54 protein-coding genes and 2 pseudogenes (2 of these 56 only partly in view) are annotated in these 56,538 nt (G+C 65.8%); 15 read left to right on the top strand and 41 right to left on the bottom strand.

The annotated features are described in order from the left end of the window. The 19 genes from ACVISU_RS11905 to ACVISU_RS11815 all read right to left on the bottom strand — a co-directional run. On the bottom strand, positions 1–761 hold the 5' portion of the coding sequence (locus tag ACVISU_RS11905) for a vWA domain-containing protein (protein WP_456707065.1). The gene continues 364 nt to the left of window position 1, outside the view; only the first 761 of its 1,125 coding nucleotides appear in the window; it begins with the start codon at positions 759–761; its stop codon lies off the left edge, out of view. Next, positions 758–1,639, bottom strand: a complete 882-nt coding sequence (locus ACVISU_RS11900) for an AAA family ATPase (protein WP_456707064.1) — start codon at positions 1,637–1,639, stop codon at positions 758–760. The genes ACVISU_RS11905 and ACVISU_RS11900 overlap by 4 nt, the downstream gene beginning before the upstream one ends. 9 nt (positions 1,640–1,648) lie before the next feature. Further along, positions 1,649–2,671, bottom strand: coding sequence for a xanthine dehydrogenase family protein molybdopterin-binding subunit (locus tag ACVISU_RS11895; RefSeq protein ID WP_050402307.1), 1,023 nt, complete (start codon positions 2,669–2,671; stop codon positions 1,649–1,651). 2 nt (positions 2,672–2,673) lie between these two features. Further along, positions 2,674–4,257, bottom strand: a complete 1,584-nt coding sequence (locus tag ACVISU_RS11890) for a xanthine dehydrogenase family protein molybdopterin-binding subunit (protein WP_456707063.1) — start codon at positions 4,255–4,257, stop codon at positions 2,674–2,676. A 12-nt stretch (positions 4,258–4,269) separates the two neighbouring features. Beyond that, on the bottom strand, positions 4,270–4,749 hold the full coding sequence (locus ACVISU_RS11885; protein ID WP_456707062.1) for a (2Fe-2S)-binding protein: 480 nt from the start codon (positions 4,747–4,749) through the stop codon (positions 4,270–4,272). Positions 4,750–4,755: 6 nt separating this feature from the next. Further along, entirely contained in the window at positions 4,756–5,574 is an 819-nt protein-coding gene (locus ACVISU_RS11880; RefSeq protein ID WP_050402304.1) for an FAD binding domain-containing protein, read from the bottom strand. A gap of 15 nt (positions 5,575–5,589) precedes the next feature. Further along, positions 5,590–6,033, bottom strand: coding sequence for an SRPBCC family protein (locus ACVISU_RS11875; RefSeq protein WP_050402303.1), 444 nt, complete (start codon positions 6,031–6,033; stop codon positions 5,590–5,592). Between the two features lie 216 nt (positions 6,034–6,249). Next, the gene (locus ACVISU_RS11870; protein WP_411783694.1) at positions 6,250–6,687 is read right to left on the bottom strand and encodes an SRPBCC family protein; all 438 of its coding nucleotides are present in this window, start codon (positions 6,685–6,687) and stop codon (positions 6,250–6,252) included. 9 nt (positions 6,688–6,696) lie between these two features. Then, a complete protein-coding gene (locus tag ACVISU_RS11865; protein WP_456707061.1) occupies positions 6,697–9,588 on the bottom strand; it encodes a flotillin domain-containing protein in 2,892 nt (963 codons plus the stop codon). Positions 9,589–9,613: 25 nt separating this feature from the next. Further along, positions 9,614–10,447 carry a phosphoenolpyruvate hydrolase family protein gene (locus ACVISU_RS11860; protein WP_456707060.1) on the bottom strand — a complete coding sequence of 278 codons (834 nt, stop codon included), beginning with the start codon at positions 10,445–10,447 and terminating at the stop codon, positions 9,614–9,616. 3 nt (positions 10,448–10,450) lie between these two features. Continuing rightward, complete coding sequence (locus ACVISU_RS11855) at positions 10,451–12,661, bottom strand: Tm-1-like ATP-binding domain-containing protein (RefSeq protein ID WP_456707059.1); 2,211 nt, start codon at positions 12,659–12,661, stop codon at positions 10,451–10,453. Continuing rightward, entirely contained in the window at positions 12,654–13,436 is a 783-nt protein-coding gene (locus ACVISU_RS11850) for an ABC transporter ATP-binding protein (protein ID WP_207835482.1), read from the bottom strand. Before ACVISU_RS11850 ends, ACVISU_RS11855 begins: the two co-directional genes overlap by 8 nt. Beyond that, entirely contained in the window at positions 13,429–14,514 is a 1,086-nt protein-coding gene (locus ACVISU_RS11845; protein ID WP_456707058.1) for a branched-chain amino acid ABC transporter permease, read from the bottom strand. Before ACVISU_RS11845 ends, ACVISU_RS11850 begins: the two co-directional genes overlap by 8 nt. A gap of 1 nt (position 14,515) precedes the next feature. After that, positions 14,516–15,526 (bottom strand): branched-chain amino acid ABC transporter permease, encoded by a 1,011-nt coding sequence (locus ACVISU_RS11840; protein ID WP_456707057.1) that lies wholly within the window; start codon positions 15,524–15,526, stop codon positions 14,516–14,518. A 121-nt stretch (positions 15,527–15,647) separates the two neighbouring features. Then, the gene (locus tag ACVISU_RS11835; RefSeq protein ID WP_456707056.1) at positions 15,648–16,466 is read right to left on the bottom strand and encodes a helix-turn-helix transcriptional regulator; all 819 of its coding nucleotides are present in this window, start codon (positions 16,464–16,466) and stop codon (positions 15,648–15,650) included. 138 nt (positions 16,467–16,604) lie between these two features. Beyond that, positions 16,605–17,855 carry an ABC transporter substrate-binding protein gene (locus ACVISU_RS11830; protein ID WP_050401637.1) on the bottom strand — a complete coding sequence of 417 codons (1,251 nt, stop codon included), beginning with the start codon at positions 17,853–17,855 and terminating at the stop codon, positions 16,605–16,607. A gap of 832 nt (positions 17,856–18,687) precedes the next feature. Next, positions 18,688–19,407 (bottom strand): SDR family NAD(P)-dependent oxidoreductase, encoded by a 720-nt coding sequence (locus tag ACVISU_RS11825; RefSeq protein WP_456707055.1) that lies wholly within the window; start codon positions 19,405–19,407, stop codon positions 18,688–18,690. A 20-nt stretch (positions 19,408–19,427) separates the two neighbouring features. Further along, on the bottom strand, positions 19,428–20,672 hold the full coding sequence (locus ACVISU_RS11820; protein ID WP_050401639.1) for an acyl-CoA dehydrogenase family protein: 1,245 nt from the start codon (positions 20,670–20,672) through the stop codon (positions 19,428–19,430). 115 nt (positions 20,673–20,787) lie between these two features. Further along, the gene (locus ACVISU_RS11815; protein ID WP_456710810.1) at positions 20,788–21,570 is read right to left on the bottom strand and encodes a helix-turn-helix domain-containing protein; all 783 of its coding nucleotides are present in this window, start codon (positions 21,568–21,570) and stop codon (positions 20,788–20,790) included. Between ACVISU_RS11815 and ACVISU_RS11810 the strand changes: the two genes are divergently transcribed. Next, positions 21,542–21,736 (top strand): hypothetical protein, encoded by a 195-nt coding sequence (locus tag ACVISU_RS11810; protein ID WP_456711002.1) that lies wholly within the window; start codon positions 21,542–21,544, stop codon positions 21,734–21,736. The genes ACVISU_RS11815 and ACVISU_RS11810 overlap by 29 nt on opposite strands. 119 nt (positions 21,737–21,855) lie before the next feature. Here the strand turns inward: ACVISU_RS11810 and ACVISU_RS11805 are convergent. Further along, positions 21,856–21,969: pseudogene (locus tag ACVISU_RS11805) on the bottom strand (SDR family oxidoreductase); the annotation flags it as partial. On the opposite strand from ACVISU_RS11805, the pseudogene ACVISU_RS11800 reads away from it, so the two are divergent. Beyond that, positions 21,955–22,752, top strand: a pseudogene (locus ACVISU_RS11800) (LysR substrate-binding domain-containing protein); the annotation flags it as partial. The pseudogenes ACVISU_RS11805 and ACVISU_RS11800 overlap by 15 nt on opposite strands. Before the next feature lie 37 nt (positions 22,753–22,789). On the opposite strand, the gene ACVISU_RS11795 reads toward ACVISU_RS11800, so the two are convergent. The 3 genes from ACVISU_RS11795 to ACVISU_RS11785 form a co-directional block, all read right to left on the bottom strand. Further along, a complete protein-coding gene (locus ACVISU_RS11795; protein ID WP_456707054.1) occupies positions 22,790–22,942 on the bottom strand; it encodes a hypothetical protein in 153 nt (50 codons plus the stop codon). A 131-nt stretch (positions 22,943–23,073) separates the two neighbouring features. Beyond that, the gene (locus ACVISU_RS11790) at positions 23,074–23,538 is read right to left on the bottom strand and encodes a hypothetical protein (RefSeq protein ID WP_050401643.1); all 465 of its coding nucleotides are present in this window, start codon (positions 23,536–23,538) and stop codon (positions 23,074–23,076) included. A gap of 25 nt (positions 23,539–23,563) precedes the next feature. Beyond that, positions 23,564–23,899, bottom strand: coding sequence for a hypothetical protein (locus tag ACVISU_RS11785; RefSeq protein ID WP_456707053.1), 336 nt, complete (start codon positions 23,897–23,899; stop codon positions 23,564–23,566). A gap of 115 nt (positions 23,900–24,014) precedes the next feature. On the opposite strand from ACVISU_RS11785, the gene ACVISU_RS11780 reads away from it, so the two are divergent. Continuing rightward, positions 24,015–24,947, top strand: coding sequence for a LysR family transcriptional regulator (locus ACVISU_RS11780; protein WP_456707052.1), 933 nt, complete (start codon positions 24,015–24,017; stop codon positions 24,945–24,947). Between the two features lie 31 nt (positions 24,948–24,978). Here the strand turns inward: ACVISU_RS11780 and ACVISU_RS11775 are convergent, their stop codons facing one another. The 3 genes from ACVISU_RS11775 to tuf form a co-directional block, all read right to left on the bottom strand. After that, positions 24,979–27,252 carry a TonB-dependent receptor gene (locus tag ACVISU_RS11775; protein WP_456707051.1) on the bottom strand — a complete coding sequence of 758 codons (2,274 nt, stop codon included), beginning with the start codon at positions 27,250–27,252 and terminating at the stop codon, positions 24,979–24,981. 146 nt (positions 27,253–27,398) lie between these two features. Then, the gene (locus ACVISU_RS11770) at positions 27,399–27,770 is read right to left on the bottom strand and encodes a DUF2946 family protein (RefSeq protein WP_456707050.1); all 372 of its coding nucleotides are present in this window, start codon (positions 27,768–27,770) and stop codon (positions 27,399–27,401) included. A 196-nt stretch (positions 27,771–27,966) separates the two neighbouring features. Next, positions 27,967–29,172, bottom strand: a complete 1,206-nt coding sequence (gene tuf, locus ACVISU_RS11765) for an elongation factor Tu (protein ID WP_456707049.1) — start codon at positions 29,170–29,172, stop codon at positions 27,967–27,969. A 361-nt stretch (positions 29,173–29,533) separates the two neighbouring features. Between tuf and ACVISU_RS11760 the strand changes: the two genes are divergently transcribed. Then, positions 29,534–30,154 (top strand): hypothetical protein, encoded by a 621-nt coding sequence (locus tag ACVISU_RS11760; RefSeq protein WP_050401647.1) that lies wholly within the window; start codon positions 29,534–29,536, stop codon positions 30,152–30,154. A gap of 120 nt (positions 30,155–30,274) precedes the next feature. On the opposite strand, the gene ACVISU_RS11755 is transcribed toward ACVISU_RS11760, so the two are convergent. The 4 genes from ACVISU_RS11755 to ACVISU_RS11740 all read right to left on the bottom strand — a co-directional run bounded on the left by ACVISU_RS11755 (position 30,275) and on the right by ACVISU_RS11740 (position 36,147). Beyond that, entirely contained in the window at positions 30,275–32,824 is a 2,550-nt protein-coding gene (locus ACVISU_RS11755) for a TonB-dependent receptor (RefSeq protein ID WP_456707048.1), read from the bottom strand. A 239-nt stretch (positions 32,825–33,063) separates the two neighbouring features. Next, a complete protein-coding gene (locus ACVISU_RS11750; RefSeq protein WP_050401648.1) occupies positions 33,064–33,738 on the bottom strand; it encodes an RraA family protein in 675 nt (224 codons plus the stop codon). Positions 33,739–33,771: 33 nt separating this feature from the next. Beyond that, positions 33,772–34,797 (bottom strand): amidohydrolase family protein, encoded by a 1,026-nt coding sequence (locus ACVISU_RS11745; protein ID WP_050401649.1) that lies wholly within the window; start codon positions 34,795–34,797, stop codon positions 33,772–33,774. A gap of 21 nt (positions 34,798–34,818) precedes the next feature. Continuing rightward, positions 34,819–36,147 (bottom strand): MFS transporter, encoded by a 1,329-nt coding sequence (locus ACVISU_RS11740; RefSeq protein ID WP_456707047.1) that lies wholly within the window; start codon positions 36,145–36,147, stop codon positions 34,819–34,821. Between the two features lie 201 nt (positions 36,148–36,348). Between ACVISU_RS11740 and ACVISU_RS11735 the strand changes: the two genes are divergently transcribed. Next, positions 36,349–37,284 (top strand): LysR substrate-binding domain-containing protein, encoded by a 936-nt coding sequence (locus tag ACVISU_RS11735; RefSeq protein WP_456707046.1) that lies wholly within the window; start codon positions 36,349–36,351, stop codon positions 37,282–37,284. A 257-nt stretch (positions 37,285–37,541) separates the two neighbouring features. After that, entirely contained in the window at positions 37,542–37,892 is a 351-nt protein-coding gene (locus ACVISU_RS11730; protein WP_050401715.1) for a hypothetical protein, read from the top strand. Between the two features lie 10 nt (positions 37,893–37,902). On the opposite strand, the gene ACVISU_RS11725 is transcribed toward ACVISU_RS11730, so the two are convergent. Together ACVISU_RS11725 and ACVISU_RS11720 are read right to left on the bottom strand one after the other, a co-directional pair. Beyond that, positions 37,903–38,616, bottom strand: a complete 714-nt coding sequence (locus ACVISU_RS11725; RefSeq protein WP_456707045.1) for a type 1 glutamine amidotransferase — start codon at positions 38,614–38,616, stop codon at positions 37,903–37,905. An 84-nt stretch (positions 38,617–38,700) separates the two neighbouring features. Further along, the gene (locus ACVISU_RS11720; protein ID WP_456710809.1) at positions 38,701–39,651 is read right to left on the bottom strand and encodes a hypothetical protein; all 951 of its coding nucleotides are present in this window, start codon (positions 39,649–39,651) and stop codon (positions 38,701–38,703) included. 434 nt (positions 39,652–40,085) lie between these two features. Between ACVISU_RS11720 and ACVISU_RS11715 the strand changes: the two genes are divergently transcribed. Next, complete coding sequence (locus ACVISU_RS11715) at positions 40,086–40,634, top strand: cytochrome b (RefSeq protein WP_456707044.1); 549 nt, start codon at positions 40,086–40,088, stop codon at positions 40,632–40,634. A gap of 15 nt (positions 40,635–40,649) precedes the next feature. On the opposite strand, the gene ACVISU_RS11710 is transcribed toward ACVISU_RS11715, so the two are convergent. Beyond that, on the bottom strand, positions 40,650–41,123 hold the full coding sequence (locus ACVISU_RS11710) for an Lrp/AsnC family transcriptional regulator (RefSeq protein WP_456707043.1): 474 nt from the start codon (positions 41,121–41,123) through the stop codon (positions 40,650–40,652). A gap of 146 nt (positions 41,124–41,269) precedes the next feature. On the opposite strand from ACVISU_RS11710, the gene ald reads away from it, so the two are divergent. The 7 genes from ald (at position 41,270) to ACVISU_RS11675 (ending at position 48,567) form a co-directional block, all read left to right on the top strand. Then, complete coding sequence (gene ald / locus ACVISU_RS11705; RefSeq protein WP_050401654.1) at positions 41,270–42,385, top strand: alanine dehydrogenase; 1,116 nt, start codon at positions 41,270–41,272, stop codon at positions 42,383–42,385. A 231-nt stretch (positions 42,386–42,616) separates the two neighbouring features. Further along, positions 42,617–44,026: a 3-isopropylmalate dehydratase large subunit gene (gene leuC / locus ACVISU_RS11700; protein ID WP_456707042.1), complete on the top strand. Its 1,410-nt coding sequence runs from the start codon at positions 42,617–42,619 to the stop codon at positions 44,024–44,026. 3 nt (positions 44,027–44,029) lie between these two features. After that, complete coding sequence (gene leuD / locus ACVISU_RS11695) at positions 44,030–44,680, top strand: 3-isopropylmalate dehydratase small subunit (RefSeq protein ID WP_456707041.1); 651 nt, start codon at positions 44,030–44,032, stop codon at positions 44,678–44,680. Continuing rightward, positions 44,677–45,810, top strand: coding sequence for a 3-isopropylmalate dehydrogenase (leuB, locus tag ACVISU_RS11690; RefSeq protein WP_456707040.1), 1,134 nt, complete (start codon positions 44,677–44,679; stop codon positions 45,808–45,810). Before leuD ends, leuB begins: the two co-directional genes overlap by 4 nt. Continuing rightward, positions 45,810–46,868 carry an ABC transporter substrate-binding protein gene (locus ACVISU_RS11685; protein WP_456707039.1) on the top strand — a complete coding sequence of 353 codons (1,059 nt, stop codon included), beginning with the start codon at positions 45,810–45,812 and terminating at the stop codon, positions 46,866–46,868. The genes leuB and ACVISU_RS11685 overlap by 1 nt, the downstream gene beginning before the upstream one ends. Continuing rightward, positions 46,865–47,698, top strand: coding sequence for an ABC transporter ATP-binding protein (locus ACVISU_RS11680; RefSeq protein WP_456707038.1), 834 nt, complete (start codon positions 46,865–46,867; stop codon positions 47,696–47,698). The genes ACVISU_RS11685 and ACVISU_RS11680 overlap by 4 nt, the downstream gene beginning before the upstream one ends. Then, positions 47,695–48,567: an ABC transporter permease gene (locus ACVISU_RS11675; protein ID WP_456707037.1), complete on the top strand. Its 873-nt coding sequence runs from the start codon at positions 47,695–47,697 to the stop codon at positions 48,565–48,567. The genes ACVISU_RS11680 and ACVISU_RS11675 overlap by 4 nt, the downstream gene beginning before the upstream one ends. Before the next feature lie 44 nt (positions 48,568–48,611). Here ACVISU_RS11675 and ACVISU_RS11670 read toward each other — a convergent pair whose 3' ends face one another. After that, a complete protein-coding gene (locus ACVISU_RS11670) occupies positions 48,612–48,788 on the bottom strand; it encodes a hypothetical protein (RefSeq protein WP_172803536.1) in 177 nt (58 codons plus the stop codon). A 217-nt stretch (positions 48,789–49,005) separates the two neighbouring features. Here ACVISU_RS11670 and ACVISU_RS11665 point away from each other — a divergent pair, with 217 nt between their 5' ends. Then, entirely contained in the window at positions 49,006–49,263 is a 258-nt protein-coding gene (locus ACVISU_RS11665) for a hypothetical protein (RefSeq protein ID WP_050401660.1), read from the top strand. A gap of 60 nt (positions 49,264–49,323) precedes the next feature. Here the strand turns inward: ACVISU_RS11665 and ACVISU_RS11660 are convergent, their stop codons facing one another. From ACVISU_RS11660 to ACVISU_RS11630, 7 genes are all read right to left on the bottom strand, one after another. Continuing rightward, entirely contained in the window at positions 49,324–49,509 is a 186-nt protein-coding gene (locus ACVISU_RS11660) for a hypothetical protein (RefSeq protein ID WP_244521970.1), read from the bottom strand. 93 nt (positions 49,510–49,602) lie between these two features. Further along, entirely contained in the window at positions 49,603–51,144 is a 1,542-nt protein-coding gene (gene garD, locus ACVISU_RS11655; RefSeq protein WP_456707036.1) for a galactarate dehydratase, read from the bottom strand. Positions 51,145–51,250: 106 nt separating this feature from the next. Next, positions 51,251–52,699 (bottom strand): aldehyde dehydrogenase family protein, encoded by a 1,449-nt coding sequence (locus ACVISU_RS11650; protein WP_050401663.1) that lies wholly within the window; start codon positions 52,697–52,699, stop codon positions 51,251–51,253. 21 nt (positions 52,700–52,720) lie between these two features. Next, positions 52,721–54,076, bottom strand: coding sequence for a glucarate dehydratase (gene gudD / locus ACVISU_RS11645; protein ID WP_456707035.1), 1,356 nt, complete (start codon positions 54,074–54,076; stop codon positions 52,721–52,723). Between the two features lie 31 nt (positions 54,077–54,107). Continuing rightward, entirely contained in the window at positions 54,108–55,049 is a 942-nt protein-coding gene (gene kdgD, locus ACVISU_RS11640; protein ID WP_456707034.1) for a 5-dehydro-4-deoxyglucarate dehydratase, read from the bottom strand. 127 nt (positions 55,050–55,176) lie between these two features. Continuing rightward, positions 55,177–56,082, bottom strand: coding sequence for a LysR substrate-binding domain-containing protein (locus ACVISU_RS11635; RefSeq protein WP_456707033.1), 906 nt, complete (start codon positions 56,080–56,082; stop codon positions 55,177–55,179). A gap of 154 nt (positions 56,083–56,236) precedes the next feature. Beyond that, positions 56,237–56,538: the 3' portion of an MFS transporter gene (locus ACVISU_RS11630; RefSeq protein ID WP_456707032.1), read on the bottom strand. The gene runs 1,036 nt beyond the window's last position; 302 of the gene's 1,338 nt are visible here — the last part of the coding sequence; its start codon lies beyond the right edge, outside the window; it ends in the stop codon at positions 56,237–56,239.

Raw genomic sequence — 56,538 nt, 5'->3', positions numbered from 1 at the left:
TGCTCGCGGCGCTTCAGCCGCAGCGCCGACGTGACGCGGGTCAGCCGTGTGCCGAAGGTGAAGACCTCGACATTGCCAACCGCCTGCACCAGCGCATGCGCCAGCCGCATGTTCTCCTCGGTACGCACCTTCATCGAGCCGGAGACGTCGATCAGGAGCAGCATCTTGCGGGGCCGCTGGCGACGGCGCATCCGGCCGAGCCGCAGCACCTCACCGTCATTGCGTACGCTGTCACGCAAAGTGCGGCGGAGGTCAGCGAATGGACCGCTGCGCGCGCGCCGTCGCCGGTGGCTGCGGCGCCGCGGCAGCCGTTTTGCCGCCTCGCGCGACAGCCGACGCAACGGATCGCTGGTCGGGACTTGCGCAAATCTGCGCTCGACCAGCGCCTCGGCCCGCGCCGCGGCGAGGCCTGATTCATTGGCCTCGTCGGCAAGCGGCGGCTCGTTCTCGCCGCGGCCTTCCTCCTGCAGGCGGACGGTCTCCTCGTCCTCGTCCTCGCCCTCGGCGTGCTCGATCGCCTCAGCGCCACGGAAATGGATATTGAACAGCCGGTCATAGGTCGCGCGGCGCTCCGGCGGCGGCGCCAATGTCGCCAGACCGGCCCGGCGGATGTGCTCGAGGCTGCGCGGCCCGAGCAGTTCGATCGCGGCGAGGAAGCTCGTGGTCTGCTCCGGCGCCACCAGGAAGCCGTTGGCGCGCAGCAGCGCGACAAAGGACACGAAGAACTGCGCGGCGCGCGGCAGCCTGAGATCGTCGCTCACGCCGCAGCCTCCGCGATGATCGCATCGAGTCGCGGCGAGATGAAATGCAGGTCCTCTTCGTCCTTCAGCGCGACGCCGATCGAGCGCTTGAAGGCGTCCGGCCAGCGCGCGCCGCCCTTGTTGAGCAAGGTCGCGGCCTCGGCCCAGTCGACCGCTTCGGCAATGCCCGGCGCCTTGCTCAGCGGCTCGCGGCGCAGCCGGCCGACCGCGGCGACGACGGCCCGGGCGGTCGCCTCGGCGACGCTGGAGGCGCGCATCATCACGATCCGGGCCTCGCGCTCGGCGTTCGGATAGTCGATCCAGTGATACACACAACGTCGCCGCAGCGCCTCGTGCAGGTCGCGGGTCCGGTTCGAAGTCAGCACCACGACGGGATGCTCGGCGGCGCGGATGGTGCCGCGCTCCGGGATCGAGATCTGGAAGTCGGAGAGGAATTCGAGCAGGAAGGCTTCGAACTCCTGGTCGGCGCGGTCGATTTCGTCGATCAGGAGCACGGTCGCGTCGGGCGCGCGCAGCGCGGCGAGCATCGGGCGCTCGATCAGGAACGACTCGCCGTAGATGTCGATGCTCTCTTCGCCCGCCTGCCGGATCGCCAGCATCTGGCGCGGATAGTTCCACTCGTAGAGCGCCGCCGCGGCGTCGATGCCTTCATAGCATTGCAGCCGGATCAACCGGCGGCCGAGCACGGCGGCGATCGCTTTCGCTGCCTCGGTCTTGCCGACGCCCGGGGCACCCTCGAGCAGCAGCGGCTTGCCGAGCGCAAGCGAGAGATAGGACGCCGTCGCGATGCCGTCGTCGGCGAGGTAATAGGCCGCACGCAGCGTCTTCTCCAGCGCCTCGGGGCTATCGATGCCGACGATGTTGCTGCGGACCGGCATGGAGAGACCTCAGCGCCGCGGCTGCGGCCGCGCGCCGCCTTGCGCCTTGATCGCACGCAACACCTTCTCCGGCGTGATCGGCAGATCGTCGATCCGCACCCCGACCGCGTTGAAGATCGCATTGGCGACGGCGGGCAGCACCGGATTGGCGCACATCTCGCCCGGTCCCTTGGCGCCGAACGGGCCGTCGGGTGCGGGGCGCTCCAGCACTGCGATGTCGTGCGGACAGATGTCACCGGGCCCTGGCATCAGGTATTCGACGAAATCGCGCGGGCCGTGTATCGGCTCCGGATAATAGGGCTCCGGCGTCTCGTAGAGGGCGTGGCTGACGCCCATCCAAGCGCCGCCGACCAGCTGTTGCTCGACCAGCCGCGGATTGAGCGCGCGGCCGAGCTCATAGGCCGAGTCCATCCTGACCATGTCGACCTCACCGGTCTCGTCGTCGACCTCGACCTCGGCGACCAGGCAGGCGTGCGCGTAACAGGTCGCCGGCGACATCTCGCCGGTCTCGGGGTCGACATCGGACAGCGGCACCAGGAAAATGCCGCGGCCGGAGATCGTCTTGCCCTGCTTGAACTGCGCGGCGATGGCGACGTCCTTGGTCGAGATCGAGCGATGTGGCGCGCCCTTGACGTGGATATTGCCGCGGCCGTCGGTCTCGAGATCGGCGGCATTCACCTCGAGCTCCTCGGCGGCCGCCTCCATCATCACGCCGCGGGCCTCCCGCGCTGCCGCCATCACGGCATTGCCGACGCGGTGCGTGCCGCGCGAGGCGAACGAGCCCATGCAGTGCGGGCCAGTGTCGGAGTCGGCAGTATCGACATAGACGTCCTCGACCGGCACGCCGAGCGTCTCGGCGCAGATCTGCCGGGTCACCGACTTCATGCCCTGGCCGAGATCGATCGAGGACAGCGCCACGGTGAACTTGCCGCTGGGGTTGGAATGCACCAGCGCCTGGCTCGGATCGCCGCCGAGATTCATGCCGATGGGATAGTTGACCGACGCGATGCCGCGTCCGCGATGCCGGGTCATGGTCAACGCCTCCTGGTGCCGAAGACGGAAGAGAAGCGGGTGGCGCCGTGCGACGGCGCGCTCGGCCGCGGTGGCGGAGATGATGGCGGTGGCGGGGGAGGCGGCGGCTCGCGGGTCGCGGCCGGCGCGCGGTCATAGGTGGTGCGCTGTTGCGACGGGGCCGGCGGTGGCGCGTGCGTTTCACGCGGTGTCAGCGGCACGGCGGCACGCGCGCCGCCCCCATCCTTGCGCGACGACATCCGCTTGAACTCCTCGCGGAGCGGCCATTTCGCCTTCTCGGCGGCGACCTGCACGCATTCGATCAACGCCGTGTTCTTGGCCTCGCGGCGGTGCGCCTTCATGTCGCCGTCGCGATACGCATTGAGGATCCGGAACTCCATCGGATCCATGCCGACGAGATGGGCGAGCTTGTCCATCTGGCATTCGATCGCGAAATCCATCGCCGTGACGCCGAAGCCGCGCATCGCGGTGGCCGGCGTGCGGTTGGTGAACACACAGTAGACGTCGCCATGGACGTTCGGGATCGTGTAGGGGCCGGGCAGATGCGCGGCGCATTTCACCGCGGCATAGCTCGACAGCCGCGTATAGGCACCGCTGTCGAAGTAGGCGCGCACCTTGCGGGCGACGACGCGGCCATCGCGCATCACGCCGTCCTTGATGTAGATGCGCTCGGCGCCGCGCGGCGGCCCATATTGCATCTCCTCCTCGCGTCCGAACACGTAGCGCACCGGCCGCCCGGTCAGCATCGCGCCGAGGATGCAGAGCGGCTCGGTCAGGGTATCGACCTTGCCGCCGAAGCCGCCGCCCACCGTGCCGCCGATGAAATGGAAGGTGTTGGAGGGCACGTCGAGGATTTTTGCGCAGGTGTCGACCGAGAAGAACAGCGCCTGCGTCGACGTATAGACGATGTAACGGCCGTTGGTATCGGGCGCTGCGATCGAGCCGTTGGTCTCGGTCGGGGCGTGTTCGATCGGCGACATCTGGTAGCGCTGCTCCAGCACATGGTCGGCCGCGGCAAGCGCGCGGTCGGCGTCGCCAAAGCGCAGCTGCTGGCGATCGTAGCTCTCGTGATAGGTGAAGGTGTTCTTGGGATAGACTTCGTTGACCACGGGCGCGCCCGGCTTCAGCGCGTCCTCGACGTCGAACACCGCCGGCAGCGGCTCGTAGTCGATCTTCACCTTCGCGATGGCTTCAAAGGCCTCGCGAGGGCTGTCGGCGACGATCGCGACAATCGGTTCGCCCTTGTAGCGCACCTTGTCGAGCGCGAGCGACGGTTCGTCGTCCTTGCCGAAATTGATCAGGCTGAGCAGCGTGTTCAAATTGTGCGGCACGTCGGAGGCGCGGATCACCCGCCGCACCCCCTGCGACCGCTCGGCCTCCGAAGTGTCGATGCGCCGCAGCCTTGCATGAGAGTGCGCGCTACGGACCACCTTCAGGTGCAGCATGCCCTGCAGCTTGTAGTCGTCGAAATAGGGCGAGGTGCCCGTGACATGGCCGAGCATGTCCTGGCGCTGCGTGCCCTTGCCGATTTCCTTCAGATTGTCGTCGCGTTCGTCGGCGAAGAGGTCCTTGCGCAATTCCAGCATGGCACTGTTCCCTTACGCGCGGGCGCGGCCGCCGGAAGCGGCTGCCAGCACGGCGTTGATGATCGGCTCATAGCCGGTGCAGCGGCAGATGTTGCCCGAGATCGCCTCGATCACCTCGGCGCGGCTCGGCTGCGGGTTGCGGTCGAGCAGCGCCTTGGCGGCCATCAGCATGCCCGGCGTGCAATAGCCGCACTGCGCGGCGAAATTGTCGGCGAAGGCGCGCTGCAGCGGGTGCAGATTGGGACCGTCCTTGATGCCGTCGAGCGTCTCGACCGAGCGGCCGGCAACCGTCTCGGCCAGCGTCAGGCAGGAGAGATGCAGTTCGCCGTCGATCAGGACGCTGCAGGTGCCGCAGCCGCCCTGGCCGCAGCCGAATTTCGGCGTCATGTCGCCGATCAGCTCGCGCAGAGCGACCAGCAGGTTGGTGCCGCCGTCGACGAAGATCGCGACGTCGCGACCGTTATGGCTGAATTGCAGAGGGGTCTTGGCCATCGCGATTTATTCCTGCCCGGACAACAGGCGCCGGAGATGCACGCCGACGATCTCACGGCGATACCAGGCGCTGGCGAGGGCATTGTCGCCGGGCGATGTGCCTTCGACGACGGCCGCGGCGGCCGCGTTGATCGTGAAAGCGTCTAGCGAACGGCCTTCCAGTGCACGTTCGGCTGCGCGGGCGCGGATCGGGGTCGGCGCCATCGAGCCGAGCGCGATGCGGGCACCGCCGATCCGACTGCCGTTGACCGGCAGATGCGCCGCCAATGTGATCACTGCGCCGCCTTTGGGTTTGATCCGCGCGATCTTGCGGTAGCGGAAGGCATCAGGGTTGCCGGGCTTGGCAAAGGAGATCGCCAGTACCAGCGCGCCGGTCTGCCGGTCGCGCGATTGCAGGAACTCATCGATCGGGATCTCGCGGCCGCCGAGGCCGCCCTGCACCGAGACCGTTGCGTCGAGCGCCAGCATCGCGACCGTGAAGTCGCCATACGGCACCGGCGCGAACAGATTGCCGCCGACCGTGCCCATGTTGCGCACCGCCGGTCCGCCGATCGAGCGGGCAGGAGCGTGCAGAAACCCGAGCTCGCGTTCGGCCAGGATGCGCGCGAAAGTGATGCCGGCGCCGAGCGTGATGCGCGAGCCTGACGTATCGATCCTTGTCATCGCCTGGTCGCTGGCGCGCACGATAGTCGAGATCGAGATGTCACCCTCGTTCAGCGCCCGCATCACCAGCGTGCCGCCGCCCAGATAGCGGGCGCCGCGATCCGACGACAACGCCGCCGCGGCGTCATGGGTGCTGGTAAAGGTCTTCACCGTGACTGGCATGATGTCCTCTCCCGCTTACGCGGCCTCCTTCAGATGCCGGCGGATGGCGTCGAAGCCGGCCTGGTAGATGTCTTCCGAAACCATTCGCGTGATGCGATCCGTGTCCTCGGTCCGGGTCGAGAAGCGTGATTCCCAGTGCCAGAAGGTGCGGTCGCCGTCGGTGACCGGCAGCAGGCGGACATGCGCGACGTAGTTGAACATCGGGATCGGCGTATCGAGCAGGCAGTAGCTGAAGCTTTGCTCCAGGTCGGACAGCGCCAGCAGCTGCTCGCGCAGCTCGGCGCCGTCCATCAGCTTGAAGCGCCTGACGCAGCCGATTTTGTCGGACGGCTGCGCCCGCTCGATGCCGCTGCTCGCGACCGCCGGGTGCCAGCGGTCATGGCCGTTGAAATCGCGTAGCACGGCCCACACCGCATCGGTCGGTGCATCCAGGATCGTGCTTTTGACGATATGCGGCATGACTAGCATCCAATGCCAATCGTTTGCGTCGATGTGACCGCGTGAACCACCTCTCCCCAACGGGGAGAGGTCGCGCCGAAGGCGCGGGTGAGGGGGATCAGGCCCCACGATGAACCGCCGCCCCTCACCCGGATCGCATCGCGCGATGCGATCCGACCTCTCCCACAGGGGGAGAGGTGGACCGTCTGCTCGGCGATATCTTGCTTATGCATCCCGCTAGCCCCCGAACGCCCGCTTCAGCGCATCGAATCCGCCCTGGAACACGCCGCTGCCGATATTGTTGACCAGTTCCGTCTCGCGCTCCGGAGCGCAGTCGAACTCGGCCGTCCATTCCAGGAACGTCTGGTCGCCATCGGTGACCGGCGTCAGCCGTAGCGTCGCAACGTAGTTCTCCACGCCCATCGGCGATTCCAGGATCGAATAGGTGCAGAACATGTCGTAGTCGGACAGCCCGAGCAGCTTCTCCCGGATCCGATCGCCGTTGCGCAGGCGGAAATCCCTGACGCAGCCGATCTTGTCCGACGGCTCGCCGCCCTCGATCCGGCTCTCCGCGATCGCGGGATGCCAGTTCGGCAGTCCGTTGAAATCGCGGACGCGCGCCCAGACCCGGTCGTTGCGGGCATTGACGACAGTGGAGACGTAAACCCGTGCCATGTTGCGAGCTCAGTCCTTCTTGCGCGGCGTGCGTTCAGGACGCGGCTCGCCGCCGCCCTCAGGCGCCGCCGGCTTGGCCTCGCCGCCGCCCTTGCGTGCGGAGTCCTTGATGCCCTGCATGTCGCGCGCCTCGCGGATCAGGCCGGGCATCTTCGCGAGGCTGCCGCCCTCGACGCCGATGTCGGAAAGGATCGAGTCGATCAGCGGCGCCTGCACGCGATAGCGCAGCGCCGAGTCGATAACCTCGTCGGTCGCGCTGCGACCACTGCCGCCGCCTTGGCCGTTGCCGTTCAGGCCATCGACCTGGAGAATGCGGATGCCCTCGATCTTCTCCATCGGCTTGACGCTCTCGCGCACGATGCCCTCGATCCGGTCGAGCAGCTTGCGGCGGAACAGCGAGTAGCGGGCCTGGTCGGTCAGCACGTTCTCGGCCTCGTTGAGCATGCGTTGGGCCTCGGCCTCGACCGCAGCACGGACGCGTTCGGCTTCCGCGGCGATCCGGGTTTCCTCGGCCTGCTTCTCGGCGAGCAGCACCTCGACGGTCTTGCGCCGCTTGGCGATCTCGCTTTCGCGCGCGGTGACGACGCGCTCGGCCGCTTCGGTGGCGTGGACCCTCGCGTCCTCGGCGGCGGCGCGCGCTGCCGATTCCTCCAGCGACTTCTGGTGCAGCACGATGGCCTTCTCCATCAGGGCGGTCTCGACATCCTTCTCGCGGTTGACCTCGAGTTTGCGCAGCTCGCGTTCGCGGCCGATCCGCGCCTCGTCGAGGCCGCGGTCGGCGGCGATGCGGGCGCGCTCGACCTCTTCACGCGCAGCGATCTCGGCCTCCTGCAGCGATTGATTGCGCGCGACTTCAAGCTGCTCGATCGAACGACGCCGTTCGATCCGCGCCGCCTCCAGCGCCTGCTCGCGGGTCACATCGGTGGTCTCAACCTCCTTGCGCGCCGTGATCTCGGCCTGCCTGACTTGCCGGTCGGCATCGATCCGCTCGGAACGCTTGGCAGCGAGCGCGATCACGCGCTCTTCGTCGGCGAGCTCGATCGCCCGCTTCTGGTCGATGTTGAGCACCTCGCGGGTCCTGGAGGAAGCGATCCGCTCGCTCTCCAGCGCGAGTTCGACATCGATCCGCTGCCGCTCGATGGCGTCGCGGCGCTTCAGCTCGGCGGCCTCGATCGCCTCGGTGCGCGCAATCTCGAGCCCGCGGGTCTCGCGCTCGGCACGGATGCGCTGCGCGGCGACCGATTTCTCCTGCGAGATCCGTGCCGCCTCGATCGCTTCGCGCGAGGCGATGTCGGCTTCCTCGATCGCGCGGGTGCGCGCGATCTCCAGTGCACGGACGTGCTCCTCCTGGGCGATCCGAGACGCTTCGGTGGCGTCGCGCGCGGCGATTCCGGCGATCTCGATGGCCTGGTTGCGCTCGATCTCGAGCTTGCGTGTCGTGTGATCGGCGGCGATACGCTCGGCCGCCAGCGTCTTCTCGCGCGCAATGCGGGCGGCCTCGACCGCCTTCTGCGCCTCGATCTCGGCTTCCTGGATGGTGCGGACCTGCTGGATCTCCAGCGCGCGGGTGCGTTCGTCGGAGGAGATGCGCTCGACATTGACAATCATGGTCTGGGCGATGCGCGCCTTCTCGGTGGCCTCGCGGGCCGCGATCTCGGCTTCCTCGACCGCGCGGGTGCGCTCGATCTCGCGCCGGCGGGTCTCTTCCTCATTGGCGATGCGGGCGTCGGTGACGACACGGTCCTGCTGGATCCTGGCTTTCTCGATCGCCTCGCGGGCGGCGATCTCGGCCTCCTCGACCGTGCGCATCCGCTCGATCTCGCGCTGGCGGACCTCGCGTTCGGAGGCGATGCGGGTGGTGTCGACCGAGCGCTGGTTGGCGATCCTCGCCTTCTCGATCTCCTCGCGCGCCAGCAGTTCGCGCTCCTCCACCGCGCGGGTGCGCTCGATCTCGCGATGCCGGGTCTCGCGCTCGGAGGCGATCCGGGCTTCGGTGATCGCCTGCTCGTTGGCGATGCGCGCCTTTTCAATAGCCTCTCGTGCCGCGATCTGAGCCTGCTCGGACTCGGTCTCGCGCAAGGCACGTTCACGCGCCACTTCGGTGCGCTGCAGGGCGCGACGCATCTCGATGTCGCGTTCCTGCTCGAGGCGTGCGGTTTCGCTCTCGCGCTCGATCTCCAGCGCCTGCCGCTCGGCTTCGAGGTTGCGGGAGCGGATCTTGATCATCGAGTCCTGTTCGATGTCGTTGCGCAGCTTGCGCTTGGCCTCGATGTCCTCCATCAGGCGGGTCAGGCCTTCGGCATCGAACCGGTTCGAGGGATTGAAATATTCGAGGTCGGTCTGGTCGAGATCAGTGATTGCGACCGATTCGAGTTCGAGGCCGTTCTGCGCCAGCGCCTCCGCGGCATTGGCCTTGACGCGCGCGACATAGTCGCCGCGCTGCTCGTGCATCTGCTCCATCGTCATCTCGGAAGCCACCGAGCGGATCGCTGAGATGAACTTGCCGGAGAGCAGGGTGTGCAGCTGTTCGGGCTCCATGGTGCGGCGGCCGAGCGTCGCGGCGGCGATCGAGACCGCCTCGCGGGTCGGCTGGACCCGGACGTAGAAATCGGCCTCGATGTCGACGCGCATGCGGTCGCGGGTGATCACGGCGTCCTCGCGGGAGCGCACGATCCCCATCGGCAGCACGTTCATGTTAACCGGCGTGTAGTCGTGGATGAACGGCAGCACGAAGGCGCCGCCGTTGATCACCACCCGCTCGCCGAGGAAGCCGGTGCGGACGAAGGAGGTTTCTTTCGATGAACGGTGGTAGAGCCAGTTCACCACGTAGACGATGATGACGATCGCGACGATTGCGACGATGAGCCAGAGGACCAATTCACCGACCAGCATCCCCGACATATCTTCCTCCCTTGGTCACGGCGCGTCAGCGCGCGCCGATCGCCTTGAACTTGCGAACCTGATCCGTCAGCGCCCGCTCGACCGGCAAGCGCTCCATCGAGGAGGCGCCGTAGAAGCCGTGGCAGTTGCGGGTCTGCTTCATGATGAAATCGGCGTCTTCGGGGTCCGCGATCGGACCGCCATGCGCGAGCACGATGATGTCTGAATTGACGCTGAGCGCAGCCTCGGCCCAGGCCTCGATCCGCGCAGGGCAGTCGGCAAGCTTCGGCGCGGTCTGCGCGCCGATCGTGCCGCCCGTGGTCAGCCCCATATGGCAGACGATGATGTCGGCGCCGGCGATCGCCATCGCTGTGGCCTCCTGCTCGCTGAACACATAGGGCGTGGTCAGCATGTTCTTGTCATGCGCCTTTGCGATCATGTCGATCTCGAGCGCATAGGACATCCCGGTCTCTTCGAGATTGGCGCGGAAGGTGCCGTCGATCAGCCCGACGGTCGGGAAGTTCTGCACCCCGGCGAAGCCGAGCGCCTCGAGCTGGTCGAGGAACACATCCATGTCGCGGAACGGATCGGTGCCGTTGACGCCGGCGAGCACCGGCGTTTTGGTCACGACGGGGAGCACCTCGCCGGCCATCTCGACGACGATGGCGTTAGCGTCGCCATAGGGCATCAATCCGGCTAGCGAGCCGCGGCCGGCCATGCGATAGCGGCCGGAATTGTAGATCACGATCAGATCGACCCCGCCGGCCTCCTCGCATTTTGCCGACAGGCCGGTGCCGGCGCCGCCGCCGACGATCGGCTCGCCGCGCGCGATCATGGCGTGAAACTTCTTCAACAGCGCCGCGCGTTCAAACCTCGGCATGGGTCACCTCGCCACTCTGCGCCGGCCACCGGCGCGTCCGAGCAATGGACGGAACGCGCTGACGATGGCGGCGGTGAACTCGGGATCGTTGATGTTGCGCTTGACGCGAATGATCTGCCGGTTGCCGGTCTGGCGCACGGTGCGCTCCAGCGCGCGGAACAGCGCCGCGTCGGCGTCGGGGTCCCAGAACGGCTGGCCGGGGGCATCGAGCGCGGAGACGCCGCCTTCGGCGAGGAAGAAGCGCACCGGCCCATCCATCTGGTTGAGCCGCTCGCCGATCCAGCGGCCCATCCGCTCGTTCTCTTCCGGCGTGGTCCGCATCAATGTGACCTGCGGATTGTGGATGTGGAATTTGCGCTGCCGGTAGCGCTCCGGAATGGTGTCGGGCGCGCCAAAGTTGACCATATCCAGAGCGCCGACCGAGCCGACATAAGGCACTCGGCTGCGGATGATGGCGCCGAAGCGATCGTTGGTCGCCGGGAACACGCCGCCCATCAGCAGGTCGCAGACTTCAGTCGTGGTCAAATCGATGACGCCGGCGAGTTGGCCCGACTCGACCAGCTTCTCCATCGAGCGGCCGCCGACGCCGGTTGCGTGGAAGACGAGGCATTCGAAATCCTCGCGCAGATCGGCGGCAATCCTCTGCACCGCCGGCGTGGTGACGCCGAACATCGTGATGCCGATAGCCGGAAGATGAGCGCCGGTATCGCGCTGCTTGCTGGCCTGTTCGTCGAGCCGGGCCTTGACCATGCCGACCAGCGCATGGGCGCCGTTGCCGAGCACCGCGCGTGAGATCGAGTTGAGGCCCTGCACGTCGGTCACCGAATACATCATGGTGATGTCGGCCGGACCGACATAGGGGCCGACGTCGCCGGACGCGACCGAGGAGATGATGAGCTTCGGCACGCCGACTGGAAGCGCGCGCATGCCCGGTGCGACCAGCGACGCGCCACCCGAGCCGCCGGCGGAAATGATGCCGGCGACATTGCTCTGCCGACGCAGCCATCGCTCGAATGCTTCTGCCATCGCCGTCACCGAGGCACCGCGATCGGCGCCGAATACGCCGGAACCGCCGCGGCCGTGGTTCAGCGCGATCTCCTGCGCGGTGACGTCGCAGCTCGCCGCCTTGCCGCTGGTCGAGACGTCGACCAGCCGGGTGCGCAGGCCGCTGCCAGCGACGATGCCGCGGATGAAGCGCAGCTCCGCGCCCTTGGTGTCGAGCGTGCCGACGACCAGCACGACCGGAGGTCCCGATGTCCTCGACGTCGCCGGTTCGTGCCGCGCGCGCGTTGTCTCCTCAAGACGCGTGACGGCGGCGGACTGGGTCCGCGCGGCGGCCTCGATACGGGCGATCGGCACCGGTTGCGACCACCGCGTCGGCAGCACGGGATTGGAGATGTAGATGCGGATCGATCCCTTGCGCTCCGGCTGCGGCGTGCCGGCGGCTTCGACTTTCGCCGGCGCAGCCTCGGCGTCGGTCTCGTCCGCGCCGTGGGTGCCGACGCCGAGCAGCCGCTGCTGCAGCTCGCGGTCGGTCGCAAGCCGCGCGGAGTCGATGATGCGGTTGATGCGGCCATTGACCATGATGGCGACGTTCTGCGAGACCGCGGTCGCGACGCCGATGTTCTGCTCGATCACCAGCACCGACATGTCGCCTTCGTCGCCGAGACGCAGCAGCATCTCCTCGACGTGCGCGACGATGACGGGCGCAAGGCCTTCGGTCGGCTCGTCCATGATCAAGAGCTGCGGGTTGGTCAGCAAGGCGCGTGAGATCGCCAGCATCTGCTGCTCGCCGCCGGAGAGCTGGTTGCCGCCATTGTTCTTGCGCTCGGCGAGCCGCGGGAAGGTGTCGTAGATGCGCTCGATGGTCCAGGCGCCGCGGCGCAGGCCGCCGGCGAGCGCAAGGTGTTCGTCGACCGTCAGCGAGCGCCACAGCCGCCGGCCCTGCGGCACATAGCCGACGCCGAGCCGGGCGATCCGGGCCGGGTTCAGCCGTGTGACCTCCTCGCCGCGGATCCGGATCGAGCCGCCGCTGGCATGGACCAAGCCCATGATCGCCTTGCACAGCGTGGTCTTGCCCATGCCGTTGCGGCCGACTACGGAGAATACACCGGTATCGAGCGTGAGGTCGACGCCCTGCAGCGCATGCGAATGGCCGTAATAGACGTCGAGGCCCTTCACCTCGAGGGCTGGGGCGGCGCGGCGGTCATTCATGGCCGCCTCCGAGATAGAGCTGTTGCACCTCGGGATCGGATTCGATTTCGCGCGGCAGCCCTTCCTTGAAGATACGGCCGTTGTGCATCATCGTCACGCTCTCGACGACGCGCAGCGCGACGTCCATGTCGTGCTCGATGATGATGTAGCCGATATGGGCGGGCAGCGAGGTCAGGATCTCGATCAGCTCGCGTCGCTCGGTCGGCGATAGCCCCGCCGCCGGTTCGTCGAACAGGATGAAGCGCGGCGCGCCCGCGAGCGCGAGCGCGATTTCGAGCTGCCGCTGCTGGCCGTGCGCGAGTTCGGCGACGCGCTGGTCCTTGACGCCGGCGAGGTGCACCGCCTGCACCAGCGTTTCGGTGGCATGCATCAGCGCGTCGTTCTGCCCCGGACGCAGCAACGAGAAGCGGCCGCGCGAGACGCCGCGGCAGGCGAGATAGACGTTGTCCTGAACGGTGAGGCCGGGGAACAGCGCCGAGATCTGGTAGGTGCGGCGCAAGCCGCGGCGGATGCGCTCATAGGGCGGGAACTGGGTGATGTCCTCGCCGAAGAAGCGGATCGTACCGGAGGAGGGCGGGAAGTCGCCGGTGATGCAGTTGAACAGCGTGGTCTTGCCGGCGCCGTTCGAGCCGAGCACCGCACGGCGTTCGCCGGGGCGCACCGTGATGGTGACGTCGGTCAGTGCCGCCAGCGCGCCGAACAACCTTGTCACGCCGCGCAGCTCCAGCGCTGCGCCGGCGCCGACCACGGACAGCCGCTGCGCGACGCTATCCACGGCGGCCTCCGCCTGAACGTTGCGTCGAGGATGCACTGCTGCGCCGCCAGCGTTCCCAGAGGCCGATCACGCCGTCGGACGACCAGAACACGATGGCGAGGAAGCCGAGCCCGATCAGCAGGCGGAAGCGGTTGCCGTCGAGCCCGAACTTGATCAGCACATCGAGCGCGAAGGTACGCAGCAGCACGAAGATCAGCGCGCCGATGAACGGGCCGATCGGCCGCGTGATGCCGCCGACCACGGCGATGATCAGCACGTCGATGCAGGCGCCGACGCTGACCGAGCCCGGCGAGATCTGCCGATAGTTCCAGACCTGCAGCACGCCGCCGAGCGCCGCGATGAAGGCGGCGAAGGCGTAGGCTGCGATGCGGTGCGCGTTGGGATTGAAGCCGAGCGCCGCCATGCGGCGGGAATTGTCGCGCACGCCCTGCAGCGCGAGGCCGAACGGCGCGCGCGAGACGTACTGGACGGCGAAGTAGCAGATCGCGGCGACGCCGAGCGTCAGATAGTAGAACGCGATATCGGCGCGCCAGTCGACGCCCCAGAAATGCGGCGTCGCGACGGTGTTGATGCCGGTATGGCCGTTGAAGATCGCCCAGTTCTGGTTGGTGAAGTAGTAGAACGCCGCGCCGATCGCCAGCGTGATCATGATGGTGTAGATGCCCTCGGTGCGCACCGCGAGCGCGCCGCCGAGCGTGCCAAACAGCGTCGCCAGCGCCAGCGCCATGGGGGTTGCGAGCCACCACGGCCAGCCCAGGCTGATATTGGCGTTGCCGCTCACGCCGAACACCGCGACCATGTAGCCGGCGAAGCCAGCGATGGTGAGCTGCATCAGGCTGACCATGCCGCCATAACCGGCGAGGAACATCAGGCTGAGCGCGATGATGCCGAGGATCAGCGTGGTGGCGAAGATCTCGATCAGGAAGAAGCCGTTGGCGATCAGCGGCATGATCACGAGGATCAGCGCGACCAGCCAGGCCACGGGGTTCTGGAATTCCGGCCGGGCGCGGATCAGGGCGCGGTGGGTCGCGCTGGCGGAGGGATCGGGGCGGAACTGGGTGCTCTGCAGCAACGACATCTCATCGCCTCGCCAGCAGGCCCTGCGGCCGCAGCGCCAGCACCAGCACCATGATCAGGAACGTGACGACGATGGCATAGGTCGGGATGTAGACCGAGCCGAGCTGCTCGGCGAGCCCGATGATGACCGCGCCGAGCGCGGCCCCCGGGATCGAGCCCATGCCGCCGACGATCACGACGACCAGGGATGCGAGCAGGAAGCGCGTATCCTCGCCCGGCGACAGCGATTGGAAGGTGCCACCGACGACGCCGGCGATGCCGGCAAGCCCTGCGCCGAGCGCGAACACCAGCACGAACACGAGCTGGATCCGCACCCCGGTCGCGGCCAGGATGTCGCGGTCGTCGACCCCGGCGCGCACGATCATGCCGATCCGGGTGCGGTTGAGCGCCAGCCACATCGCGATGCCGATCACGACGGAGGCTGCGAAGATCACCAGCCGCACCAGCGGATACTGCAGATAGACCGGCTCGCCCGATGATTTGATCGCGGTCAGCAACGGCAACTGCACCGGGCCGATCAGCCAGCTCGGGGTCTGGACCTGGTAGAAGTCGCCGCCGAACACCCACAGCATCAGGTCGGCGAACACGATCGAGAGACCGATCGTGACCATGGTCTGCCGGAGATCCTGCCCCTCCATCCGGCGGAACACGGCGAGCTGCAGGATCACGCCGACCAGCGCCACCGCGATGAAGGCGATGATGAAGGAGAGGATCCACGACCCGGTCCAGGTGCTGATCGCGTAGCCGATATAGCCGCCGAACAAATACAGCGAGCCGTGCGCGAGGTTGACGTTGCGCATCAGGCCGAAGATCAGCGTGAAGCCGCTCGCCACCAGGAAATACAGCCCGCCGAGCGTGATGCCGTTCAGCACGGCGTTGAGGAACACGCGCTTGCGGCCGATCGCGGCTTCCAGCCCCGGCGGCCAGATCGCGAACACCAGCCACAGCAGCACCGCGACCGCGATGATCACGATCAGCGCCCAGGCTGGATGGCGTTCGATGAACCTGGCCATCTCCGTCGCGTTCCCTCTGACGTCGCGACCGTCTGCCGGGCCGCGTGTCCTTGCATCCTACCGAGGGCGAAAGCTTCGGATTTGATCGAGAGTATCTTTTATCGTTTGCCCGGAACTCCCTTCACGGCCGCAACACCTTGGCGGCGCGGCGATAGTCGGTCGGGGCCATGCCGACATTGGCAGCGAAGAAGCGGGTGAAGCCGCTCTGTGAGGAGAAGCCGAGATCGAAGCCGATATCGGCGATCGGCGCTTCCGTCGCCACCAACGCATCCAGCGCCTGCTCCATGATCAGCGTGTTCATGTAGAGGTGAGGGGTGACGCCGGTTTGGGTCCGGAACAGTCGGTAGAAATGCGGCCGTGACAAGCCGGCCTCGCGCGCGATCGCATCGAGCTCGATCTCGGCGCCGGGACTTTCCGACATCAGCTTGATCGATTTGCGCACCCGGAAATCGGTCACCGCGGCGGCGGCCGGCGTGTCCTGTGCCGCCTGCCAGCTCTCCTCGTAGCAGGAATCGATCAGCTGCCTGAGCTCGCAGTCGAGGCTGCGCAGCGACGGCGCGCCGCACACCAGTGCTGCAGTGCGGCGGATCAGCCGGTCGAGCGCCTCGGTGCGCGGAAAGAAGGTGCGGCCGAACCGCAGGCCCTGCGCGCTCGCGGGCTGCGGCGCGAACCATTCGGCATTGACGTAGAGCACGAAGAAGATCGCGCCATGGTCCATGTCGGTCGGCAGAAAATTGTGCGGTTCCCACGGGTTGACCGCAACCACTGTGTCGTCCTTGAGCAGCAGGCGCTGCTCGGAGACGTCGATCTGCGCCGGCGTGCCGCCGACATGAAAGATCAAGTGCCCTTCGCGGTGCGCATGCACGTTGAAGGGACGGTTCAACTGGTAGACCGTCGCGCGACCGAACCGGCCGTGGAAGACGGCAAGCGCCCTGCTCATGCCTCCCCTCCCGCGGGATGTTCTTGTCTTTTCGACAAGCGTTCATCATCCGCCCGCGGAAAGCAAGGGCGAGCAGGGCTCTTGATGCAACCGCGCGCCTTCGTCACGGCTGGCTTGCTCGCACCTGCAACAAATACGTCAGTACTTCTTGCACTCCGGGACCGTGCGGCTCGGCAGGCCGATCTTGGCGAACACCGCTGGATCGTAGCCAAGCGTCTGGTTGACGTTCGGGATCACCTTGACGACCTTGCTGAACAGCGCGCCCTTGCCGTCATCGACCACCTCGGTGACGAAATTGGTGCCGATCGCCTGGCGGTTGGCGTCGAGTTTGATCTTGCCGTTCGGGGCGTCGATCTCGATCTTGGCCAGCGCGTCCTTGAGCTTGGCCTGATTGTTGGAGAGGTCGCCATTGACCTGCCGCAGCGCCAGGATCAGCGCCATGGTCGAGCCGTAATAGTTGGTGGCCAGCAGCGATGGGCTCGGGAAGCGTTTGCTCTCCGGGAACGAGTCCTGATAGGCCTTCACGAACTTCTGCCAGCCCGGATCCTCCCAGGTATCGGCCTGGCCGCTCGCGGCGATGGTGCCGATCAGCGCGTTCTTGGCACTGCCCTTCGACGACAGGATGGTCTGGTCGATCATGATCGAGCCGCCCATCAGATGCGCCTTGCCGCCGGCCTGCTGATACTGGTTGAGGAAGTTGACGGCGTCGGCGCCGCCGAGGCCGAGATAGATTGCATCGACATCGTCGGGCAGTGCGGCGATGACAGAGGCGAAATCCTTGGTGCCGAGCGGCACCCATTGGCGGTTGGTGACCTGGCCGCCGGCGCCGCAGAACTCGAGCACGAGGCCGAACACCTGGGTGTAGATGAACGAGTAATCCTCGCCGACGGTTGCGATCTTGCGATAGCCCTTGGTCTCGTAGGCGTACTTGCCGAGGCCGACCTGCCACTGCGCGCCGTCCATGTTGTAGCGGAAGAAGTTCGGCGCCGGATCGACGTAGGTCGTCTCCTGCGCGCCGGAGGCGGCGTTGACGAAGGTCAGCTCCGGATGGGTCTTGGCAAAATTCTTCACCGCGATGCCTTCGTCGCCGGACAGCGGCGACAGCAGGATCTGCACCTTGTCCTGCTCAATCAGCTTACGCACCGCGCGCACCGCGGAGTCCGGCGTCGCGTCGGTTGAGGCGACGACGAATTCGAGCTCCTTGTCGCCGATCTTCTTGCCTAGCACATTGAGGGCGGTCTGGTGGCCGCGCATGCCATCCTCGCCGAGCACCGTGTAAGTGCCTTCGAGCGTCGCGGTGACGCCGACCTTGATCTTCTCCTGGGCGAACGCCGTGCCCGAAAGCAACAGGCTGCTCAACGCAATCAGTCCCAAACTGCCTTTCAACATCGCTCTCCTCCCTCTGTGTTGTCGCCGATCTCCACATGGCCTGACGAAGGCCGATGGGTGTCCGGTTGTTGCCGGCAAAGCTAGCCGAAGGCAGGCGCAGCGCGGATGTCGTCGTCGCTTGGGTGCTTAACGGGCAGTCTCATTTTGATTGTTGCGCCGCAACGAGCTTCGCGGCGCAATGTCGCGGTGGTTGTTCGGTCTGTTCGGTGTCATCAACGAAAAAGGGGGCGGTCCAGTATTTCAGAGACAGCAATGCTCGAACCGAGGAGCCGCGGCGTACTGGATCGCCCGGTCAAGCCGGCGATGACAGATGAGAATGAGATACAATTCTGCATTCTCGCGACATGAATTGCCCGAGCTTTGCTGGTCGTTCCGCCCTCTGTCTTGCAGAGGGCGCAGGGAAAGCCGGGTGCCGATCGCACCCATGGGCCCCGTGCAATGGGTAGAAAGCACGGGGGGTAGGACCACAGGTGTAACCGGAAACAACCCGGCTTTCCCTGCGCGATGGGCTACGGCTTACTTCGTGCTCTCCCCGGCGAGACTGGGCTTTTTTGTCACCGTCTTCGCAACGCGCGACCTGCGCAATCGGAAAAGACACCTGCCGTTAGGGCGTCAGGACCACACGACTTCACCGTCCGCTTCATGCGCATTCGTCGACTGCGCACGACCGCGTCCACCGCATCTCGACCCGCGTTCGTGACGACCGCGAAGCGCCCCTCGTTCGGGCGAGACGGGTACATTGAACAGCTGAGTTGGGCGTCATGTCAAGAACGTATTCTGAAAAAACGAATTGCGGGGCGCGAAGCGGCAATCCGGTCCAGGCATCGCCTTGCTAGGGCATATGGTGGCCGGCGGCCTGCCCGCCGTCGACGTGGAGGACTTCTCCGGTCACGAAGCCCGCGCCATCGAGGTAGAGCACCGCGCCGACGATGTCGGAGATCTCTCCCATCCGGCCGACCGGGTGGAGCGCCGCCAGCGCTTGATGCGCCTCCGCCGGATGCATCGGGGTCTTGATGATTCCGGGAGATACCGCATTGACGCGGATTCCGCTCCTTGCATATTCGATGGCGAGCGCGCGGGTTGCGGCGTTCAGGGCGCCCTTGGTCAGCGAGGCGAGGGCGGCGGGAACGCTGCTCATCGGCTGGTCGACGAGACTCGTCGTGATGGTGACGATGTGACCGTGCCCCTGCTTGCTCATCAGCTCCAGCGCGCGCCGGGTCATGTTGAAGAAGCCGGTCACGTTGGTCGAGATGTAGCTGGCGTAGTCCTCCTGCGTATAAGCGGTGAATGGCTTTGCCAGGAAGATGCCGGCGTTGTTGACCAGCGTGTCGACGGGGCCGAAGCGCTCCAGCGCTGCCTTGAATACGCTCTCCGCTGTTTCTGCTGCGCCGACATCGCCCGCCACCGTGACGATATCCGCGTCAGCCGCCGGCTTGATCGCGCGCGAGGTCGCGACCACCCGGCAGTTGCGATCCCTGAAGGCCTGCACGATGCCAGCGCCGATTCCCTGCGACGCCCCGGTGACGACGGCTACTTTCCGCTCCGTGCTCATGATTGCGCTCCTTTGCAATGCTACGCCGCGCCACTTGCGGCGAGCGGGCTGTAGTCGTGGCTCTTGAACAGCGTGTGCAATTGCCGCCGGCGGATGCCGAGATTGCCGCCATCGAAGATCGGCAGCGCAAGCGCGTCCTGCAGCAAGCCGCCGAACGGGGTCTCATGATCGTAGCTGTCGATCCCGACCACCCGCATCAGATCAGTGATGACGCGCACGGCGGCCTCGGAGCCGAAGATCTTGGCCTGCACCGAAAGCTCCTCGGCAGCCGGCGACTGGGTGTCGAGAGCATGGCAGGCGCGCCAGCTCAGAGCGCGCGCCGCTTCGATCGTGGTCTTGGCATCGGCGAGCGCGTAGCCGACCGCCTGATGCTCGATGATGGGATGGACGCCGCCGCGCTTTTCGCTGCGGGCAAAATCCAGCGCGAAAGCAAAGGCCGCCCGCATCAGCGCCACCCCGAATATCCCGACCAGCGCCGCGGTGCCGGTGAATGACGCCGCGGCCAGCGCCAGGCCGGCACCTTGCTGTCCCAGCAGATTGCGATGCGGCGCCGCGACGTTGTGCAAACCAAATTGCGGGACAAGGTGCGCGCGATGCCCGACGCTGTCGATCGCACGTTCGAACACGAGACCGTTTACCGGTCCTTCCACGGCAATGATCGAGATGGCTGTATCGGGCGCCGCCGCCGGATCGGTCCGGCACACGATGGTGAGGAGATCGGCGCCCTCGCGATTCCAGCCGGTCGCCGACGACACCCATTTCTTGCGGCCGTTGATCATCCAGTTGTCGCCTTCTCGCCGGGCCGTTGTGCGGACGCCTTCGCCGGGCGACGGCGAGGCGGCGTTGGCGCTGCCGCCCGGCTCGCTGGAGCAGAAGGCGGCGAGCGGCGCGCCGCTGGTCTTCAGGAACGGCGGAAGCAAGCGCTGGCACTGCTCCGGCGTGCCGCCGAGCAGCAGCGGCAGCAGACCGAGCACGCTGCCGAGCATGGTGAGGGTCACGCTGGGGTTCACGCTATAGAATTCCTCGGCCAGGATCGCCATGTCGATCATGCCGGCGTTGTCGCCGCCGGCAGGCGCCGGAATGCATTTGCGCAAGTAACCGGCCGCCACCATCGCTTCGTAGGTCGGCTTGGTGGCGAGAAAGCGCTGCTCCGGCGTTGCCAGTCTTTCGGCGGCCCTGGCCTCGGCCAGTACTTTGCTGGCAAATTTGCGGGACTCGAGCTGCAGCTCGCGCTGCTGTGCCGTGAGCGTGAAATCGATCGCCATGCCAATGCCCTCCGTGTCGGCGGTTCGGGCTTAATGGCTATCGCGGCATGGTCGGGAAATCTTGGATGGCAGTGCCTGATTTCTTGGCGCGGAGTGAACCTAATCTCGCCGCGCTTCAGTGCGCGGCGGCGCGGCGGAATTCGCGCGGGGCGAGGCCATTGTGGCGCTTGAACAGGCGGTTGAAATGCGAGATGTCGCGGAAGCCCGCGGCAAAGGCGATTTCGGCAATGGTCCTGTGGGCAGAGGCGCGATCGAGCAGAGTGCGCGTGCTGGCGGCGATCCGCTGCTCGTTGACATGTTCGCCCACGGAGCGGCCGGTGCTTGCGAACAGGCGGTGTACGTAGCGCTCGGAGCAGCGGAATTTCGTGGCCAGCGCCGGCGCGCCGAGGTCGGGATCGTCGCTGTAGCGGGCGATATGGTCAAGCATGACAGACAACAGCACCGGCGTATGCACGCGCTCCGCCGGCACGTCGGCGAGAATGTCGGGTGCGTGCGCGATCAGCTCGGCGATATGTGTTCCCAGCATCGACGAGGTTGCTGCGAGGCCACCGCCGCTCAGGCAGAGCTCGGCGTAGCTCGCCAGCGTCCGCGACAACGCGCGGCCGGTCTCGGTCGCAGACAGGCCGAGTCGCGGGTGATCGAACAGCGCGTCCGGCAGCAGACGCCGCGGTACGGCAAAGCAGAACAGCTTGAAGTGATGCCGGTGGGCGATCTCGAACGGCTGCGTCGTATCGGCAACCGCGAGATCCCCGGGGGCGCTGATCTGCTCGTGGCCGCGCTGCGAGGTGCGTCCGAGCCCTTCGAGCTGCAGGTTGACGAAACAAAGGTCGTCGGTGCTCGCTGCGATGTGCGAGGCGAGACGGTGCACGATGTGCCCGCTCGCCGTGACCCGCGATATCTGCAGCGGCGCGGCGTCGACCTTGCAGATCGCACCGGCAAACGATTCCTCGGCAATCCTGCGCGGCGAGGCGCACGAAGGCGGCTGCGAGGTCGTCGGCCCAACTGCCGAAGGGCTGATCCGGACGGGCCGGCCTGGTCGACCATTCCATGTGCGCCTCGAATAGACCGTCACTGCGAAGGGCCCAGCGGGGCGAACGATATCGCCGGCCAAACCGGCGGTCAAATTCCGCCGGGGTCCATTTCCCCTGCAAGGATAGACGCCTGCCTGCAGGGAGCAGCGACCTCACTTCGTGGTGTAGCCGCCGTTGACCAGAATGGTCTGGCCGGTCATCCACCAGCCGTCCGACACCAGCAGGCGAATCCAGGGCACGATATCCTTGATGTCGGTGAGGCCGGTCAGCGCGTCGGCGCCCGGCTGCTGCACCGGACGACGCGAAAGGTGTCGCCCACCCATGATGGCGCGGCGTTCTACGAACGAGCCTTGCGCGTCGTCGCCGACGTCGAGGAAGCCGAGACCCTGTTCCGCCGTGCCGCCGCCGAACCGTCGGGCCGGCTCAGGGTCGACGTGCCCGGGCGGATCGAACGCCTGATTATCGCGCCGGCACTGCCGGCTTTCCTGGATCGCTATCCGCAGATCGACATCGACCTCGGCGTCACTGATCGCGCCATCAACCTGATCGCGGACTCCGCGGATTGCGTGGTGCGCGTCGGCCCGCTCGGCGATTCCGGTCTGATCGCGCGGCCGCTCGGCAATCTCGTGCTGATCAATGTCGCAAGCGCGGGATATCTCGCGCGCCACGGCACGCCGCAGACGCCCGACGATCTCGGCGCGCATTGGGCGGTCAACTACGCCTCGCCATCCACCGGCCGTATCGAAGAGTGGGAATGGCGCGAGCAGGGCGCGTTGCGCACCATCGCGATGCGCAGCCGCGTCACCGTCAACAGTGCGGAAGCCTATATCGCTTGCTGCCTCGCCGGTCTCGGCCTGATCCAGATTCCAGCCTACGACGAGCGGCATCTCGATGCCGGCGAGCTCGTCGAGGCGATGCCGCGGCATCGCGCGACGCCGATGCCGATGACGTTGCTCTATCCGCACCGCCAGCATCTGTCGCGGCGACTGCAGGTGTTTGCCGATTGGCTGACCGCACTGCTGAAAGAGCAGCTGCTGGTCGGGAGCTAGGGCTCCAGCGTGATGCGGGCCCGGAAGCCGCGTCGCGTCATCGCCGGCTGTTGCCGGGGCGGGTCGAGGCTGTCCTTGTCGCGCGCTTCACCTCGGCCTTGGGCTCGAAAAAAAGGCCGGGCATCACCGAGACCAGTCCGAAGGTCATTCCGAGGAATGCCAGGAACGTATCCAGAAAGTTAATCTCCATTTTCGTTGTCTCCATTCGGCTTGTACCGGGCTGACCCGGTGCAATGCGCTCTACAAAGCTAAATATGATCCGGTACATTGCTCGGTACAATAGAAACATTGATCTCGGAGCAATACTCTCAATGCTCTCGCCTAGGCAGCGATCCGGCGCTGCGGTGCGTGCCGTTGCTCGATGGCTTTGACGGAGTTTTCGAATGCCTTTTCCAGCACGCCTTTGCCGATGGATCCGAGCACGAGACCCAGAATCCATCCTTTGAAATTCTTGCCGTCGCGCACCACGACCACGTCAATATCGGTCGTCCCGTCTGGCCGTCGTACGAAGTTGTAGGTGTGGCCTGACCTGCCGCCCCACACATTGGAGTCGGTCGTCGTCAGGATGACATGGTCGGGATCTGACCAGTCGTAATACAGACGCTCCCAGATGCTGTTCGAGCCTTCCGTCACGTCCGCATCCGAGGGGCCGCGGTCATGCACCTTAAGATAGGCGTCGGCGCTGTTGCCGAACAGCTTGGAACGGCCTGGTCCGAAGTCGGTGAGGCCGGCGACGTATTGCTCGGGCGTTAACGTCGTCGTTCGGTGAAGGTGGATCGTGGACATCTGTCGCTCCTCCACGGGTGGCGGATCAATTGGAGAGTGCGGGCGACGTGCGGACCGTCACGCTGTCGCCGGTCCGGCTGATCTCCAGGGCGCCTGCCCGGTTCGGCGTCGAGAGCACGGCACGCTGACCAGGTGCCAGTACCGACACGAAGCGCACCGGCGTGCCGGTCTCGCCCTGCGCGAGCGTGGTCACGACGCGATATCCATCGGGCTCGACCGTGTAATAGGCTACGCCGGACACGTCGCCGAGATGGATGCTTTGGGCCTCGATCGGCCTGAGGCCGCGCGCTTCTGCAACTCCAGTCGTGGTGGCAAGTGCGGCGAGGGTGAAGGCGGCGAGAGCGGTGCTGCGGATCGACATGGGATCCTCCATTGGCTTGACGGTTGGAACCTGGGCGGCGGGCGATTGCCCGCCTGCTCCCTTGCCGGAGGAGATGGTCAGGCTATGATCATCGATCAAACAGATGGGATCGATAATGGCCATCGATGTCGTCAATTTGGGTCGCATCGACCTGAATCTGCTGGTTCATCTCGATGCGCTGCTGACCGAGCGGAGCGTGACGCGCGCGGCGGGACGCGTCGGCATTGGCCAATCCGCGATGAGCCACAATCTCGCCCGCCTGCGCGAACTGTTCGATGATGAGCTGCTCACGCGGGCAGCCGATGGGATGCGTCTGACCCCGCGCGCGATGACCCTGGTTGATCCGGTACGGACCGCGCTCGCACAGGTCGAGACGGTGCTGCTGCGCGACCAGTCCTTCGATCCGGCCACGGCGGTGCGGACGTTCAGGCTCGGCCTGTCGGACAGCATGGAAATCCTGATCGTGCCGCGCCTGCTGGCGCGCATGCGCGAGATCGCACCGGGTATTCATCTGCGGCTCTACAATGTCGATAGTTCGCGGCTGCTCGATGACCTCGACGCCGATGAAGTCGATATCGCGCTGTCCTACGGGCAGATCCAGCACGGCCAATTGCATCACAAGCAGCGCGTGCTGTTCACCGAGAGCTTCCTCTGCATGTTCAATGCCGAGAAGACCGGGATCAAGCCGCCGATCTCGCTCGAGGATTACGTCCGGCTTCCGCACGTGCTGACCAGCCTGCGGCCAGGGCTCACGGTGCGCGGCTTTGTCGATGACGCGCTCGAGGAGCTCGGCCTGCAGCGTTCCGTCGCGCTGACCACGCCGCGTTTCCTCACCGTGCCATATCTGGTGGCGCAAGCGCCCGTCATCGTCACCATGGGTGCGCGGCTGGCGCGCCGCTTCGCTGCCGATCTCGGGCTCAGCCTCAGTCCACCGCCGGTGAAGGTGAAAGACGTCACGGTGTCACTGTTGTGGCATGCGTCCTACCACCACGACCCGGCTCATGTATGGTTGCGGGACCAGCTGGTCCAACTGGTCGCCGAACTGTGAGCCGGCACGGCAGCAACGAACGCCGACCTCGCTAGAACTTCTGGGTGATGCCGGCATAGAAGCCGCGGCGCGGGCCGTATTGCGGCGCAAACACGCCGATGCCGGAGCCGTCGCGGATCTGGTAGACGGTGTCAAACAGGTTGACGACGTCGAAGCGCAGCGTGGTCGGCTTGTTCGGTGCGACGATGTTGAAATCGTGCGAGACGCCGACGTTGACCTGCGCGTAGGGCGGCACGGTGCCCGTATTGGCAAAGCCGTCGCGCAAGCCTGAGCCGTAGATCACCGACGCGCTGAACTTGGTATCGCGCCATTGGTACCAGCCGCCGACCGATGCGGTCAGCGTCTGGGCATGGTCGGTGTTGACGTAGTTGTTGGCGATGTAGGCCAGTTCGTCCGGATCGAACAGATATTGGTTCGAGACGACCTGGGTGGCGACCTGTCTTGCGATCGAGACATTGCCGTAGAGATGCAGATTGTCGTGGTCGTATCTCGCCGTCAGCTCGACGCCCTCGTTGGTGCCTTTCGCATAGTTGAAGGCGGTGAGAACGTAAGCCTGGCCGAACTGGCCGTCGTCGAGCAGGTCGGTCGCGATCTTGTAGTAGGCGTCCATGCCGACTTCGAGGCCGGGGATCGCATCAACTTTCTGCGTGACGCCGATGTCGAACACGTGTGAGCGCTCCGGCCGCACTGGGTCATTGGCGGTGGTCGCCGGCGCCGCCGTCGTGTTCTGCACCAGCGAGAGGTTGGTCGGGGCCGCCAGCACCTGCTCGGGCGGCGTGAAGTTGCGGGCATAGCCGGCGTGGAAGGTCGTGCCATCGTAGGGCTTCCATGTCAGGCTGATCCGCGGGCTCAGCTGGTTGGCATCGACATATTGCCACATCTGGTCGAAGCGCAGGCCGGCATTGAGCGTCAGCTGGTTGGTGATCTTCCATTCGTCGGCGATGTAGGTGGAGAACAAATATCCGGTCTTGGCGCTGGTATCGAACACGGACAGCGGCGCATCGATGGGGTTGCCGGTGTCGTCGAGCGGCAGCACGGTCGAGCCGTTGTTGACCAGCGAACGCTCGGCGCTGAACGCGACGCCGAACTTCAGCGTGTGCGCGAAGCCCAGCCGGTAGGAGGTGTCCTCCTGGATGCCGTTGATGAAGCTCTGGCGATAGACGTCCGACGCGACGCCGTTGAACACGAGATCGCCGACCGGATCCGGCATGAAGTGCAGCTGGCTGTAGCGATTGAAATAGGCGACCTGGTAATCGAACCCGTCGCCGGACTTCTGATAGGCCACGACGTTGAACTGGTTGAACTCGTGTTGCCGCTCGTTGAGCAGCGCGGAATCGAAGTTCGAGACGCCGTAGGCGGTGAAGGCCGGGGTTTGCCCGGGATTGTTGGGGATCTGATAGGCGCCGTTGGAGACGCCGCCGATATAGGTCAGCCGGCTGGTCGGATCGATCGCGGTCGAGACATAGGCAAAGCCCTTCTCCTGATCGGTCCGGTCGTGGATGGCGCTATAGGCCGGCGTCGGGTTCTCGATGCCGACATCGCTGCCGAAATAGCGGCCGGAGACGTAATACTGGGTCTGCCCGGTCGTGCCGCCATAGTCGACCCTGGTGGTGAAGTTGCCATGGCTGCCGCCATAGACGCTGATGCTGCCGGAATTGTTGAAGGCATCGGCCTTGGTCTGGATGTCGAGCACGCCGGCGGTGCGCAGGCCGTATTGCGCGGGCAGCGCGCCGGTGATCAGCGCCATGCTGCCGACGATTCCGGTGTCGATGATCTGGCCGAAGGCGCCGACGCCGTCGGGCAGCATGATCCCGTTGATGCGGTATTGCAGGTTGGCGTGCTCGTTGCGCACGTGCAGCTCGCCGCTTGCGGCGGAATCCTGTGAGACGCCCGGCGCCTGCAGCAGCGCCTTGTCGAGGGTGGTGTTGGTGCCCTGCGGCAACGACTCGAGCGCCTGCCGGCTCATCTGGTAACTGTTTGCGCCGGTCGGCGCGAGCAGGGCGGCGCGGGCCTGGTCGAGCCGTGTGTTCTGGCCAGCAACGGCCTGAGCCTGGGACTGCTCCGGAGATTCCGGCGTCGTCGATACCGCAGCGGCTCGTCGCGCCCGGTGGCCGCCTCCGGTCGCAACGCGGGTCCTCGGCTTTTTCGGTCCGGACGGCGCGGCGCGATGTTGCGGCGCTGTCACCGTGATGTCCGGAAGCTTGGTTGTCGGCGCCGTGGTCTGCGCGAAGGCGGCGCCGTTCATCCCGCAGACCAGAAGTGAAGCCGCGCCTGCGGCGGCGTGCCGTCGGATGTGTGCTGACATGTTGGTTCCCGATCTCGCGAGGCCACGATCCGGATCCTTCCGAAGGATGCGGTCCAGCCCGCCGTCGATCCGCGACGGCGAAATTCCCCATTGATCGAACCGCGGCCGACATATGGCCGCGTTCGACGTTCAGTCGTGCACGGAGTTCAGGAGATCGGAGGTGCGCGCGGCTGATAGTGCAGCCGGCCGAGGTCGAGCGGGGCCGCATGATTGTCGATGCGCCAGGAGAGCAGAGCTGCGGTATCCGGCAGCTGCAGTGGAGGCAGCGTCGGCGACGGCGTCGCCGAGTTGACCATCGCCACAACGGCGCAGATGGCGCAGAGATCCGCGGCCTGATCGGTATCCGGAGCTGAACGCGGCGCGTTGCGCGAAGCGTTCTCGACGTGCGCCGCCGCCGACGTTGTGGCCCGCGCCGGAGCAATGGCGTGAAAATGCCCGAACGACAGCACGAACTGGATCGACAGCGCCAAAAGCGCCAGCCGAGCCCCGTGCCTGATGTTCGAGCGAAACCACTTCATGACGCCGCCATTCCCGCGCCGTGAGGTCACAAGACCGCCGGACGGCATGTGCGACGCGGTGTCGCACATTTTCGAAAACCTGCCAGCCTGTCAATCCGCATTGCCGAGCGGCCTGATCGATTTCCAGCCGTCCGGACGATTATGCAACATCGCAGCGTTGAAAATGGGGGCCCGGCGCGCGCCAGGCCCCCATTCCTCACTCCACGATCGCGGTCACGACGCCGGCACCGACGGTGCGGCTGCCTTCACGGATCGCAAAGCGCGACCGCGCCTCGAGCGCGATCGGCTTGTTGAGCTCGATCGTGAACTCGGCGCTGTCGCCGGGCATCACCATCTCGGCGCCGTCAGCGAGCTGGACGGTGCCGGTGACGTCGGCGGTTCGGAAGTAGAACTGCGGACGATAATTGGCGAAGAACGGCGTGTGACGGCCGCCTTCATCCTTTGTCAGCACGTATACTTCCGCGCGGAAGGTCCGGTGCGGCGACGCACCGCCCGGATGCGCCAGCACCTGACCCCGCTGCACGAGAGCCTTGTCGATCCCGCGCAGCAGGCAGCCGACATTGTCGCCGGCCTGCCCCTGGTCGAGGATCTTCCGGTAGCTCTCGATGCTGGTCACGACCGACTTGCGGGTCTCGCCGAGGCCGACGATCTCGACCTCGTCGCCGATCCTGATCGAGCCGCGCTCGACGAGCCCGGTCACGACAGTGCCGCGCCCGGCGATCGACTGCACGCCTTCGATCGGCATCAGGAACGGACGATCCTGGTGCCGTTCGGGGACCTCGATGTAGTTGTCGAGTGCCTCGAACAGCTTGAGGATCGCCTGATCCGCCAGCGGGCCGTGCTCGCCGCGCAGCGCCGCCATCGCCGCCCCGCGCACCACCGGCGCGTTGTCGCCGTCGTACTGGTACTTCGACAACAGATCGCGCACCTCGATCTCGACGAGATCGACCAGCTCCGGATCGTCGGCGACATCGCACTTGTTCAGGAACACCACGATGCGCGGCACGCCGATCTGGCGCGCGAGCAGGATGTGCTCGCGCGTCTGCGGCATCGGTCCGTCGACGGCCGAGACGACCAGGATCGCGCCGTCCATCTGCGCCGCACCCGTGATCATGTTCTTCACATAATCGGCGTGGCCCGGGCAGTCGACGTGCGAGTAGTGGCGCGCCGCCGTCGAGAACTCGACGTGGCTCGTTGCTATCGTCAGGATCTTCGAATCGTCACGCGTACCTTGCGCGGCCGACGCCTTGGCAACGTCCTGATAGGAGACGAACGCGCCCCAGCCGAGATCGGCTGAAACCTTCGTCATCGCTGCCGTCAGCGTCGTCTTGCCATGATCCACGTGGCCGATCGTGCCAACATTGCAGTTGGGCTTGAGGCGGATGAACTTCTCTTTGGCCATGGGACACCTGTGGTGTTCGAGCTCCCGTGCTGGGTTTGCACGACTCGAGGCACCGCGAGAGCCCGCTCGGCGCCAGGAGCCGCTTCCGCTCCGGGCTGCCTTCCAATGTCAGGTGTGACGTGAGGTCAGGTCCAAAGCAGAATGGCGGCGGACGAGGGCACTAGCCCTCCCGTCATCAGCACTGATGCTCGCTGTGACTGCCGCATGTTGGAAACCTGGATCGCTCGCTCTACAAAGGAGGCTTGTACATAAGGGGTGGTCGCCTGATTGGCAAGAGGCGGGGCCGTCGCGCCGAAGCGCCACGCTGGTGTAGTCGACCTCCGGAGGGTATAGTTCGCGGGCACAAGTGACGGTCTCCCGAATGTCGATCTTCGCAAGCAAATCCGGTCTCGCCATCATCGCTGCAGTGCTCTGCCTCGGCGCCCAGCAGGCCAACGCTCAGGCCGGACCTGTGCGCTATTGGACGCCGGGCTCGCTGTTCGGCTTCGGCGGCAGCCTGGCCGACGGTCAGAAGGCGGATACCTACGGAAACTTTCCGGGCTTTGACGCGGCCGCCGCGAAAGGCGGCGACTTCTCGTACCTGAACGGCCGTCCGGACGGCTGGTTCATCGGCGGCGAAGGCGGCCGCGCCGGCTGGAGCGCGCTTGGCCAATCGGCGGCATTCGGCTCGCTCGAATATCAGGGTGCGCAGGTCGGCTACAATTTCAAGGGTTTCGGCAACACACCCGTGACGTTCTTCGCCGGGTTCGACTCGTTGAAATACAATCCTCCCGGCGCCGGCGGCCCGCTGGCGCCGTTCAGCGGCAATCCCGGCGTCAACGCCGGGTATAGCGCACGTGCGGGCGTCGAGTTCCGCCCGACCTCAAACGTTACCCTGTCGTTCGGAGCCGGTTTAACCCAGCAAGGGGCGGAACGCATGGACAGCGATATCCATTCACAGCTGCTGCCCGGCCAGTCTCCGGTTCTGTTCGGCGGCCGCTAGCGCGACACGAATAGAGCGCGTCAGCGCAAGACCGCAGTGTTGCGGTCCTGATCCAACCAGAACTTCAACCAGAACCAAGAAGGACGAGATCAAGACGGCGCTGCGCTCCCACAGGACTTCCTAGAACTTCGCCCTGATACCGGCGTACGCGGCGAGCGGCATGCCGGGCACGAAGGTGCGGGGGTCGCTCAGCTGTGCCATCAGGTTGGGCAGACCGCCTGCGCTGGTAAAGCCGCCGGTCTGATAGAACGCGCCGCTCAGATAGTAGTGCTGGTTGAACACATTGTTGATCAGGCCGAACACCTCGATGTTCTTCGTGATCTGATATGACGTGTGCAGGTTGACGACCGAGTAGGCCGGCACCTTCGGGCTCTGGTTGGTGTAGTCATGGATCAGCCACTGGCTGCCCACGACGTTGAGGTCGGCGCCGACCTTCCAGGCATCGGTCACGTTGTAGTCGACGCCGGCCTTGAAGCGGTGCGCAGGAATGCCCGGGATGTGGTCACCCGGCTTGACGTTGACGAATTGCGCGCCGGCCTCGTTGGTCAGGGCATTCGGATTGTTCGGCGAGGACAATGTGATCGCGCTTCGATAGGTCGCGTCGACATAGGTGTAGTTGGCGTAGGCGTTCCAGCGGTCGAGGCGATAGTCGAGCTTGGCCTCGATGCCTTGCCGCAAGGTTTGTCCGGCGTTCTGGAAGAAGCCGAAATTGTTGACGCCGAGCGGGCTCGCCACCTGGATGATGTCGTCGTCGGACAGTGTGCGGAACGCGCCCAACCCCCAGCCCAGCACGCCCGTCCTGGCATCGCGGCCCCAGCTGCCGCGGAGGCCCGCCTCGACGGTGTGCGACACCACCTGCTTGAGCGGCGGGTCGGCCACCAGGAAGGTGTCGATCATGCAGGGATGGTTGGGATCGGAGCAGCCGAGCTCGAGCGGCGTCGGCGCGCGGTTGGCTTCCGAATAGCCGGCATAGGCGGTGAGGCTCGGGGTGATCTTGTAAGTGCCGCCGATCACCGGATTGAATCGTTGGAAGCGGTTGCTGCTGTTGAGCAGGTCATTGGTCCCCGTCTGGTCGTGCAAATCGATCTGGGCGTAGTTGAATCGCCCACCGGCTGTTACCGAGAACCTGTTCGTCACGTCGAACGTGTCGGTGAGGTAGACGCCGGTGTAGGTGTTGGTGGCGCGCAGGTCGACCGGACTGAGGCCGGCGTCTGGTTGATTGATGAAGACGCCGGTGCCGGACACGAACAGGTTGTTCGGGTCGACTGTTCCGAGCTCGCTGGTCGCCGTAAACTTGGTGTTGCCGTGGTCGACGCTGACGCCCATCACGACGTGGTTGTCGAGCCCGAACAGCTTGTCCGAATTCGTCAGCTGTGCGGTGCCGCCGAAGCTGTTGGTCGCGGCCCGGTTGCGATCGATTTCGCCAAGGAAAGCGTTACCCAGCGTGTTCGGGGTCGCGGGACCGTCCGCCGGACCGAAAACCGGAAGGCCGTCGCCGATGCACAAGGTGGTGGGATCGTCGCAGGGCGCAACGTCGGTGCCGTTGCCGTCGACATGAGTCTGCCGGAAGCCGCGGAAATAGGCGTTGCCCTGGAACGACCAGGTGTCCGAGAAATTATGGCTCAGCGTGGCGTTGACGAAGGCAAGCTGCAGCAGCGTCGACTGCGGCCAGGTGTAGACGCTCGACCAGCGCTGGTTGAGCATCTCGACCGGCGTTGCGGCGACGTTGCCGAGCAGGTTGCTGGCGCCGGTGAAATTGACGTGGAATTCGGTGTCGTCGTTGCGCGCGCCGACGTCGACATACATGCGGTTGACGTGCGAGGAATTGGCGTAGTCGCGCCAGCCGCGATCATAGGCGGATTCGAATGCGGCATAGGCCGAGATATTGTCTCGCTGGCCGCCGGCTTGCACGCTGCCCTGCACGCGCCCGTAGGAGCCGCCGAACAGTTCGGTCTCGGAGCCCTGATAGGTGAAGCCGTTCTTCATCTGGATGCTGAGCGCGCCGCCGATCGCGTTGAGGCCAAATACGGGGTTGTTGGGCACCAGCGACACCCGGTCGATGGCCTTTTCGGGAATGAAATCCCAGTTGACCACGTCGCCCCAGGATTCGTTGATGCGCACGCCGTTCTGATAGACCGCAATGCCCTGCGGCGTTCCCTGCACCGGCGAGGCAGTGAAGCCGCGGTAGTCGAGATTGCGCTGGAACGGGTTGCCGGTCTGGTCGGTCAGCGTGACGCCGGGCAGCTTGCGATCCACCGAGTCGAGAAAGTTCGTCGAATAGTTGCGGCTGAAATCGGCCGAGGTCAGCACCTCGGTATTGGACGGGATCTTGTCACGGTCGAGCAGGCTCGAATCGCGCTTGGAGGGGCCCGGGACCCCGGCGCCGCCCTCCGGCGCCGCGGCCGTTTGCACGGGCGCGGCCCGTGTTCGGGCGGTTCGTGAGGTTCGCGCCACCGGCCGAGACGACGGCTTGATGCTGCGCGTACCCGACAGCGGCGAGGGGGCAATCACGGTGACCGGCGGTAATTCGGTCGTCGGGGTGGAGGTCTGGGCTTGCACCATCGTCAGCGGCGATGCGGCTCCGATGGCGGTGAGCACGGCCGCAGCGCCGCGCGTCGTGACCGAACCAGACAAAAACCGTGTTGCCGCACGCAACAACGTACCAGCCATAACGCCCACCCTGTTGTCCCGGTTCGGCTTTTATCCCCGACGAACCTTGGTCCCGAGACTGGGGGAGCGCGTTTGCTTTGGCAAACAAGATGTGTCCCGGAGGGGCGGGATTCTTTTCCATCCATAATCGGGAAAATTCCCGATGCCGGTCGACGGACCCGCCAACCGGCTGCGCGACAGCGATTCTCGCCAATTTATGCCCAAGAGACAGGCATCCCGCCGCCTGGGCAGCGAGTTGGTCAGTCCTTGAACTCGCAGCCGAGGCGGTGCAGGGCCTCATCGACCCAACGGCGGTCGCTGGTACCGGCTAGGATCTGCTGGATGGCTTTTTCCTCGCTCGCCTTCTTGGCCTCGGTCAGCTTGCAGATCGCCTCGGCATCGTCATGGGGCACGCAAAGCACGCCGTCGTCGTCGGCCACGATGAGATCGCCGGGCTCGACGATCATGCCGTCGATCGAGATGGCGCAATTGATCTCGCCCGGGCCGTCCTTGTAGGGCCCGCGATGGGCGACGCCGGCGGCGAACACCGGGAACGATCCGGCGCGGATCGCGCCCGCATCGCGGATCGAGCCGTCGATGACAAAACCCGCGACGCCCTTCTTTTCGGCCAGGGTCGACATGATCTCGCCGATGATGGCATTGACCAGGACGCCGCCGGCATCGACCACGATGACGTCGCCCGGCTGGGCGAGGTCGATCGCCTTGTGCACCATCAGATTGTCGCCGGGCCGGGTCTTCACCGTCAGCGCCGGACCGCCCAGCCAGCCGCCCTTATGCATCGGCCGCAGCCGGTTGGTGCCGGCGATCCGCGACATCGAATCGCTGATATTGGCGACCGGCAGCGTGCGGTAGCGCGCGACGAGGTCGGACGAGACTTTCCGCTTCGCCTTGTGAATAGCAAATCCTATGGCCATCGGTTTTCTCCGGTGTGTTGGCGGCGCGATCGCTCAATGCGCGCGGCGGTCGAGATGGGCGTTGAGGCGAGGATAGACGCGGCGGGCATTGCCTTCGAAGATCTTGGCCTTGTCCTCCGTGCTCAGCGGCAGCGCATCGATGTAGCGGCGGGTGTCGTCGAAGTGATGACCCGTTTCAGGGTCGATGCCGCGGACCGCACCGACCATCTCGGAGGCGAACAGGATGTTCTCGACCGGGATCACCCGGGTCAACAGCTCGATGCCGGGGAGATGATAGACGCAGGTGTCGAAGAATACGTTCTTCAACAGATGCTCCGACAGCGGTGGCAGCTTCATATCCTGTGCGAGGCCGCGGTAGCGGCCCCAGTGATAGGGCACCGCGCCGCCGCCATGCGGGATGATGAAGCGCAGGGTCGGGAAGCGCTTGAACAGGTCCGAGGTCAGGAACTGCATGAAGGCCGTGGTGTCGCCGTTGAGGTAATGCGCGCCGGTGCCGTGGAAGCACGGATTGCAGGACGACGAGACATGGACCATCGCCGGCACGTCGAGCTCGACCATTTTCTCATACAGCGGATACCACCATTCGTCTGATAGCGGCGGATCGCACCAATAACCGCCGGCGGGATCGGGATTGAGGTTGCAGCCGACGAAGCCGAGCTGCGTCACGCAACGCTCCAGCTCCTCGATGCAGTTTTTGGGCTGCACCCCGGGGCTCTGCGGGAGCTGGCACACGGGCACGAAATTCTGCGGAAACAGCGTGCAGACCCGGTGCACCAGGTCGTTGCAGATCGTGGTCCATTCCCGGCTGGTCGCTTCCTTGCCGACATGGTGCGCCATACCGGCGGCGCGCGGCGAGAAGATGGTGACGTCGGTGCCGCGCTCCTTCTGCAGGCGGAGCTGCGCGCCCTCGACGCTGGTGCGGATCTCGTCGTCGGTAATGCCGAGATTGGTGGTGAGCGGCCGGCGCGATCTGTCTGCGAGGCCGGCGAGCTGCTTGTCGCGGAAGATCTGCAGCTTGGCCGGCTCGGTGGTGTAGTGGCCGTGACAGTCGATGATCATGGTTGCTTCCTTGCTGGGTCATCAGTGTGCGACGGATGACGGGATCGCGCCCGAAAGTTCCGTCTCGCGCGGTTTGACGCGCATGGTGGCGGCGATGGCGGAGGCGACGAACAGGAAGCCGGCGATGCCGACCAGCGCCCAGGAGAAGCTTCCGGTGGAGTCCTTGATCAGGCCGATGCACCACGGGCCGATCAGTCCGCCGAACTGGGCCAGCGTGTTGACCATGGCGATCGCGGCGGCGCCGGCCGCCCCGGTCAGCAGCGAGGCGTTGATGCTCCAGAACAGCGGATTGCCGGCGTTCAGGCTGAAGCCGACGATGCAGAGGAACATGAAGGCCAGCACCGGGCTCGCGACATAGGCGCTGCCGAGCATGGCAACCGCGGCAAGCAGATAGACGGCCGCAAGATGAAACTTGCGATCGCCCGTCTTGTCCGAACTGCGGCTGACCATGATGGTGCCGACCACGCCGAGCAGCGGCGGGATCGCCGACAGGAAGCCGACCTCGATGTTGCTGAGATCGCCCATGCCCTTGATGATCTGCGGCAACCACAGCAAGAGGCCGTAGATGCCGACCAGCGCGCAGCCGAACAGCGCCGCCAGCAGCCAGACGCGGATGTCGAGCACGCATTCGACCAACCTGTGCTGCCCTTGCTGTTCGATCTCGGCCCGCTCGGCGGCGAGCTCGCCTTCCAACCAGATGGCCTGCTCTTTGGTGAGCCAGTTCGCCTTGGCGGGACTGTCGGTCAGATAATAGAGCGTGAACAGGCCGAGCAGAATGGTCGGCACGCCCTCGGCGATGAACATCCATTGCCAGCCATGCAAGCCGGCCGCGCCGTCCAACCAGGTCATGATGCTGGTCGAGATCGGCCCGCCCAAGACGGCAGAGAACGAACCCGCGATGATGTAGCCGGCAACCGCGCGGGCGCGGTAGCGCGAGGGGAACCAGTAGGTGAGGTAAAGCACCACGCCCGGCATGAAGCCGGCCTCGGCGACGCCGAGGCCGAACCGCATCACGTAGAGGCTGAGCGGATTCCAGACGAAGGCGGTGAGCGTGGCGACGAGGCCCCAGGTGATCAGGATGCGCGCCAGCCAGATCCGCGCTCCGAGCCAGTGCAGCATCAGATTGCTCGGCACCTCGAGCACCATGTAGCCGAGGAAGAAGATGCTGGCGGCAAAGCCGAAGATTGCGGGGCTGAGGCCGAGGTCCCTGTTCATGGTCAGCCCGGCGTAGCCGAGGTTGATGCGGTCGAGATAGTTGAAGAACATCATGACGAAGAGGATCGGGATCAGTCGCCAATAGACCCGGCGGATGGTTTGCTGTTCGAGTTCGCTGACGGACGCCTGGTCCATTGGATTCCTCCCTTGCTTGTTGTTATCGCGCCTGTGATCCGAACCGGGCGGAGCGCCTGTTATTCGCGGCGATTTCGCATGGCTGACCGGCTGCGCGTGTTGCCCCTTGGAGCATCGGCGTTTTGCCGCCAGGATCGGGAAACGGCCGTGGGAGGTCAAATACCGCTTTGACCCGCCACTTATAGGGAAACGGAATAAGCGATGGATTACAGGCAGCTTCGCTACTTCATCGCGGTGGCCGAAGAGCTCAGCTTCAGCCGCGCCGCCAAGCGGCTGCATGTCAGCCAGCCGCCGCTGAGCACCCAGATCAAGGCGATGGAGGAGGAGCTCGGCACAAGGCTGTTGTCGCGGACGCGGCGCGCGGTCGAGCTCACCCAGGCCGGCCAGTTGCTGCTTGAGCACGCACGGCGTGCCGTCAGCGAGCTCGATCTTGCGTCGGAGACGGTGCGCCGCGCCGCGCGCGGGGAGGCCGGCGCCGTTCGTGTCGGCTTTACCGACTCGGTGCCGATGCTCGACATGTTCGCCGAACTGTTCCGCAGCTTTCGCGGCAGCTATCCGCGGGTGAAGATCGAGCTCAGGCACATGTCGACGGCCAAGCAGCTGCAGGCGCTGGCCGACGCTGAGCTCGACGTCGCGATCATGCGACCGCCGCTGGACTTCCGGCCCGCAGCTGACTTGCAAGTTCATGTCGTCTGGCGCGACCGCTTGATGGTGTTCCTGCCGATCGATCATCCGTTGGCTGCGGTACCCGGCAAGCTCGGCGTCGCGGACCTTGCCGAGTACGAATTCGTCGGCATGGCCGAGAGCGGCTGCGGCGTCGGCGATCAGGCCGCGATGCTGTGCCGGCGCGCCGGCTTCGCGCCGCGGATCGCGCAGGAGGCGCATGAGCTGCGCACGGTGCTCAGCCTCGTCGCGGCCGGGATCGGACTCTCGATCCTGCCGTCGTGCTACCAGCAGGCCGGCGTCATGAACGTCGTCGCCAAAGCGCTGGACACGCCGGATGCGGAGAGCCGCATGCTGGTGGCGATGCGCTCGAACGCCTCGCTCCTGCCGCGCCGGTTCGTCGATTGCGCGCTGCAGGCGGCGTCGCGCAGCGCACCGCCGCTCGTCTCCGAGGTCGCCGCGGCCGGCCGCTGATCGAGCTGTGTGAAAGGCGAAAGCTCGCGCTTGAGGTGGCGGCGTGAGGGGGCCGCGCGTGGCACGCGACAGTCCGCATACCCCATACTTTCGTCGCCAGTAGTCTCCCGGAATGCAGTCTGGCGTCGCTCTTGCATAGCTCAATGCAAGGTGCTGGGGCGCCGATTCGTCGTGTTTTCGCCCGGAACGGCCGTGTTGCCGGCGAACAGGAGGTGATGTGCGCCCATAGCTGGATCGACATTGACGGAGACGACGACATGCACGTCATCACACGTGCGGTACTGCTGCTTGCGGCGATGTCGCTGACATCGCCGACCCTGGCGCGCGACGACGGCCGCTACGCCAATTCACCCCTGAAACCCTGGTTCGAAAGCCTGCACAGCGGCTACGGACAATGCTGTTCGGATGCCGACGGATATGTGGTCGCCGACCCCGACTGGGAGTCGGATCATGGCCATTATCGCGTGCACATCGACGACGAATGGGTGGTTGTGCCGAGCGAGGCCGTGATCACCGAGCCGAACAAGATCGGCCGAACCATGGTGTGGAAACACTATATCGACGGCCACCCGCGGGTGCGCTGCTTCATGCCGGGCAGCATGACCTGAGGCCGCAATCTTACGCCGGGCGCTTGGCGGTGAGGAAGCGCGTGACCACGCCGCCGAGCGTCGTGTGGTCCAGCGGCCCGGTGAGCGATGCCTTGGCGGCGTCGACGACAGCGTCGGGCGCGAGGCCGCGGCGCAGGTCGCACAGCGCGTCGGCATAGTCGACGGTGAATTCCGGGTGCGGCTGCACCGACAGCGTCGTGCCGTTGGCGTAGAGCAGCCCGGCATGCGGGGTGAAGTCGGACGACATGATGGTGCGCGCGGAGGCGGGCGGCGTGATCACTTGGTCCTGATGCGAGGCGGCCGCTGCGATCGTCTCGCCGTCGAGCAGCCCGTTGTCCGGCGCGACCTGATAGACATGACGGCCGATGCCCCAACCCTTGTCCGATTTGCGCACGGTGCCGCCGAGCGCCTGCGCGATCAGCTGATGACCGAAGCAGACGCCGACCATCGGAACATGTCTGTCATGGGCTGTGCGCACGAAGGCTTCGAGCGGCGCGATCCACTCGACATCGTCGTAGACGCCTGCCGCCGATCCCGTGATCAGGATCGCGTCCAATGTGGCCGGATCCGGCAACGCCTCGCCCTTGGCGACGCTCACGACGTCGGAGGTCACCGACGGATCTGAATTGGCAACCATCCGCTCGAACATCTGCGGATAGCTGCCGTGGCGCTCGCGGTATTGCGGGCTGACGAGCCCGGTTTCGATGATGGTGATGCGGGGCATGGAACGCGATGACGGAGGAGCGGGGATGCTCCTGCCTTACTCCGAAAGCGCTCGCGGCTACAAGCCGCGCGCGGCTTGCTTGGATCAATTCTGCGACGGTGCCGCAGCGTCGATCGTCGCGGTGTGCTGCGCTGCCGGTGTCGTAACGATCGCCGGCGTCGTCGCCACGATCGCGGGCTCGGTGCGGTAGCGCGGCAGCTGGTCCTCGAGCGAATAGCCGACGCAGAGCGCGAGGCTCGACCAAACCGCCATGCTGAAATACAGCGACATCCAGGCGATCTCCTCGCGCCATTCGGCGATGTCGTGGGTCACGACCCAGCGGCGGCTGACGTCGCGCAGGCCCTCGAGCGGATGCAGCAGGGTGCCGCCGGCCGCGAGATTGGCGCGCCAGCGATTCAGGTACATCGGCACGTCGACGGTCATCAGGAAGGCGAGGAAGGCGGCGATGCCGACGATCGCGACGATGAAGGCCCAGCGCACCGGGCCGTGAAACTCCGGCAGCAGCCGGCATAGCGCGATCCCGACCAGGAAGAACACCACGGCCCAGATCGAGTTCTCGATGGCGTTGCAGAGATAATGCGTTGTCAGCACCGCGTACCAGGAGAAGCATTCCGCGATCACGATCAGCGGCACGATGACCCAGGCGATGGTCACGGTGGTCTCGGCGCCGGTCATGGTGCCGAGCTGATGCAGGATGATCGCCCATTGCGCGGCGAAGCAGACCTCGGCGATGGTGGCGACGGTGCGGCCGACCACGACGCTCGATAGCCAGTGATCGAACAGACAAATGCGCTGCACGTCGGCGCGCGGCAGCACCGAGCGGAACGCGCAGCCGAACACGTAGGCCGCACACAGCAGCATCATCAGGCCGATGCCGGAGGTGTTGCTGAAGCTGCCATTGGCCTGCTCATGGAACTGGCGGTAGAGCGCGAACCACACCGCGATGTTGGCGGCGCTGACGAGGCTCAGGAAGCCCCACCACCGGACCACTGGATTTGACCACGCCAGCGTAACCGGCCGCGCCCGCCACTCCATGCTCATTCACCGCTCCGCGTGTAACCGAACTGATATCGAGTTGTAGTAATTCTGTCATAGAAGGTGGCGAATCACGACTAAAAAATGCGTGTGGCACGGGGCCGGGCGGGCTCCGATTGTGACAGCGTTTGTGACAGCGCGGCGTTTGTGACAGGAGCGGCCCACCAAACCTCCTCTCGTCATTCCGGGGCGTGCGAAGCGCGAGCCCGGAATCCATTCGACCGCAACGCGGCGGCCCGATGGATTCCGGGCCTGCGCCTTCGGCGCATCCCGGAATGACGACGGGAGAGACGAACCCTCCGGCCTTCGCGATCGTGATCGAAGTTGACGCTCGCGCCGGTAGGCAGGTTCCGCGCGATCCTCTATGAACGGCCTTCCTTAACGGCCGAACCCGCGTGGGCTGGCTTCAACGAAGGCACCCCGTGACGATGGAGATGACACCCAGCTACGATCCGCTGCTCCGCCGGATTCACTGGGCAACCGCGGTGCTGTTCATCGCGGCGATGCTGATCGGGCTCTATTGCGGGCTGCAGCCGGCGGGAACTTCGCCGCGGCGCGAGCTGCTCGAGGTGCACAAGTCGCTCGGCGTCACCCTGTTCTTCCTGGCGATCCTGCGGCTGATGGTGCGGGCTGCGACCACGGCGCCGCCGGAGCCGGGCTCATACTCGCCGCTGGTCAGGATCGCCGCACGGCTCAATCACTGGGCGCTCTACGCAATTCTGTTCGTGATGCCGGTGACCGGATACATGTTCTCGTCGGCCGGCGGCTATTCGCTGCGCTATTTCTGGACCTTCAGCTGGCCGCGCCTGTTCGCCGACAACAAGGCGGTCGCGGAAGCGGGCGAGCTTGCGCATGGCGTGCTTGCCTACTTCGTTTACGGCGTGGTCGCGCTGCATGTCGCCGCGACGCTCTGGCATGTCGTCGTCAAGAAGGATGAGACGCTGGCGCGGATGTGGCCGCGCGTGAGCCGCCATCCATCCTGACCGTCTAGCGCGCGTTTAGCCGCGCAGGGCGGTTTCTGGAATGGTGCGGCGGACCACCTCGCGCATCGCAAAGCTGGAATGGATGCGGGCGACGCCCGGCATCCGCGACAGATGCTGCTTGTGGATGCGCTCGAAGTCGGCGATGTCGCGGGCGATCACCTGCAGGTGATAATCGTCGCTGCCCGACATCAGATGGCAGGACACGACGTCGGGGCAGCGCGCGATCGCGGCCTCGAAGGCTGCGAGATAATCCTCGCTCTGCTTCTCCAGCGTGATGGTGACAACGACGGTCGTCACGAGGCCAAGCGCCGTCGGTTCGAGGTCGACCCGGTAGCCCCGGATCACGCCGATCTCCTCGAGATGACGGATGCGCCGCGCACAGGCGGTCGGCGACAGCCCGACCTTCTCGGCAAGCTCGATCTGGCTCGCGCGAGCATCGGCGACCAGCTCGGCAAGGATCCTGAGATCGATACGATCGAAACCGTCCACGCAGTTTTCCTTCGAGAGCCGAGCCAAGTGCGAAGGATATGAGCGTATTTGGTTGTGAGCAAGCCGGAATTCGCTGAGAAACGCCGTGTGACGGGGCATAGCCTGGAGGGCGGCGGAAACGAATCCAATGCTTCAAGGAGCGGATCATGCGCATCGGCGTGCCCAAGGAAATCAAGGTCGAGGAATATCGGGTCGGGCTGACGCCTGCCTCGGTGCGGGAATACGTGGCGCATGGCCACGAAGTCGTGGTCCAGCGCGGGGCCGGTGACGGCATCGGTGCCGGCGATGACGTCTACACCCAGGCCGGAGCACGGATAGCCGATACCGCCGAAGAGGTGTTCTCGGTTGCCGAGATGGTCGTGAAGGTGAAGGAGCCGCAGCCATCCGAATGGAGCAGGCTACGCGAGGGCCAGATCCTCTTCACCTATCTGCATCTTGCGCCCGACGTGCCGCAGACCACGGGGCTGATTGCCTCCGGCTGTACCGCGGTCGCCTATGAGACCGTGACCGATGCGCATGGCGGGCTGCCGCTGCTCGCGCCGATGAGCGAAGTCGCCGGCCGGCTTGCGATCGAGGCCGCTGGCGCCGCCTTGCGTAAGTCCGCCGACGGCATGGGCAAGCTGCTCGGCGGCGTGCCGGGCGTTCCGCCGGCGCGCGTTGCGATCATCGGTGGCGGCGTGGTCGGTACCCACGCGGCGCGAATGGCGGCAGGGCTCGGCAGCGACGTCACCATCCTCGACCGCTCATTGCCGCGGCTCCGCGCGCTCGACGACCTCTTCCTCGGACGCGTCCGCACCCGTTACGCGACGCTGGAAGCCATCGAGCAGGAGGTTTTCGCCGCTGACGTTGTGATCGGCGCGGTGCTGGTGCCCGGCGCCAGCGCGCCGAAACTTGTCTCGCGCGCACAGCTCGGAGGCATGAAGCGCCGCGCGGTGCTGGTCGATGTCGCGATCGACCAGGGCGGCTGCTTCGAGACCTCGAAGGCGACCACGCACCAGGCGCCGACCTATCTGGTCGATGATATCGTGCATTATTGCGTTGCCAACATGCCGGGCGCGGTGCCGGTCACCTCGAGCCACGCGCTCAACCACGCCACGTTGCCGTTCGGCCTGGCGCTGGCCTCGAAGGGACTGCGCGCGCTGGTCGAGGATCCGCATCTGCGCGCCGGCCTCAACGTCCATCGCGGCCGCATCACCAACCGCGCCGTTGCCGAGAGCCAGCATCTGTCGGCCGTGATGCCGGAGGAAGCGCTGGCGTCGTGAGGCTTGGCTCACGCTGCGGATACTGAGGCTAGATTCGTAGCCCGGATTTCGCTTTCGCTCCATCCGGGCTACGGCGTTGTCAAGCTGCACCAGCGCAGCCCTCCCTCCATCTCATGCTCCTCACTCGGCTCTGGCCGGGCGGTCGACTGCGTGATTTGATGCGCAACGTAAGCCGCGCGAAGCGGCGATCAGCGCCGCCGCTGGCCTCAAGAAGCCGAAGGGAGGACCGTCTTGGAAAAGACCGGTCGTACGATGCTGGCCAAGATCTGGGATCAGCATGTCATTGCTCGCCTGAGCGAGGACACTGACCTGCTTCACATCGACCGCCATCTGCTACACGATCTCGGCGGCTCGCGCGGGCTGCTTGATCTCAAGAGCCGCGGTCTCAAGGTTCACAATCCCGAGCTGACCTTTGCGACGCCGGATCACGCGCTGTCGACCGCGCCCGGCCGCGCCGGGACCAGCAAGATCGGCATGGAATTGCTGGCCGCGCTGCGGGTCGAGACGGCGGCGAGCGGCATCACGCTGTTCGATGTCGACCAGCCCGGCCAGGGCATCGTTCACGTCATCGGGCCGGAGCTCGGCCTGAGCCTGCCGGGCGCGACGATCGTCTGCGGCGACAGCCACACCTGCACCCATGGCGGCTTGGGGGCGCTCGCCTTCGGCATCGGATCGAGCGAGCTCACGCACGTGCTGGCGACGCAGGCGCTGATCCAGAAGCGCCCGAAGACGCTGCGCGCGCGGTTCGAGGGCAAGCTGCCGCTCGGCGTCACCGCCAAGGACATGATCCTGGCGCTGATCGGGCAGATCGGCGCCGCCGGCGGCACCGGCTACGCGGTCGAATATGCCGGCAGTGCGATCCGCGAGCTGCCGATCGAGGGCCGGCTGACGATCTGTAACCTCTCGATCGAGCTCGGCGCCAAGATGGGCATGGTCGCGCCGGACGAGAAGACTTTCGCATTCCTGCGCGGCCGTCCCTATGCGCCGCAAGGCGAGATGTGGGGTCTCGCGGTCAAGGCTTGGCGCGAACTGCCGAGCGATCCCGACGCGGTGTTCGACCGCGAGGTCGTGATCGACGTTGAAAAGATCATCCCGCAGGTGACCTGGGGCATCAGCCCCGAGCACGTCGTCGGCGTCGACGGCGTCATTCCCGATCCCAAGGCGGTCGATGATCCCGCACGCCGCGCCGCGATCGAGACCGCGCTCGAGTATATGGGCCTGCAAGGCGGTGCACCGATCGCCGGTACGCCGGTCGACTGGGTGTTCATCGGCTCCTGCACCAACAGCCGCCTAAGCGATCTGCGCGCCGCGGCCGAGGTCGCGCGCGGCCGCAAGGTCGCCGCCGGGGTCCGCGCCTGGGTGGTGCCGGGCTCGGAGAACGTCAAGCGCGAGGCGGTGGCCGAAGGGCTCGACAAGATCTTCATCGAGGCCGGCTTCGAGTGGCGCGAGCCGGGTTGCTCGATGTGCCTGGCCGCCAATGGCGAGGTGGTGGCGCCCGGGCAGCGCTCGGTCTCGACCTCGAACCGCAACTTCGTCGGCCGGCAGGGGCCGCGCGCGCGGACCCATCTGGCGAGCCCCGCGAGTGCGGCGGCCTCGGCCATTGCCGGTGCGATCGCCGATGTCAGGATGATGGGGCGCTAGACGATGCCAAAGCCGTTCGACAAGCTCACCGCCACCGCCGCGCCAATCATGCGCGCCAATATCGATACCGACGTGATCATCCGGATCGAACGCCTGGTCGGCAACGGGGTCCGCGGCACGCTCGGCAAATGGGCGTTCAGCTCGCTGCGCTATCTGGCCGACGGCTCGGAGAATCCGGATTTCATCCTCAACCGCGAGCCGTATCGGGAAGCGGAGATTTTGGTGACAGGCCCGAATTTCGGCTGCGGCTCGTCGCGGGAGGGCGCGGTGTGGTCGCTGCAGGAGCGCGGCATCCGCGCCATCATCGGCTCCGGCTTCGGTGACATCTTCTTCGCCAACTGCTTCCAGAATGGCATCCTGCCCGTCGTCGTCGACAAGGCGGTGGTCGATCAGCTCGCCGCCGACATCGAGGCGACGCAGGGCGCCGGCAAGGTTTCGATCGACCTCGAGGCCCAGACCATCGTCTCGCCGTCGGGCGAACGGCATTCGTTCGAGATCGACCCGCGGCGGCGCGAGGGGCTGTTGAAGGGGCTCGACGAGGTGGCGTTGACATTGCAGCGCGACGACGAGATCCACGCCTTCCAGGATGCCGACCGCACCGCGCGGCCCTGGATTCATTTTCAGAAAACGCCCGCTTCAAGGACATCCGCATGAGCACGCAATCCAACATGATCAAGGTCGCCGTCGTCGGCGGCGAGGGCATCGGCCCCGAGGTCACCGCGCAGTCGCGCCGCGTGCTCGAGTGGTTCGCAGCCAAACGCAACGTGCCGATGACGTTGCGCGAGGCGCAGTACGGTCTGATCCCGTATCTGGCGACCGGCAAGGTGCTGCCCGAGGACACCGCGGAGGCGATGGACGAGGCCGACGCCATCCTGTGGGGTGCAACGGGGGGTCCGGAAACGACCGAAGTGCCGGCCGCCGCGCGCAAGGCCGGCAGCCTCCTGGGGTTGCGCAGCAAATACGATCTCTACGCCAATCTGCGTCCGATCGTGGCGAGCCCGGCACTGTCGGCGTCGGCGCCGCTCAAGCCCGAGGTGCTCGACGGCGTCGATTTCGTCATTATCCGCGAATTGACCAGCGGCATCTATTTCGGCGAGCCGCGCGGCATCGAGACATTGCCTGACGGTCAGCGCCGCGGCTTCAACACCGAGCAATACACCACGAACCAGATTCGCCGCGTGGCGCGCTCGGCGTTCGAATTGGCACGGACCCGCCGCAACAAGGTCTGTTCGGTCGACAAGGCCAATGTGCTGGAGACCAGCGTGGTCTGGCGCGAAGAGGTGATCAGGCTGCACAAGGAGGAGTTCTCCGACGTCGAGCTGACCCATCTCTATGTCGACAACGCCGCGATGCAGATCGTGCGCGAGCCGCGGCAGTTCGACGTCATGGTGACCGGAAACATCTTCGGCGACATCCTGTCGGACTGCGCGGCGATGGCTTCGGGCTCGCTCGGCATGCTGCCGTCGGCCTCGCTCGGCCCGGTCGATCGCTTCGGCCGGCGCAAGGCGCTGTATGAGCCGGTGCATGGCAGCGCGCCCGATATCGCGGGCAAGGGCATCGCCAATCCGCTCGGTTCGATCCTCAGCGTCGCGATGCTGCTGCGCCTGACCTTGAATCGGCCCGAGGATGCCGAGCTGCTGGAGCGGGCGGTGCAGACCGCGCTCGCCTCCGGCGCACGCACCGCCGATATCGCCGAGGCGGGGGCGAAAAAGCTCTCGACCGTGCAGATGGGCGATGCTGTACTCAGCGCGCTGGACAAGATCTCGGCCAGGGAGCACGCGTGATGGCCCGTCCCTCCATGCCCCATCTGTCGAGGCGATCGGTGCTGACGGTGATCGCCGGCGGTGCGGCGCTGGCGAGCGGGCGGGCATGGGCGCAGGCGGCCACCGGCCGCGTAGTCTATCCGGTCGCGGTGCCGGTCTATCAGACGCAATTCGTTGCCGACCGGATCGGCTATTTCAAGGACGCCGGGCTCGACTGCAAGCTGGTGCAGGGCGGCAGCGGGGTAAAGACCCGCGAGATCATCGCCTCGTCGCAGGGCGATATCGGGATCGGCGACGTCACCCATCCGATGCAATTGACCAATCACGGCCGCGCCGCGCGCGTGCTGCTGCCGGTCGACACACGGTCGAACTCGGTGATGTTCATCCTGCGCAAGGATTTGAAGGACCAGGGCATCAGCACGCTGGAGGCTTTCACGCAATGGAAGCGGCCAGATGGCCGCAAGCCGATCGTCTCGGTCTCCTCGCTCGGCGGCACCAACCATGTCTGGGCGTCCTACTACATGGAAACCATGGGGCTCGACGACAAGGTGACCTGGATCGGCACCGGCAATGTCGACACCATGCTGGGATCGCTGAAGTCGAAGCAGGTCGACATCCTCGTCAGTTCGCTGTCGTTGCTCAACGAGGCGCAGCAGCAGGGCTGGGGCGAATTGCTGTTCGACGGCACCGATGAAGCGATCTGGAACGAGCATATCGGCGGCAAGGTGCCGGTGACCGCGCATTTCACGCTGCAGGCGACCATCGACAAGGACCCCGCCAAGATGCAGGCCTATGTCACCGCGCTGTGGCGCGCCTCGCAATGGATCAAGGCGCACAAGCCGGCCGAGGTCTACGACGCCATCGAGCCCTATGTCGGCAGCACCTCGCGCGACGCCAACCTGCTCGAGATATCCGCGATCCAGAAGGTCGCGGACTATGAGGGTACGGTCGATGCGGCGAGCTTCGCGCGCGGCGAAAAGGTCTGGTTCCGCGAGATGACCGGCATCAAGCCGCTCAAGATCGCCGACGTGATCAACCCAAGCTTCATCGACGCGGCGCGAAAGGCCTATCCGGGTTGAGCGCGCTCGAGACGAGCGCAACCACATCGCCGCGCGCCTCGGCCGATCGCCGCGTCGAGGTCAAGGGCCTGAGCAAGTCGTTCCAGCTTGCGAAGACCACGATCGAAGCCGTGCGCGACGTGACGTTCGACGTGCGCCGCGGCGAGTTCGTCGCGCTGCTCGGGCCGTCCGGCTCGGGCAAGAGCACGGTGCTCAACATGATCGCCTCGCTGATCCGCCCCACCGCCGGCGAGATCCTGATCGACGGCAAGCGAGTCGTCTCCGGCAGGGCGACACCCAATGTCGGTTACGTGTTCCAGCGCGATACGTTGTTTCCGTGGCGAACCGTCGCCGATAATATCGGCTACGGGCTGGAGCTGTCCGGCGTGTCGGCTCGGGAGCGGAAAGAGCGCATCGCGGAATGCGTCGCGCGGGCTGGCTTGAGGGGATTCGAGAACGCCTATCCATCGGCGCTGTCGGGCGGCATGCGGCAGCGCGCGGCGCTGATGCGGACCTTGATCGTCGAGCCGCAGATCCTGTTGATGGACGAGCCGTTCGGCGCGCTCGACACCCACACCAAGATCGACATGCACGAGGTGCTGCTCCGGATCTGGGAGCGCGAGCAGCAGACCGTGCTGTTCGTAACCCACGATCTCGGCGAGGCGCTGACCCTGGCCGACCGCATCATCCTGTTCTCGGCGCGGCCGGGCCGCATCAAGGACATGTTCGCGGTCGATTTCGCCCGTCCGCGCGACGCGGTGAAGGTACGCGAGACCCCGCGTTATGCCGAGCTGTTCCAACACATCTGGCACTCGCTCGGCGAGGAATTCATCAAGGGCCGCAGCGCATGAGGCGATATAGCACGCTCGGAACGATCGGCTGGCAGGTCCTGATCTGCGCCATCGTGCTGTCGGTGTGGCAATGGGGTTATGATCTCCGCGCCAAGCTGCCGTGGCTGGTGCCCGATCTGCTCGACCCCTATTTCACCTCGAAGCCGTCGATGATCTTCGACAACTTCCTGATCCAGAGTTGCCTGAAATCGAAGCTTGGTGTTTTCAATGGCTGGTTCAACGGCGAGTTCGCAAAGTGCCTGACGCGCAACGAGAACAATCTCTGGGCCGCGACGGCGATCACCCTCAAGAACACCTTTTTCGGCTTCATCACCGGCGTGGTCTCTGGCTTCGTCGCTGGGCTGATCCTCGGACGGTCCGACCGTCTCAGCGCGATCTTCCAGCCCTTCATCACCGCGGTGAATTCGATCCCGCGGATCGCGCTGGCGCCGATCATCGTGCTGGCGTTCGGGATCGGCGACATGTCGAAGATCGTGACGTCCTGGATTGTCGTGGTGTTCCTGGTGTTCTTCAACACCTTCGAGGGCGCGCGCTCGATCGACGAGGGCTTTACCAACGCGGCGCGACTGCTCGGCGCCAGCGAGTGGCAGATCACCCGCACCGTGGTGATCCCCTCGACCATGGCCTGGGTGTTCGCCTCGCTGACGCCCGCGATCTCGTTCGCACTGATCGGCGTCATCGTCGGCGAGTTCATCGGCGCCGAGCGCGGCATCGGCCGCCTGATCATCGAGTCCGAGGCGCGCGGCGAGGCCTCCGGCATGATGGTCGCAGTCGTGGTCTTGATGCTGGTCGGCGTCGTGCTGTCGGCGATCATCTGGCGGCTGCAGGCCTATCTGCTGCGCTGGCAGCGGCAGCGCAGCGCCGAGTAGACCAGGTGGCGCCGTAGCGGCGTATCGGCCGCCACGGCGTGGATCTAAGCTGCGTTTTCCGACGGCGAACTTTCGCCGTCGAGCCAATCTTGCTCCCTGGCCAGCGCGCGCCAGGCCGCTTCCATGCGCTTGAAGCGGTTGTGGGTCGGCTCGTCACTGGCGTGCTCGGCAAGCTGCGCGCAGTTCTCTGCATTGTCGAGGAAGTGCTGCGATTGCTTCATGGAACGTCCTCCTGTTGGTAAGGACGTGGGACATCAAATCCGGCTATTCAACGCTTGGAACATGAGCATTTCGCCATACAGGTGAATGCCTGTTCAGCGAGTTCCCGTGCGATGTTCCGCAAGGCGCGCGTGAGCATCTGCACCATACTCGATATAGGAACACTATGTCGCACTCGGCGTTCGTCCCTCACGTCGCAACTGGAGGAGGAGAGACGCCATGAGGAAGTATCTGTTCGCCGCAGCCATGGTCACGGCGATCGCATCGCCTGCGTTCGCCGATGAAATCGGTGTCCGCGCCGGTCCCGTCGGCGCCGGCGTGACCGTCGGCCGGGCGCCCGAATATCGCGACCACGATCGTGACCGCACCACCGTAATCAGGGAGCGCGAGCCGCGCAGTGACCGAACCACCGTCATCAAGAAGCAGGACGAGTTCGGCAACCGCAGCAAGACCGTGATCCATCACGACGACGACTGACGGCAATCGAAGCCTCGTCTGCAGCAGAAGTCCGCCGCTGGATCTGCCGCGGCGGACTTTTCATGAGCGAGGGCTGCATACCGCCGATTGGATGTCAGGCCTTTCTCGCTCGACGCTCGTGATCCGGCTGCGGCATTCAGCTGCGAACGCCCGCAGCCGCTCGGCCGTCAGTTGGTCCAGACCGGTGCGTGCCAGCCGCTCGGCGCGCTCGGCCGCGTCCTTGAGATCGTTGATTGTCGGGCTCATGGCTGCCTCCATGTCCAGACAATTTGAATCGAACTGCGACGTTCCCCGGCCCGTGGAGACGTGGCTAACGGGTGGTTAATCTGGCGCCGATGCTCAAGTCACCGGTGCCGGATTGAACAGCGTCAGATCGTTGTGGATGCCCCACTTGTCCGACCACGGCTTGGTGCGCCCGCTCGCGACGTCGAGGATCAGGCGGAACAGATCCCAGCCGGTTTCCTCGATCGTCTTCTCGCCGGTCGCGATGCAGCCGGCGTCGAAATCGATCAGGTCCTTCCAGCGGCGCGCCAGCTCGCTGCGGGTTGCGACCTTGATGACGGGCGCGGCGGCGAGGCCATAGGGCGTGCCGCGACCGGTGGTGAAAACCTGCAGGGTCATGCCGGAGGCGAGCTGCAAGGTGCCGCAGATGAAGTCGCTCGCGGGTGTCGCTGCGAACAACATGCCCTTCTGCCGCGCCTTCTCGCCGGGCGACAGCACACCGGCGATCGGGCCCGAGCCCGACTTGACGATCGAGCCGAGTGATTTCTCGACGATGTTGGCGAGGCCGCCCTTCTTGTTGCCCGGCGTGGTGTTGGCGCTGCGGTCCGCGCCGCCGCGGGCGAGATAGGCGTCGTACCAGGCCATCTCGCGGATCAGGGCGCGGCCGACATCCTCGCTCGCGGCGCGGCGAGTCAGCAGTTGGATGGCGTCGCGCACCTCGGTCACTTCCGAGAACATCACGGTCGCGCCCGCGCGCACCAGCAGATCTGCGGCGAAGCCGACCGCGGGGTTCGCGGTGACGCCGGAAAACGCATCGCTGCCGCCGCATTGCAGGCCGATCACGAGATCGGCGGCGGGGCAGGTCTCGCGCTGGCGGGCGTTGAGCACCTTCAGGCGGGCCTCCGCCTGGGTCATGATCGCGTCGACGATGGCGCCGAAGCCGTCGAAGGCTTCGTCCTGCATCCGCACGATGGCATCATTGATGCCTTCGGGCACCAGCCGTTCCGGCGCGAGCTTCTCGCAGCCGAGCCCTATGACCAGGATCTCGCCGCCGAAATTCGGATTGAGTGCGAGATTCTGCAGCGTGCGGATCGGCACCACGGCATCGGGCGCCGTGATCGCGACGCCGCAGCCATAGGCGTGGGTCAGCGGCACGACGTCGTCGACATTGGGATATTTCGGCAGCAGCTCGGCGCGGATGCGCTTGACCGCATATTCCATGGTGCCCTTGACGCATTGCACCGACGAGGAGATGCCGAGGATGTTCTTGGTGCCGACCGAGCCGTCGGGGTTGCGATAGCCTTCGAAGGTAAAGCCTTCGAGCGGCGGCAGCGCCGGCGGCACGGCGGTTGCGATCTCGAGCTGATCCAGCGGCGGCGCGTCGGGCATGCGGATGCGCGCCTCGTCGACCCATTCGCCGGCCAGGATCGGCGACAGCGCATGGCCGATCACCTCGCCATAGCGGATGATCGGCGCGCCCTCGGCGATGTCTTGCAGCGCGGTCTTGTGGCCCTGCGGAACGTAGGCGCGAAGCGTCAGGCCGCAAGCGAAGCGCGAGCCGGCAGGCAGGCCGAAATCATTCACCACGATCGCGACATTGTCGCGCGCGTTGAGCTTGATGTAGCGGGGCTGCTCCTGCGCGCCGATCGACTGGTCCATGAGGGCTCCCGGATTTGTGGGGCGGGTTAGCCGAAGGCGTAACCCGCCATGCTTGGTGTGCGGTGCCGATGGTGGATTGCGCTGACGCTAGTCCACCCTACGATTCTCAACCCGGGAATGTATAGGCCGTCTTCACCGTGGTGTAGAACTCGCGGGCGTAGGCGCCCTGTTCGCGCGCGCCGTAGCTCGAGCCTTTGCGGCCGCCGAACGGCACGTGATAGTCGACGCCGGCGGTCGGCAGATTGACCATCACCATGCCGGCCTCGCTGTTGCGCTTGTAGTGCGAGGCGTATTTCAGGCTCGTGGTGCAGATGCCCGAGGCGAGGCCGAATTCGGTATCGTTGGAGATCGCCAGCGCCTCCTCATAATCCTTGGCGCGGATCACGCAGGCGACCGGTCCGAAGATCTCCTCGCGGGCGATGCGCATCTGGTTGTTGGCCTCGGTGAACAGCGCCGGCTGCAGGTAGAAGCCGGGCGTCTCGCGGTTCAGCAGCTCGCCGCCCCAATGCAAACGGGCGCCTTCGTCCTGGCCGATCTTGATGTAGCGGAGGTCCTGGTCGAGCTGGCTCTGGTCGACCACAGGGCCGACATGCACGCCGCTCTTCAGCGCGTCATCCACCGCAAGCCCCTTCATCCGCTCGGTCATCGCATCGACGAAGCGATCATGAATGCCTGCGGTGACGATCAGGCGCGAAGAGGCCGTGCAGCGCTGGCCGGTCGAGAAATAGGCGCCGTTGACCGCGACCTCGACGGCGACCTTGACGTCGGCGTCGTCGAGCACGACCAGCGGGTTCTTGCCGCCCATCTCGAGCTGGAACTTCTTCATCGGATTGGAGAGCACGCAGGCCTGCGCGATCTTGCGACCGGTCTGCACCGAGCCGGTGAACGAGATCGCGGCAACGTCGGGATGATCGAGCAGCGTCTGGCCGACCACCGAGCCCGAGCCGACCACAAGGTTGAACACGCCGGCCGGAATCCCGGAGCGCGCGATGATCTCGGACAGCGCATGCGCGGAGCCCGGAACCAGCTCGGCCGGCTTGAACACCACCGTGTTGCCGTAGCAGAGCGCCGGCGCGATCTTCCAGGCCGGGATCGCGATCGGGAAATTCCACGGCGTGATCATGCCGACGACGCCGACCGGTTCGCGGGTGATCTCGACATCGAGACCGGGGCGCACCGATGCGCCCTTCTCGCCCATCAGCCGCAGCGCCTCGCCGGCGAAGAACGCGAAGATCTGCCCGGCGCGCGCCACCTCGCCGATGCCCTCGGGGAGCGTCTTGCCTTCCTCGCGCGCCAGCAGGCGGCCGAGCTCTTCCTTGCGGGCGAGGATTTCGACGGAGATTTTGGTCAGGGCGTCGAAGCGCTCCTGCGGAGTCGAGCGCGCCCAGGCCGGGAAGGCGGCCTTCGCCGCGGCGATCGCCTTTTCGGTCTGCGCCTTGTCGGCCTTGGCGTATTCGCCGACCACGTCCTTGGTGTTGGAGGGGTTGATGTCCCGCGTGATGCTTGTTCCGTCGACCCATTCGCCGGCGATGAAGTTCTTCTGGTGAGCGGTCATGTTTCTCTCCAACCTTTCTTGTTAGCGCACGAGGCAGGGACGCTTGTCGTCGAAAGTCCAGCCCGGGATCAGGAACTGCATGGCCAGCGCATCGTCGCGGGCGCCGAGGCCATGCTGCTTGTATAGCGCGTTCGCCGCCTCGATGGCACCGCGATCGAGCTCGATGCCGAGGCCGGGCCGATCCGGCATCGCGATCTTGCCGCCCCTGATCAGCAGCGGCTCCCTGGTCAACGCCTGGCCGTCCTGCCAGATCCAGTGAGTGTCGATCGCGGTCACCTTGCCGGGCGCGGCGGCGCCGACATGGGTGAACATCGCCAGTGAAATATCGAAATGGTTGTTGGAGTGCGAGCCCCAGGTCAGGCCGTTGTCGCGACAGGTCTGCGCCACCCGCACCGAGCCCTGCATGGTCCAGAAATGCGGATCGGCGAGCGGAATGTCGACCGCGCCGAGCCGCAGCGCGTGGCTGAGCTGGCGCCAGTCGGTCGCGATCATGTTGGTCGCGGTCGGCAGTCCGGTGGCGCGGCGGAACTCGGCCATGATCTCGCGGCCGGAGAAGCCGGCCTCGGCGCCGCAGGGATCCTCGGCATAGGCAAGCACGCCATGCATGTTGCTGCAAAGCCGGATCGCCTCGTCGAGCGACCAGGCGCCGTTCGGGTCGAGCGTGACGCGGGCCTTGGGGAAGCGCTTTGCAATCGCGGTGACGGCCTCGATCTCCTCTTCGCCCCTGAGCACGCCGCCCTTGAGCTTGAAATCGGCGAAGCCGTAATGCGCCTGCGTCGCCTCGGCGAGCCGCACGATCGCCTCCGGCGTCATCGCCGCCTGATGGCGCAGATTGAACCAGTCAGGCTTGCCGGTCTCGCCCTCGACGTAAGGCAGGTTGGTCTTCTGGCGATCGCCGACGAAGAAGAGGTAGCCGAGCGTCTCGACGCTGGCGCGCTGCTGGCCTTCGCCGAGCAAGGCTGCGACCGGGAGATCGAGGTGCTGGCCGAGCAGATCGAGCAGCGCGGATTCCACCGCGGTCACCGCGTGGATGGTGACGCGCAGGTCGAAGGTCTGCTTGCCGCGGCCGCCGGCGTCGCGGTCGGCGAAGGCCTGGCGCATCGAGGCCAAGATGTTGTTGCACCCTCCGATGGTTTGGCCGACCACGAGGTCGCGGGCGTCCTCGAGCGTCTTCCTGATCTTCTCGCCGCCCGGCACCTCGCCGACGCCGGTGTGGCCGGAGTTGTCGGTGAGGATGACGAGGTTGCGGGTGAAGAACGGCGCGTGCGCGCCGCTCAGATTGAGGAGCATGCCGTCGCGGCCGGCGACCGGGATCACCTCCATCGCCGTGACGACGGGGGCGCCGGCAAAGCCGCTGCGGATCGTGTCTTGAATCATCTGCTCCTCCCTTTGTCGTTTGTCGTCCGGCTTATTCCGCCGCCTGCTGGGTCGTGGCCTGCGGCAGCTTCGCCACCAGCGCCGCGAGTTCGGCGATCTCCTGCTCGGTGAGATCGGTCAGCGGCGGCCGCACCGGGCCGGAATCGCGGCCGATCACCTTCATGCCGGCCTTGATGATCGACACTGCGTAGCCCTTCTTGCGATTGCGTATCGCGATCAGCGGCAGGATGAAATCCTTCAACCCCGCATGGATGGTCTGATGATCGCGCCGGCGCACCGCGGCGTAGAACCTGGTGGCGAATTCCGGCACGAAGTTGAACACCGCCGACGAATAGGTCGTCACACCCATGTCGAGATAGGGCAGCGCGAAGGTTTCCGCCGTCGGCAGGCCGCCGATATAGGTCAGGCGGTCGCCGAGCTTGGTGTAGACGCGGGTCATCAGCTCGATGTCGCCGATGCCGTCCTTGTAGCCGACGAGGTTCGGGCAGCGCTCGCACAGCCGCGCCAGCGCATCGGGCTGCAGGATCGCATTGTCGCGATTGTAGACGATGACGCCGATCTTCACCGACGAGCACACCGCCTCGACATGGGCGGCAAGGCCGTCCTGCTCGGCATGGGTGAGATAAGGCGGCAGCAGCAAGAGGCCGTCGGCGCCCGCCTTCTCGGCACCGATTGCGATCTCGCGCGCAATCGCGGTGCCGTAGCCGGTGCCGGCCAGCACGGGAACGCGGCCCTTGGTCTCGTCGACCGCGATCTTCACGACATGGGGAACTTCAGCCGGCGTCAGCGAGAAGAACTCGCCGGTGCCGCCGGCGGCGAACAGGCCGGCGACGTCATAGCCGCACAGCCAGTCCATGTTGGCGCGATAGGTCGCCTCGTCGAACGAATAGTCAGGCTTGAACGGGGTCACGGGAAAAGACAGGAGGCCGCTACCGATTCTGGCAGCCATCTCCTGAGGGGTCATCTTGCTCATGGCGCCACTCCTCGAATGACATTGGGATAAGGGATGCGCGAGCAGCGCGCGTCCATGGCCGATTTCTTAAGGGCAGCTTCGATGCACGTCCAAGCCAATCGCGGTATCGAGCGATGCGCAATCTGCATCAATCGCCGCGCAAATGCGGGGCCGCGAGTTCGCTTGCGATCTCGATCAGGGACGGCAGCAACTGGTTCTCGTGATCGCGCCGCCATACCATGAACAACTCGACCGGCACGGGCGTGCGCAGCTTCAGTGGCTTCAGCCGGACGTCGGCGATCTTGAGGCTGGCAGCGGCTTCCGGCACGATCGCGACGCCGAGCCCGGCGCGAACCATCGCGAGGATCGAATGGATCTGGCTGAGATGCTGCACATAGCGCGGCAGCACGTCGGCGCGCGTGAACAGCGATACCAGCAGGTCGTGGAAGTAGCGCGCCTCATAGGGCGAATACATCACGAAGGGCTGCTCGTCGAAATCTTTGATGCTGACGGTGCCGGCTGTGGCCAGCGGATGCTTCTTCGGGATCGCAGCGAGCAGCGGTTCGGCCACGACGCGCCGGCTGGCGAATTCCGGCCGCGCGATCGGCGGGCGCAACAGGCCGGCATCGATCTGACCGGTGGTGAGCGCCTCGAACTGATCGCCGGACACCATCTCTTTCAGGGAAAAATCGACCTCGGGCAGGCGGGAACGGGCGGCTGCGATCAGATCGGGCAGGAAGCCGTAAGCGGCGGCGGCCGTGAAGCCGATCTTGAGCGAGCCGGTCTTGCCGAGCGCGATGCGGCGGGCGACTTGCGAAGCGGATTCTGCGAGCTTGAGGATGCGCCGCGCCTCTGGCAGGAAACTGCGTCCCGCCGGGGTCAGCCGCACCGAACGGCTGGTCCGCTCCAGCAGCGGCGCGTCGATGATGTGCTCGAGCACCTGGATCTGCCGGCTGAGCGGCGGCTGCGTCATGTTGAGCCGCGCCGCGGCGCGGCCGAAGTGCAATTCCTCGGCCACGGTGACGAAACAGCGGAGCTGGTTCAGGTCGAACATCGATGCTAGCCTGGAATGGATCGGTCGAGGATTTGTTCGTTCTAGCATCGATGCCTCCCACTGGCCAAGAAGACGAACAAGCAGACAAAGACGGCGGCCGAAGCCAGTTGATCTGTTGTTGCAACTCGCGGCAGCCTTATTGCCTAGACTTTGCTCAGGCCGCCTTCAGCTGCACCCGCTTGATCTCGCCGACGATGAACAGATAGGCGATCGCCGCGACCAGCGCGTTGGCGCCGACGAACACCAGCGCGCCGTTGAACGAGCCGGTGGCGGCGAGGATGTAGCCGATGATGATCGGCGTCGTGATCGAGGACAGATTGCCGAAGGTGTTGAACAACCCGCCGGAGACGCCGCCGGCCTCCTTCGGTGAGGTGTCGGAGACGACAGCCCAGCCGAGTGCGCCGATGCCCTTGCCGAAGAAGGCGAGCGCCATGAAGCCGACCACCAGCGCCTGGC

This window comes from Bradyrhizobium sp. USDA 4452 (assembly GCF_054063575.1).
The sequence above is the reverse complement of the archived record's forward strand: the minus strand, read 5'-3'. Positions and strand labels throughout refer to the sequence as shown.

Coding starts and splice junctions, on each gene's coding strand:
- ACVISU_RS11900 (WP_456707064.1), bottom strand. CDS start 1,639: ATGCCGGTCCGCAGCAACATCGTCGGCATCGATAGCCCCGAGGCGCTG.
- ACVISU_RS11895 (WP_050402307.1), bottom strand. CDS start 2,671: ATGACCCGGCATCGCGGACGCGGCATCGCGTCGGTCAACTATCCCATC.
- ACVISU_RS11890 (WP_456707063.1), bottom strand. CDS start 4,257: ATGCTGGAATTGCGCAAGGACCTCTTCGCCGACGAACGCGACGACAAT.
- ACVISU_RS11885 (WP_456707062.1), bottom strand. CDS start 4,749: ATGGCCAAGACCCCTCTGCAATTCAGCCATAACGGTCGCGACGTCGCG.
- ACVISU_RS11880 (WP_050402304.1), bottom strand. CDS start 5,574: ATGCCAGTCACGGTGAAGACCTTTACCAGCACCCATGACGCCGCGGCG.
- ACVISU_RS11875 (WP_050402303.1), bottom strand. CDS start 6,033: ATGCCGCATATCGTCAAAAGCACGATCCTGGATGCACCGACCGATGCG.
- ACVISU_RS11870 (WP_411783694.1), bottom strand. CDS start 6,687: ATGGCACGGGTTTACGTCTCCACTGTCGTCAATGCCCGCAACGACCGG.
- ACVISU_RS11865 (WP_456707061.1), bottom strand. CDS start 9,588: ATGTCGGGGATGCTGGTCGGTGAATTGGTCCTCTGGCTCATCGTCGCA.
- ACVISU_RS11860 (WP_456707060.1), bottom strand. CDS start 10,447: ATGCCGAGGTTTGAACGCGCGGCGCTGTTGAAGAAGTTTCACGCCATG.
- ACVISU_RS11855 (WP_456707059.1), bottom strand. CDS start 12,661: ATGAATGACCGCCGCGCCGCCCCAGCCCTCGAGGTGAAGGGCCTCGAC.
- ACVISU_RS11845 (WP_456707058.1), bottom strand. CDS start 14,514: ATGTCGTTGCTGCAGAGCACCCAGTTCCGCCCCGATCCCTCCGCCAGC.
- ACVISU_RS11840 (WP_456707057.1), bottom strand. CDS start 15,526: ATGGCCAGGTTCATCGAACGCCATCCAGCCTGGGCGCTGATCGTGATC.
- ACVISU_RS11835 (WP_456707056.1), bottom strand. CDS start 16,466: ATGAGCAGGGCGCTTGCCGTCTTCCACGGCCGGTTCGGTCGCGCGACG.
- ACVISU_RS11830 (WP_050401637.1), bottom strand. CDS start 17,855: ATGTTGAAAGGCAGTTTGGGACTGATTGCGTTGAGCAGCCTGTTGCTT.
- ACVISU_RS11825 (WP_456707055.1), bottom strand. CDS start 19,407: ATGAGCACGGAGCGGAAAGTAGCCGTCGTCACCGGGGCGTCGCAGGGA.
- ACVISU_RS11820 (WP_050401639.1), bottom strand. CDS start 20,672: ATGGCGATCGATTTCACGCTCACGGCACAGCAGCGCGAGCTGCAGCTC.
- ACVISU_RS11810 (WP_456711002.1), top strand. CDS start 21,542: ATGTGCCCGCTCGCCGTGACCCGCGATATCTGCAGCGGCGCGGCGTCG.
- ACVISU_RS11795 (WP_456707054.1), bottom strand. CDS start 22,942: ATGGAGATTAACTTTCTGGATACGTTCCTGGCATTCCTCGGAATGACC.
- ACVISU_RS11790 (WP_050401643.1), bottom strand. CDS start 23,538: ATGTCCACGATCCACCTTCACCGAACGACGACGTTAACGCCCGAGCAA.
- ACVISU_RS11785 (WP_456707053.1), bottom strand. CDS start 23,899: ATGTCGATCCGCAGCACCGCTCTCGCCGCCTTCACCCTCGCCGCACTT.
- ACVISU_RS11780 (WP_456707052.1), top strand. CDS start 24,015: ATGGCCATCGATGTCGTCAATTTGGGTCGCATCGACCTGAATCTGCTG.
- ACVISU_RS11775 (WP_456707051.1), bottom strand. CDS start 27,252: ATGTCAGCACACATCCGACGGCACGCCGCCGCAGGCGCGGCTTCACTT.
- ACVISU_RS11770 (WP_456707050.1), bottom strand. CDS start 27,770: ATGAAGTGGTTTCGCTCGAACATCAGGCACGGGGCTCGGCTGGCGCTT.
- tuf (WP_456707049.1), bottom strand. CDS start 29,172: ATGGCCAAAGAGAAGTTCATCCGCCTCAAGCCCAACTGCAATGTTGGC.
- ACVISU_RS11760 (WP_050401647.1), top strand. CDS start 29,534: ATGTCGATCTTCGCAAGCAAATCCGGTCTCGCCATCATCGCTGCAGTG.
- ACVISU_RS11755 (WP_456707048.1), bottom strand. CDS start 32,824: ATGGCTGGTACGTTGTTGCGTGCGGCAACACGGTTTTTGTCTGGTTCG.
- ACVISU_RS11750 (WP_050401648.1), bottom strand. CDS start 33,738: ATGGCCATAGGATTTGCTATTCACAAGGCGAAGCGGAAAGTCTCGTCC.
- ACVISU_RS11745 (WP_050401649.1), bottom strand. CDS start 34,797: ATGATCATCGACTGTCACGGCCACTACACCACCGAGCCGGCCAAGCTG.
- ACVISU_RS11740 (WP_456707047.1), bottom strand. CDS start 36,147: ATGGACCAGGCGTCCGTCAGCGAACTCGAACAGCAAACCATCCGCCGG.
- ACVISU_RS11735 (WP_456707046.1), top strand. CDS start 36,349: ATGGATTACAGGCAGCTTCGCTACTTCATCGCGGTGGCCGAAGAGCTC.
- ACVISU_RS11730 (WP_050401715.1), top strand. CDS start 37,542: ATGCACGTCATCACACGTGCGGTACTGCTGCTTGCGGCGATGTCGCTG.
- ACVISU_RS11725 (WP_456707045.1), bottom strand. CDS start 38,616: ATGCCCCGCATCACCATCATCGAAACCGGGCTCGTCAGCCCGCAATAC.
- ACVISU_RS11720 (WP_456710809.1), bottom strand. CDS start 39,651: ATGGAGTGGCGGGCGCGGCCGGTTACGCTGGCGTGGTCAAATCCAGTG.
- ACVISU_RS11715 (WP_456707044.1), top strand. CDS start 40,086: ATGACACCCAGCTACGATCCGCTGCTCCGCCGGATTCACTGGGCAACC.
- ald (WP_050401654.1), top strand. CDS start 41,270: ATGCGCATCGGCGTGCCCAAGGAAATCAAGGTCGAGGAATATCGGGTC.
- leuD (WP_456707041.1), top strand. CDS start 44,030: ATGCCAAAGCCGTTCGACAAGCTCACCGCCACCGCCGCGCCAATCATG.
- leuB (WP_456707040.1), top strand. CDS start 44,677: ATGAGCACGCAATCCAACATGATCAAGGTCGCCGTCGTCGGCGGCGAG.
- ACVISU_RS11685 (WP_456707039.1), top strand. CDS start 45,810: ATGGCCCGTCCCTCCATGCCCCATCTGTCGAGGCGATCGGTGCTGACG.
- ACVISU_RS11675 (WP_456707037.1), top strand. CDS start 47,695: ATGAGGCGATATAGCACGCTCGGAACGATCGGCTGGCAGGTCCTGATC.
- ACVISU_RS11670 (WP_172803536.1), bottom strand. CDS start 48,788: ATGAAGCAATCGCAGCACTTCCTCGACAATGCAGAGAACTGCGCGCAG.
- ACVISU_RS11665 (WP_050401660.1), top strand. CDS start 49,006: ATGAGGAAGTATCTGTTCGCCGCAGCCATGGTCACGGCGATCGCATCG.
- ACVISU_RS11660 (WP_244521970.1), bottom strand. CDS start 49,509: ATGAGCCCGACAATCAACGATCTCAAGGACGCGGCCGAGCGCGCCGAG.
- garD (WP_456707036.1), bottom strand. CDS start 51,144: ATGGACCAGTCGATCGGCGCGCAGGAGCAGCCCCGCTACATCAAGCTC.
- ACVISU_RS11650 (WP_050401663.1), bottom strand. CDS start 52,699: ATGACCGCTCACCAGAAGAACTTCATCGCCGGCGAATGGGTCGACGGA.
- gudD (WP_456707035.1), bottom strand. CDS start 54,076: ATGATTCAAGACACGATCCGCAGCGGCTTTGCCGGCGCCCCCGTCGTC.
- kdgD (WP_456707034.1), bottom strand. CDS start 55,049: ATGAGCAAGATGACCCCTCAGGAGATGGCTGCCAGAATCGGTAGCGGC.
- ACVISU_RS11635 (WP_456707033.1), bottom strand. CDS start 56,082: ATGTTCGACCTGAACCAGCTCCGCTGTTTCGTCACCGTGGCCGAGGAA.